55 protein-coding genes and 1 pseudogene (2 of these 56 running past the window's edge) are annotated in these 55,153 nt (G+C 68.5%); 34 read left to right on the plus strand and 22 right to left on the minus strand.

The window, feature by feature from the left end; translation table 11 throughout:
• On the plus strand, positions 1 to 704 hold the 3' portion of the coding sequence (locus tag EV655_RS02520) for a ribose-phosphate pyrophosphokinase (protein ID WP_132541352.1). It extends 322 nt beyond the left edge of the window; 704 of the gene's 1,026 nt are visible here — the last part of the coding sequence; the start codon falls outside the window, past its left edge; the stop codon is at positions 702 to 704.
• A 1-nt stretch (position 705) separates the two neighbouring features.
• Here the strand turns inward: EV655_RS02520 and EV655_RS02525 are convergent, their stop codons facing one another.
• Entirely contained in the window at positions 706 to 1,392 is a 687-nt protein-coding gene (locus EV655_RS02525) for a hypothetical protein (protein WP_132541355.1), read from the minus strand.
• Between the two features lie 247 nt (positions 1,393 to 1,639).
• Between EV655_RS02525 and pncA the strand changes: the two genes are divergently transcribed.
• Together pncA and pncB are read left to right on the plus strand one after the other, a co-directional pair.
• Positions 1,640 to 2,248, plus strand: coding sequence for a bifunctional nicotinamidase/pyrazinamidase (gene pncA, locus EV655_RS02530; RefSeq protein ID WP_132541357.1), 609 nt, complete (start codon positions 1,640 to 1,642; stop codon positions 2,246 to 2,248).
• Positions 2,249 to 2,250: 2 nt separating this feature from the next.
• Entirely contained in the window at positions 2,251 to 3,543 is a 1,293-nt protein-coding gene (gene pncB / locus EV655_RS02535; RefSeq protein WP_132541360.1) for a nicotinate phosphoribosyltransferase, read from the plus strand.
• Between the two features lie 49 nt (positions 3,544 to 3,592).
• Here the strand turns inward: pncB and EV655_RS02540 are convergent, their stop codons facing one another.
• The 3 genes from EV655_RS02540 to EV655_RS02550 form a co-directional block, all read right to left on the minus strand.
• On the minus strand, positions 3,593 to 4,579 hold the full coding sequence (locus tag EV655_RS02540) for a phosphotransferase enzyme family protein (RefSeq protein WP_132541363.1): 987 nt from the start codon (positions 4,577 to 4,579) through the stop codon (positions 3,593 to 3,595).
• Positions 4,576 to 5,850, minus strand: coding sequence for an aspartate aminotransferase family protein (locus EV655_RS02545; RefSeq protein ID WP_132541366.1), 1,275 nt, complete (start codon positions 5,848 to 5,850; stop codon positions 4,576 to 4,578). Before EV655_RS02545 ends, EV655_RS02540 begins: the two co-directional genes overlap by 4 nt.
• 63 nt (positions 5,851 to 5,913) lie before the next feature.
• Positions 5,914 to 6,912, minus strand: coding sequence for an asparaginase (locus EV655_RS02550; protein ID WP_243644966.1), 999 nt, complete (start codon positions 6,910 to 6,912; stop codon positions 5,914 to 5,916).
• A 188-nt stretch (positions 6,913 to 7,100) separates the two neighbouring features.
• Between EV655_RS02550 and EV655_RS02555 the strand changes: the two genes are divergently transcribed.
• Together EV655_RS02555 and rlmN are read left to right on the plus strand one after the other, a co-directional pair.
• On the plus strand, positions 7,101 to 7,619 hold the full coding sequence (locus EV655_RS02555; RefSeq protein ID WP_132541369.1) for an invasion associated locus B family protein: 519 nt from the start codon (positions 7,101 to 7,103) through the stop codon (positions 7,617 to 7,619).
• A gap of 107 nt (positions 7,620 to 7,726) precedes the next feature.
• The gene (gene rlmN / locus EV655_RS02560; RefSeq protein ID WP_132541372.1) at positions 7,727 to 8,956 is read left to right on the plus strand and encodes a dual-specificity RNA methyltransferase RlmN; all 1,230 of its coding nucleotides are present in this window, start codon (positions 7,727 to 7,729) and stop codon (positions 8,954 to 8,956) included.
• A 22-nt stretch (positions 8,957 to 8,978) separates the two neighbouring features.
• Here the strand turns inward: rlmN and EV655_RS02565 are convergent, their stop codons facing one another.
• Positions 8,979 to 9,554 (minus strand): transglycosylase SLT domain-containing protein, encoded by a 576-nt coding sequence (locus EV655_RS02565; protein ID WP_132541375.1) that lies wholly within the window; start codon positions 9,552 to 9,554, stop codon positions 8,979 to 8,981.
• 252 nt (positions 9,555 to 9,806) lie between these two features.
• Here EV655_RS02565 and hspQ point away from each other — a divergent pair, with 252 nt between their 5' ends.
• On the plus strand, positions 9,807 to 10,133 hold the full coding sequence (gene hspQ, locus EV655_RS02570) for a heat shock protein HspQ (RefSeq protein WP_424511295.1): 327 nt from the start codon (positions 9,807 to 9,809) through the stop codon (positions 10,131 to 10,133).
• Between the two features lie 14 nt (positions 10,134 to 10,147).
• On the opposite strand, the gene EV655_RS02575 is transcribed toward hspQ, so the two are convergent.
• From EV655_RS02575 to EV655_RS02585, 3 genes are all read right to left on the minus strand, one after another.
• Complete coding sequence (locus EV655_RS02575; RefSeq protein WP_132541381.1) at positions 10,148 to 11,728, minus strand: gamma-glutamyltransferase family protein; 1,581 nt, start codon at positions 11,726 to 11,728, stop codon at positions 10,148 to 10,150.
• Between the two features lie 254 nt (positions 11,729 to 11,982).
• Positions 11,983 to 12,426: an ATP-binding protein gene (locus EV655_RS02580; protein ID WP_165905245.1), complete on the minus strand. Its 444-nt coding sequence runs from the start codon at positions 12,424 to 12,426 to the stop codon at positions 11,983 to 11,985.
• Between the two features lie 59 nt (positions 12,427 to 12,485).
• The gene (locus EV655_RS02585; RefSeq protein WP_132541387.1) at positions 12,486 to 12,830 is read right to left on the minus strand and encodes an STAS domain-containing protein; all 345 of its coding nucleotides are present in this window, start codon (positions 12,828 to 12,830) and stop codon (positions 12,486 to 12,488) included.
• 88 nt (positions 12,831 to 12,918) lie between these two features.
• Here EV655_RS02585 and EV655_RS02590 point away from each other — a divergent pair, with 88 nt between their 5' ends.
• From EV655_RS02590 to EV655_RS02600, 3 genes are all read left to right on the plus strand, one after another.
• On the plus strand, positions 12,919 to 14,091 hold the full coding sequence (locus EV655_RS02590) for an acetyl-CoA C-acyltransferase (RefSeq protein ID WP_132541390.1): 1,173 nt from the start codon (positions 12,919 to 12,921) through the stop codon (positions 14,089 to 14,091).
• Positions 14,092 to 14,181: 90 nt separating this feature from the next.
• Positions 14,182 to 14,634 (plus strand): GAF domain-containing protein, encoded by a 453-nt coding sequence (locus EV655_RS02595; protein ID WP_132541393.1) that lies wholly within the window; start codon positions 14,182 to 14,184, stop codon positions 14,632 to 14,634.
• Positions 14,635 to 14,684: 50 nt separating this feature from the next.
• Complete coding sequence (locus EV655_RS02600) at positions 14,685 to 15,332, plus strand: RluA family pseudouridine synthase (protein ID WP_132541396.1); 648 nt, start codon at positions 14,685 to 14,687, stop codon at positions 15,330 to 15,332.
• A 129-nt stretch (positions 15,333 to 15,461) separates the two neighbouring features.
• Here EV655_RS02600 and EV655_RS02605 read toward each other — a convergent pair whose 3' ends face one another.
• The gene (locus EV655_RS02605; RefSeq protein WP_132541399.1) at positions 15,462 to 16,943 is read right to left on the minus strand and encodes an aldehyde dehydrogenase family protein; all 1,482 of its coding nucleotides are present in this window, start codon (positions 16,941 to 16,943) and stop codon (positions 15,462 to 15,464) included.
• A 146-nt stretch (positions 16,944 to 17,089) separates the two neighbouring features.
• Positions 17,090 to 19,228, minus strand: coding sequence for a polyribonucleotide nucleotidyltransferase (gene pnp / locus EV655_RS02610; RefSeq protein WP_132541402.1), 2,139 nt, complete (start codon positions 19,226 to 19,228; stop codon positions 17,090 to 17,092).
• Between the two features lie 331 nt (positions 19,229 to 19,559).
• Between pnp and EV655_RS02615 the strand changes: the two genes are divergently transcribed.
• Entirely contained in the window at positions 19,560 to 19,985 is a 426-nt protein-coding gene (locus EV655_RS02615; protein WP_132541405.1) for a hypothetical protein, read from the plus strand.
• A gap of 66 nt (positions 19,986 to 20,051) precedes the next feature.
• Here EV655_RS02615 and rpsO read toward each other — a convergent pair whose 3' ends face one another.
• The 4 genes from rpsO to EV655_RS02635 form a co-directional block, all read right to left on the minus strand.
• Positions 20,052 to 20,321, minus strand: coding sequence for a 30S ribosomal protein S15 (rpsO, locus tag EV655_RS02620; RefSeq protein WP_132541408.1), 270 nt, complete (start codon positions 20,319 to 20,321; stop codon positions 20,052 to 20,054).
• Between the two features lie 136 nt (positions 20,322 to 20,457).
• Positions 20,458 to 20,784: a DUF5665 domain-containing protein gene (locus EV655_RS02625; protein ID WP_165905246.1), complete on the minus strand. Its 327-nt coding sequence runs from the start codon at positions 20,782 to 20,784 to the stop codon at positions 20,458 to 20,460.
• A gap of 46 nt (positions 20,785 to 20,830) precedes the next feature.
• Positions 20,831 to 21,403 carry a hypothetical protein gene (locus tag EV655_RS02630; RefSeq protein WP_132541411.1) on the minus strand — a complete coding sequence of 191 codons (573 nt, stop codon included), beginning with the start codon at positions 21,401 to 21,403 and terminating at the stop codon, positions 20,831 to 20,833.
• 253 nt (positions 21,404 to 21,656) lie between these two features.
• Positions 21,657 to 22,556: an alpha/beta fold hydrolase gene (locus tag EV655_RS02635; RefSeq protein ID WP_132541414.1), complete on the minus strand. Its 900-nt coding sequence runs from the start codon at positions 22,554 to 22,556 to the stop codon at positions 21,657 to 21,659.
• Between the two features lie 209 nt (positions 22,557 to 22,765).
• Between EV655_RS02635 and EV655_RS02640 the strand changes: the two genes are divergently transcribed.
• On the plus strand, positions 22,766 to 24,844 hold the full coding sequence (locus EV655_RS02640; protein ID WP_165905247.1) for a methyl-accepting chemotaxis protein: 2,079 nt from the start codon (positions 22,766 to 22,768) through the stop codon (positions 24,842 to 24,844).
• A gap of 70 nt (positions 24,845 to 24,914) precedes the next feature.
• Here the strand turns inward: EV655_RS02640 and EV655_RS02645 are convergent, their stop codons facing one another.
• Positions 24,915 to 25,676, minus strand: a complete 762-nt coding sequence (locus tag EV655_RS02645) for a hypothetical protein (RefSeq protein WP_132541420.1) — start codon at positions 25,674 to 25,676, stop codon at positions 24,915 to 24,917.
• 44 nt (positions 25,677 to 25,720) lie between these two features.
• The gene (locus tag EV655_RS02650; RefSeq protein ID WP_132541422.1) at positions 25,721 to 26,212 is read right to left on the minus strand and encodes an RNA polymerase sigma factor; all 492 of its coding nucleotides are present in this window, start codon (positions 26,210 to 26,212) and stop codon (positions 25,721 to 25,723) included.
• A gap of 95 nt (positions 26,213 to 26,307) precedes the next feature.
• On the opposite strand from EV655_RS02650, the gene EV655_RS02655 reads away from it, so the two are divergent.
• Positions 26,308 to 27,687: a S8 family serine peptidase gene (locus EV655_RS02655; RefSeq protein WP_132541425.1), complete on the plus strand. Its 1,380-nt coding sequence runs from the start codon at positions 26,308 to 26,310 to the stop codon at positions 27,685 to 27,687.
• A 17-nt stretch (positions 27,688 to 27,704) separates the two neighbouring features.
• On the plus strand, positions 27,705 to 28,415 hold the full coding sequence (locus EV655_RS02660) for a DUF6065 family protein (protein WP_132541427.1): 711 nt from the start codon (positions 27,705 to 27,707) through the stop codon (positions 28,413 to 28,415).
• Between the two features lie 96 nt (positions 28,416 to 28,511).
• Here EV655_RS02660 and EV655_RS18790 read toward each other — a convergent pair whose 3' ends face one another.
• Positions 28,512 to 28,874 (minus strand): hypothetical protein, encoded by a 363-nt coding sequence (locus EV655_RS18790; protein WP_207901927.1) that lies wholly within the window; start codon positions 28,872 to 28,874, stop codon positions 28,512 to 28,514.
• 268 nt (positions 28,875 to 29,142) lie between these two features.
• On the opposite strand from EV655_RS18790, the gene EV655_RS02670 reads away from it, so the two are divergent.
• From EV655_RS02670 to EV655_RS02750, 17 genes are all read left to right on the plus strand, one after another.
• Positions 29,143 to 30,396: an ABC transporter substrate-binding protein gene (locus EV655_RS02670; protein ID WP_243644967.1), complete on the plus strand. Its 1,254-nt coding sequence runs from the start codon at positions 29,143 to 29,145 to the stop codon at positions 30,394 to 30,396.
• 44 nt (positions 30,397 to 30,440) lie between these two features.
• On the plus strand, positions 30,441 to 31,340 hold the full coding sequence (locus EV655_RS02675; RefSeq protein ID WP_132541430.1) for a carbohydrate ABC transporter permease: 900 nt from the start codon (positions 30,441 to 30,443) through the stop codon (positions 31,338 to 31,340).
• Complete coding sequence (locus EV655_RS02680; protein ID WP_132541433.1) at positions 31,337 to 32,230, plus strand: carbohydrate ABC transporter permease; 894 nt, start codon at positions 31,337 to 31,339, stop codon at positions 32,228 to 32,230. The genes EV655_RS02675 and EV655_RS02680 overlap by 4 nt, the downstream gene beginning before the upstream one ends.
• Positions 32,231 to 32,233: 3 nt before the next feature.
• Positions 32,234 to 33,343 (plus strand): ABC transporter ATP-binding protein, encoded by a 1,110-nt coding sequence (locus tag EV655_RS02685; protein ID WP_132541436.1) that lies wholly within the window; start codon positions 32,234 to 32,236, stop codon positions 33,341 to 33,343.
• 194 nt (positions 33,344 to 33,537) lie between these two features.
• Positions 33,538 to 34,821, plus strand: coding sequence for an imelysin family protein (locus EV655_RS02690; protein WP_132541439.1), 1,284 nt, complete (start codon positions 33,538 to 33,540; stop codon positions 34,819 to 34,821).
• 64 nt (positions 34,822 to 34,885) lie between these two features.
• Complete coding sequence (locus EV655_RS02695; RefSeq protein WP_132541442.1) at positions 34,886 to 35,134, plus strand: (2Fe-2S)-binding protein; 249 nt, start codon at positions 34,886 to 34,888, stop codon at positions 35,132 to 35,134.
• A complete protein-coding gene (gene bfr / locus EV655_RS02700) occupies positions 35,131 to 35,616 on the plus strand; it encodes a bacterioferritin (protein WP_132541445.1) in 486 nt (161 codons plus the stop codon). The genes EV655_RS02695 and bfr overlap by 4 nt, the downstream gene beginning before the upstream one ends.
• Positions 35,588 to 37,117, plus strand: coding sequence for a di-heme oxidoreductase family protein (locus EV655_RS02705; RefSeq protein WP_243644968.1), 1,530 nt, complete (start codon positions 35,588 to 35,590; stop codon positions 37,115 to 37,117). The genes bfr and EV655_RS02705 overlap by 29 nt, the downstream gene beginning before the upstream one ends.
• Positions 37,117 to 38,121, plus strand: coding sequence for an imelysin family protein (locus EV655_RS02710; protein ID WP_132541448.1), 1,005 nt, complete (start codon positions 37,117 to 37,119; stop codon positions 38,119 to 38,121). Before EV655_RS02705 ends, EV655_RS02710 begins: the two co-directional genes overlap by 1 nt.
• Before the next feature lie 3 nt (positions 38,122 to 38,124).
• A complete protein-coding gene (locus EV655_RS02715; protein ID WP_132541451.1) occupies positions 38,125 to 39,210 on the plus strand; it encodes a DUF1513 domain-containing protein in 1,086 nt (361 codons plus the stop codon).
• A 150-nt stretch (positions 39,211 to 39,360) separates the two neighbouring features.
• Positions 39,361 to 40,326, plus strand: coding sequence for a UDP-glucuronic acid decarboxylase family protein (locus EV655_RS02720; protein ID WP_132541454.1), 966 nt, complete (start codon positions 39,361 to 39,363; stop codon positions 40,324 to 40,326).
• Positions 40,327 to 40,334: 8 nt separating this feature from the next.
• The gene (gene galE / locus EV655_RS02725) at positions 40,335 to 41,336 is read left to right on the plus strand and encodes a UDP-glucose 4-epimerase GalE (protein ID WP_132541457.1); all 1,002 of its coding nucleotides are present in this window, start codon (positions 40,335 to 40,337) and stop codon (positions 41,334 to 41,336) included.
• Complete coding sequence (locus EV655_RS02730; RefSeq protein ID WP_132541460.1) at positions 41,320 to 43,149, plus strand: glycosyltransferase family 2 protein; 1,830 nt, start codon at positions 41,320 to 41,322, stop codon at positions 43,147 to 43,149. The genes galE and EV655_RS02730 overlap by 17 nt, the downstream gene beginning before the upstream one ends.
• 25 nt (positions 43,150 to 43,174) lie before the next feature.
• Positions 43,175 to 44,068 (plus strand): glycoside hydrolase family 26 protein, encoded by an 894-nt coding sequence (locus EV655_RS02735; RefSeq protein ID WP_132541463.1) that lies wholly within the window; start codon positions 43,175 to 43,177, stop codon positions 44,066 to 44,068.
• 332 nt (positions 44,069 to 44,400) lie between these two features.
• The gene (locus EV655_RS02740; RefSeq protein WP_165905250.1) at positions 44,401 to 44,628 is read left to right on the plus strand and encodes a hypothetical protein; all 228 of its coding nucleotides are present in this window, start codon (positions 44,401 to 44,403) and stop codon (positions 44,626 to 44,628) included.
• A gap of 108 nt (positions 44,629 to 44,736) precedes the next feature.
• Positions 44,737 to 45,759: an aspartate-semialdehyde dehydrogenase gene (locus EV655_RS02745; RefSeq protein WP_132541469.1), complete on the plus strand. Its 1,023-nt coding sequence runs from the start codon at positions 44,737 to 44,739 to the stop codon at positions 45,757 to 45,759.
• Positions 45,760 to 45,933: 174 nt separating this feature from the next.
• Complete coding sequence (locus tag EV655_RS02750) at positions 45,934 to 47,559, plus strand: DUF4139 domain-containing protein (protein ID WP_132541472.1); 1,626 nt, start codon at positions 45,934 to 45,936, stop codon at positions 47,557 to 47,559.
• Positions 47,560 to 47,623: 64 nt separating this feature from the next.
• Here EV655_RS02750 and EV655_RS02755 read toward each other — a convergent pair whose 3' ends face one another.
• The 3 genes from EV655_RS02755 to EV655_RS02765 are packed head-to-tail and all read right to left on the minus strand — an operon-like array spanning position 47,624 to position 49,625.
• Complete coding sequence (locus tag EV655_RS02755) at positions 47,624 to 47,935, minus strand: P-II family nitrogen regulator (RefSeq protein ID WP_132541475.1); 312 nt, start codon at positions 47,933 to 47,935, stop codon at positions 47,624 to 47,626.
• Between the two features lie 4 nt (positions 47,936 to 47,939).
• On the minus strand, positions 47,940 to 48,917 hold the full coding sequence (locus EV655_RS02760) for a sodium-dependent bicarbonate transport family permease (RefSeq protein ID WP_132541478.1): 978 nt from the start codon (positions 48,915 to 48,917) through the stop codon (positions 47,940 to 47,942).
• A gap of 57 nt (positions 48,918 to 48,974) precedes the next feature.
• Positions 48,975 to 49,625, minus strand: a complete 651-nt coding sequence (locus EV655_RS02765; RefSeq protein ID WP_132541481.1) for a carbonic anhydrase — start codon at positions 49,623 to 49,625, stop codon at positions 48,975 to 48,977.
• A 162-nt stretch (positions 49,626 to 49,787) separates the two neighbouring features.
• Here EV655_RS02765 and EV655_RS02770 point away from each other — a divergent pair, with 162 nt between their 5' ends.
• From EV655_RS02770 to EV655_RS19105, 4 genes and pseudogenes are all read left to right on the plus strand, one after another.
• A complete protein-coding gene (locus EV655_RS02770) occupies positions 49,788 to 50,150 on the plus strand; it encodes a hypothetical protein (protein ID WP_132541484.1) in 363 nt (120 codons plus the stop codon).
• Positions 50,151 to 50,224: 74 nt separating this feature from the next.
• Positions 50,225 to 51,607 carry a leucyl aminopeptidase family protein gene (locus EV655_RS02775; RefSeq protein ID WP_132541487.1) on the plus strand — a complete coding sequence of 461 codons (1,383 nt, stop codon included), beginning with the start codon at positions 50,225 to 50,227 and terminating at the stop codon, positions 51,605 to 51,607.
• Positions 51,604 to 52,458 carry a C40 family peptidase gene (locus EV655_RS02780; RefSeq protein ID WP_132541490.1) on the plus strand — a complete coding sequence of 285 codons (855 nt, stop codon included), beginning with the start codon at positions 51,604 to 51,606 and terminating at the stop codon, positions 52,456 to 52,458. Before EV655_RS02775 ends, EV655_RS02780 begins: the two co-directional genes overlap by 4 nt.
• 36 nt (positions 52,459 to 52,494) lie before the next feature.
• A pseudogene (locus EV655_RS19105) lies at positions 52,495 to 52,703 on the plus strand (IS481 family transposase); the annotation flags it as partial.
• A gap of 85 nt (positions 52,704 to 52,788) precedes the next feature.
• On the opposite strand, the gene EV655_RS02790 reads toward EV655_RS19105, so the two are convergent.
• A complete protein-coding gene (locus EV655_RS02790) occupies positions 52,789 to 53,457 on the minus strand; it encodes a flagellar hook capping FlgD N-terminal domain-containing protein (protein WP_132541493.1) in 669 nt (222 codons plus the stop codon).
• Positions 53,458 to 53,470: 13 nt separating this feature from the next.
• Positions 53,471 to 55,153 carry the 3' portion of a flagellar hook-length control protein FliK gene (fliK, locus tag EV655_RS02795; RefSeq protein ID WP_165905251.1) on the minus strand. Its footprint extends 231 nt past the window's final position, so 1,683 of the gene's 1,914 nt are visible here — the last part of the coding sequence; its start codon lies beyond the right edge, outside the window — the gene reads right to left on this strand; its stop codon occupies positions 53,471 to 53,473.

Here is a 55,153-nt window from a genome sequence, read left to right on the forward strand (position 1 = left end):
GCCGCACCAAGGCGCGCACGCCGATCAGCGCCAAGCTGGTGGCGAACCTGCTGACCGAGGCCGGGATCGAGCGGATCCTGACGATGGACCTGCATGCGGCGCAGATCCAGGGCTTCTTCGACATCCCCGTCGACAACCTGTACGCCTCGCCGATCTTTGCGCTGGACATCGCGCACCAGTTCAACGGGCTTTGCGACCGGATCACCGTGGTCTCGCCCGACGTCGGCGGGGTGACGCGGGCGCGGGAACTGGCCCAGCGGATCGGCGCCGGGCTTGCCATCGTCGACAAGCGCCGCTCGCGACCCGGCGAGGTGGCCGAGATGACCGTGATCGGCGAGGTCGAAGGCCAGATCTGCTTTATCGTCGACGACCTGTGCGACACGGCGGGGACGCTTTGCAAGGCGGCCGACAAGCTGATCGAGGGCGGCGCCGAGGAGGTCCACGCCTATATCAGCCACGGTGTCTTCTCGGGCCCGGCGGTGGAACGCATCACCGGTTCACGCCTGAAATCGGTGGTGGTGACGGATTCGATCCAGCCGACCAAGGCGGTAGAGGACTGCCCGAACATCCGCATCGTGCCGACGGCCCCGCTGTTCGCGCAGGCGATCATGAACATCTGGCAGGGCACCTCTGTCTCGTCGCTGTTCGAGCACGAGACCCTGGCCCCGATCTACGAGGGGCTCTACGGGTCGAACGGCCGCTAGGTCACGCCGTTGCCAGCGCCTCGAGACGGGCATGGGCCGAAACGCCCCTGGTTTCCAGCGTTACGTCATGCAGGAACCGGCCCAGCGCGAGGCTGCTGATATGCATGCGCTGTTCGGTGAAACTGGCGTCGAACAGCATGTCGCGGATCAACTGCCGCTCGTCCTCGTCAAGGTCGAGCACCTGGGGTTCGGGCATGTCGGTCTGCACCGAGACGATGGTCAGGGGCGCGATCCGCGCCAGCGCCGACTGTTCGATCACCAGGTGCAGCGCACCCGCCTTCAGCCCGCGCTTGGCCGCGATCCGCGTCAGGATCTCGCGGCCGCGCGCCTTGGCGATATCGGCGCCCCGCTCGGCCTCTTCCTCGGGCATCAGGCGCTGGCGCCGCTCCTTGTTGTCGACGGACAGCAGCCGCGTCTCGACCAGATAGACCATCAGGAACATCAGCGCCGGTGCCTGGCCGATCGGCAGGGCAAGGTCGGGAAACAGCAGGATCAGGATCGGGAACGGGCTGAGCGCGGCGAGGTAGCGCAGAAAAGACACCTCCATGAACATCCGCCAGTAGATCGAACTGCCCATCGACCCCGGTGCGAGGATCGAGAAGCCATGCCCGATCAGCGCCCGCGGCACCTTGCGGATCTTGGTGGTCGCGCGGCTGGACACGGTCGAGGGCGTGACGACGTGGAGCATGGACGGGGCCTCTGCGCTCTTCAACTGGAACAACTCTAGCCCTGCCGCCCGCGCCGTCCAGTCCGGCACCGATCGGCCCGGGAATCGACGCCGGAGCCCCGGGCTGTTAAGCTCTTGGCGCAGCGGCCCGGCCGGATGCAGCGGGGCCCGGCCGGACGCGCGCGCCGGGGTGCGGCAAGAGCGGGGCATTGACCTGAGGGGGGCAGCCCCTTAACCCCAAGGACCGACAGCGACCGGAGGACGGCCCATGCGACCCGCCAACGAAGCCCTGATCGTGATCGACGTGCAGAACGATTTCTGCACCGGGGGCGCGCTTGCCGTGCCCGGTGGCGAACAGATCGTGCCCCAGATCAACGCCCTGCTGGACGAGTTCCAGACCCGCGTCCTGACCCAGGACTGGCACCCGGCCGACCACGCGTCCTTTGCCGTCAACCATCCGGGCAAGCAGCCCCACGAGGTGATCGAGATGCCCTACGGGCCGCAGATCCTGTGGCCGGCCCATTGCGTGCAGGGCACCAGGGGCGCCGAATTCCACCCCGATCTCGACATCGCGAAGGCCGACCACATCGTGCAGAAGGGCTTTCGCCCCGAGATCGACAGCTATTCCGCCTTTTTCGAGAACGACCACGAAACGCCCACCGGGCTTGACGACTATCTTTCGGCCAGGGGGATCGACCACCTGACGATGGTCGGCCTCGCCACCGATTTCTGCGTGCTCTACTCGGCACTCGACGCGGCGCGGCTGGGCTATGCGGTCACGGTGATCGAGGGCGCCTGCCGCGGGATCGACCTGCACGGCTCGCTGGAAGATGCGCGCCAGGCGATGCTGGATGCGAATATCGTGCTGGAGCCCTGACCATGGCGGACATCGCCACGCGGGTCTACAACCACAAATGGAAGATCGACCCGATCGTCCGGTCGCTGCTGGATACCGATTTCTACAAGCTTCTGATGTGCCAGTCGGTGTTCCGCAACCGGCCCGATACCCATGTCAGTTTCTCGCTGATCAACCGGACCACCGGGATCCGGCTTGCGGACCTGATCGACGAGGGCGAGCTGCGCGAACAGCTGGACCATATCCGCACGCTGCGCCTGACCCGCGGCGAAAGCACCTGGCTGCGCGGCAACACCTTCTACGGCAAGCGCCAGATGTTTCGCCCCGATTTCATGGAGTGGTACGAGAACCTGCAATTGCCGCCCTACCACCTGGAAAAGCGCGACGGGCAGTATGAACTGACCTTCGAGGGGCGCTGGCCCGAGGTGATGATGTGGGAGATCCCCGCACTCGCCGTGCTGATGGAACTGCGCGGCCGCGCGGTGCTGGAACGGATGGGCAAGTTCGAGCTGCAGGTCCTGTACGCCCGGGCGATGACCAAGCTCTGGGAAAAGATCGAACGCCTGCGGCCCGTCGAGGGGCTGAAACTCGCCGATTTCGGCACGCGGCGGCGCCATTCCTTCCTGTGGCAGGACTGGTGCGTGCAGGCGATGATCGAGGGGCTGGGGCCGAAATTCGTCGGCACCTCGAATTGCCTGATCGCGATGCGCCGCGACATCGAGGCGATCGGCACCAATGCCCACGAGTTGCCCATGGTCTATGCCGCGCTGGCCGAAACCGACGCGGAACTGCGCCAGGCCCCCTACCGGGTGCTTGCCGACTGGCACGAGGAACACGAGGGCAACCTGCGGATCATCCTGCCCGACACCTTCGGCACAACGGGATTCCTGAAGAACGCGCCCGACTGGCTGGCGGGCTGGACCGGCATCCGCATCGATTCCGGCGATCCGGCCGAAGGCGCCGAGACCGCCATCGCCTGGTGGAAGGAGCGTGGCGAGGATCCGCGGCAGAAGCTGATCATCTTCTCCGACGGGCTGGACGTCGACGTGATCCTGGACTTGCACAAGCGGTTCGCGGGCCGGGCCAAGATCAGCTTTGGCTGGGGCACGCTGCTGACCAACGATTTCCGCGGGCTTGTGCCGGGGGACGCGCTGGCGCCCTTCAGCCTGGTCTGCAAGGCGGTCAGCGCGAACGGACGGCCCACCGTCAAGCTGTCGGACAACCCCAACAAGGCGATGGGCCCCGAGGACGAGATCGAACGCTACAAGCGCGTGTTCGGCGTGGGGGTCCAGCAGCGGCGGGCGGTGGTGGTCTGAACGCGCTTGCCGGGGCGCGGCAGCCTCGGGATCGCCCGGCCGCCGGCAATCAGCCGATGCGGAACAGCACCAACCCCTCCAGCACCGCGTGCGACGTGCGCACCGCGCGGTTGAGATAGGCGCGGATGCGCGGATCGCCGGGGGCCAGCCGCGGCATGGTCCAGCCCACCGAGGCCAGCGTGCGCAGCATCACGAAGACCGGCAGCATCGCGAGGTCGTCATCGGTCAGCGGGCGTAGCGTGGCATAGCCCTCGACCAGCCCCGTGGCGATCGCGTCCAGCGCAGGCTCCTCGAGGTTCTGCGCCAGCGCCGTGCCGAGGTCGTACAGCCGAAAGCCGAAGCCGCAATCGTCGAAGTCGATCAGATGCGCGTGGGGGCCGTCGAACAGGATGTTCTCGCGCATCAGGTCGGCGTGGATCAGCCCCTGGTCGGCGCCGGCGGCGGCATAGTCGGACAGCCGCTCGCGCGCGAAGCGGCGCGCCTCCTGCAACAGGATCGCCTCGGCCTCGCTGGCGGCCGGGTGATCCCAGAACCGGCCCCAGAAGGGAGCGGCACCCAGCAGGCCGTCGATGTCCCAATGCGGCCGGGAAAACCACGCCGGCAGGCTCAGCCGGTCGGCCGCCACATGGACCTGCGCGACGGTCCGCCCGATGCTGGCAAAGTGGCGCATCTGGTCGTCGGGCGCACCCTCCAGCGGTTCACCGCCCGCGCCGAGCGGCCGGCCCTCGACCCAGCCCAGCACCGAGGCGATGCGCCCGTCCGCAAGCTGCGCCAGAAGCGCGCCGTCGGCGGTCCGCTGCGGGCGGGGAACGCAAAGCCCGGCCTCGGCCAGCCCGTCCATCCACCACAGTTCCGACCGGATCGCCTCTTCGCTCTGATAGCCGCGGCGGTGAAGCCGCAGCACGCCGCGGCCGGCATCGGGCAGGGTCACGGCGAACACCGCATTCTCGCGGTGCGAGATCGGGCAAGGGCTCGCGCATCCGGCCCAGTGCCGGATGGCTTCCTCGGCCAGTATCAGGGCCTCGGCCTCGGTCATGCGGTTTCCTCCGTGGTGGCCAGCACCTCGTCGAGCGTATCGACAAGGAGATCGGCATTGTCGCGCGAAAACGGCATCGGCGGGCGGATCTTCAGCGTGTTCATCTGACGCCCGATGCGGCCCGCCAGGATCCCGCGCTGGCGCAGCCCCTCGACCAGCCGTTCGGCGAAACCGGTGGCGGGGGTGTGGTCCGGATGGGCGAATTCAGCCCCCAGGAACAGGCCCGCGCCCCGCGCCTCGGCCAGCAGCGGGTGTCGCAGTGCGCGCAGCCGGGCCAGCAGGTGGGCGCCGACATCGCGGGCATTCGCGACCAGCCCCTCCTCCTCCAGCACATCCAGCGTGGCCAGCGCGGCGGCGGCCGAGACGGGGTTGCCGCCGAAGGTGTTGAAATAGCCGAAGGCGGTGCGGAAATCGGCCATGATGTCGGGCCGCGTCACCACCGCGCCGACCGGGTGGCCGTTCGCCATCGGCTTGCCCAGCGTCACCACATCGGGCGCAAATCCCAGCCGCTCGTGCCCCCAGAACGCATCGCCCAGACGGCCGAACCCCGGCTGCACCTCGTCGGCCAGGATCAGACCGCCCGCGCGCCGGATCACCGCGACCGCGGGATCGAGAAACCCCCTGGGCAGCGTTGGAAAGCCCTCGTTCGCAAAGAAGGGACACAGCATGAAGCCCGCAAAGCCGTGGCCCGAGTCTTCCAGTTCGGCGATGGCATGCGCGATGCTGGCGGTGAAGGCGGCGGCCTGCGCCTCGGCGCTGCCGCCCAGCGGCTTCAGGCTTTCGGGGGCGGGGACAAGGCGGACATGGGCCGGATAGCCGCCGATTGGCGGGCGCCGTGTGGACAGCTGGCTGACCGCCGCGGTGTTGCCATGATAGGTGTTGTCGGTCGCGATCAGCCCGCGCGCACCGGTGGCCGCCTGCGCCATGCGCAGCGCCACGTCGTTCGCCTCGGACCCGGTGCAGACCATGATCGCCTGGGACAGCCCGTGGCCCAGCGTCGCGGTCAGCCGCTCGATATAGTCCAGGATGGCGGTGTGCAGATAGCGCGTATGGGTGTTCAGCGTCGCCGCCTGCCGGGCGATCGCCTCGACCACGCGGGGGTGGCAATGGCCGACATGGGGCACGTTGTTGTAGCAGTCGAGATAGCGCCGCCCATCCGCGTCCCAGAGCCATACGCCCTCGCCGCGCACGATGTGGACCGGCTGGGCATGGAAGGTGGGCACGTTCGGCCCCATCAGCCGGGCGCGGCGGTCGAGAAGGGTTTCGCTCATGGGATCCTCACCCGGGTTGCGTGCCAGTCTGAGACTGACGCCCGCCCGATGGCAAGAGCGACTTCAGGCGAAACCGGGCGCCAGCCGGATTTCCCCTGTCTCGATGCCGCGCCAGTTGCGGATCGGATCGCCCAGGCGCCGCCGCGCGGCCGGGTGCGCGGGGTCAAGCACGCCCAGGCGGACCAGCAGACCGGTGATCGCGGCCTCGGAGGCGCGGGTCGCGCCGTCCTCGATCTTGACCGCGACGCCAAGGCCCCGGTCGGGCAGGATCGCGACGAAGACGCCCTCGGCACCGGTCTTGACCGCGACGCTGCCGCCCATGGCGCGCATCAGTTCGGTGCAGGCCCGCCCCTCGCCCGCGACAAGCTCGGGAAAGGTCCTCATCGCCTCGACCAGGCGCGCGGCGGCCCGGCTGCGCGCATCCCCCGCATCGGCGCGGGCACCGGCGAAGAACGCCATGGCGCGGGCGAGGCCGTGCATCGTGGTGGCAAAGTTCGGGGCCGAACAGCCGTCGATGCCGAAGCGGGGGCTTGCCTGCCCCGTGACATCCTCGAAGGCCGCGCGCACCGCGCGCTGCACCGGGTGGCCGGGGTCGACATAGTCCGGCCCCGCACCAAGGTGGCGCGCCAGCGTCAGGAACCCCGCATGCTTGCCCGAGCAGTTGTTGTGCAACTGGCAGGGGGCCTCGCCGGCGATCAGCATCCGCTTGCGTTCGGCCGGGTCACGCGTGGGCTGGGCGCCGCAGCGCAGATCGGCCTCGGACAGGCCCAGCCCTTGTAGCCAGGCGGCCACCCGGGTCACGTGCACCGGCGCGCCCTCGTGCGAGGCGCAGGCCAGCGCCAGGTCCTCGGGGCCCAGCCCCGCCGCGTCGGCCGCACCGCTTTCAACCAGCGGCAGCGCCTGGATCATCTTGACCGAGGATCGCGGCAGGATCACCGCACCGGGATCGCCCCAGGACTCGACCACGGCGCCGGCCGCGTCGCAGATCACCGCATGCCCGCGATGGCGCGACTCGGCCATGCCGCCGCGCCAGACCTCGACCATCGCGACCGTCCCGGCCATGATCCGCCTCCCCTTCAAGCCCACGCGATTTTGTGCCATGAGGGATTTCACTTCCCTGCGCGGTCAGGCTAGGCTGCGCGTATCGAGTTGCATAGGGCCAGCCATCGGAAAAGCGGTCGGACGAACGGCCGGACGGGCGGGCAGAGAGGCAATCACGGCTGGAGGCTGTATCGACGATGAATTCCCTGATGCGAACGGCCCTTGCGGGCGGGATGATGGCACTGTGGGCCGTGGCGGCCCAGGCGCAGTCGGAATCGACCAACAACGTCGCGGTCAAGACCGACTGGAACGTCTTTGTCGAGACCGACCCGACCGAGTGCTGGGGCGTCTCGCCGCCGAAGGAAACGGTGAACACCCGCGACGGGCGCGTGGTCTCGGTGCGGCGGGGCGAGATCCTGCTGTTCGTGACCTTCCGGCCCGGCGCGGGCGCGGCGGGCGAGGTGTCGTTTACCGGCGGCTATCCCTTCGCGGACGGCTCGACCGTGACGGTCCAGATCGGAGACGCAAGCTTCGATCTGTTCGCAGACGGCGAATGGGCCTGGCCCGCGTCCAAGGACGACGACGCCAAGCTGCTGGCCGCGATGAAGGGTGGTGCCGAGGCGGTGGTCACCGCGCGCTCGTCGCGCGGGACACAGACCAAGGACACCTTCTCGCTGATGGGCTTTACCGCCGCGATGGAAGAAGCGGAACGCCGCTGCGCCAAGTAAGCCCGCCGCAGGACTGACATCCCGCAGGCGCCCCCGCGCCTGCGGGATGTTTATTTCGGGCGGCGAATCCCATATACGGGGCGCCTTACCCGATGGAGACGCGCAAGATGACCGCGAGCCCGCCGATCACGCCCGAGGTGATGCCGATCCCGCGCAAGCTCACAGAGCCCGCGCGCCGGAACCTCGTGGGTCTGACCCGGCCCCAGTTGCGCGCAGCGCTGGTCGATGCAGGCACGCCCGAGCATCAGGCCCGGATGCGCGAGGTGCAGGTCTGGCAGTGGATCTACCAGAAGGGCGTGCGCGATTTCGACGAGATGTCGAACCTTGCCAAGGACTACCGCGCGCGGCTCAAGGACCATTTCACGATCGAGGTGCCCGAGGTCGTCACCCGCACCGTCTCGGCCGACGGCACGCGCAAGTACCTGGTGCGCATCGCCGGCGGCCACGAGGTCGAGGTGGTGTACATCCCCGAGGAGGGGCGCGGCACGCTCTGCATTTCCAGCCAGGTGGGCTGCACGCTGACATGCACCTTCTGCCACACCGGCACCCAGCGGCTGGTCCGGAACCTGACTGCGGCGGAAATCGTCGGCCAGATCATGCTGGCCCGCGACGATCTGGGCGAATGGCCCGAACCCGGCCGCGCGCCGAAGGACGAGACGCGGCTGATCTCGAACATCGTGCTGATGGGCATGGGCGAGCCGCTTTACAATTTCGATTCCGTCCGCGACGCGATGAAGATCACGATGGATGGCGAGGGGATCTCGCTCTCGCGCCGCCGGATCACGCTGTCGACCTCGGGCGTGGTGCCGGAAATCGGGCGCACCGCCACGGAGATCGGCTGCCTGCTGGCGGTGTCCCTGCACGCCACCACCGACGAGTTGCGCAACGAACTGGTGCCGATCAACAGGAAATACCCGCTGGCCCAACTGTTCGAGGCGCTGAGAGCCTATCCCAAACTGTCGAATTCCGAGCGGATCACCTTTGAATACGTGATGCTGAAAGGGGTGAACGACAGCGACGCGGATGCCCGCCGGCTGGTCAAGCTGATCGCCGGCATCCCGGCCAAGATCAACCTGATCCCGTTCAACGAATGGCCCGGCGCACCCTATCAGCGGTCCGACTGGGACCGGATCGAGGCCTTTGCCGACATCCTGTACAAGGCAGGCTATGCCAGCCCGATCCGCACCCCCCGCGGCGAGGACATCATGGCCGCCTGTGGCCAGTTGAAATCGGCCACCGAACGGGCCCGCAAGTCCCGGTTCGAGATCGCCGCCGAAGCCGGGCTTCCCCAGCCCGAGCGCATTGTCCGCCGCCCGAACGCGCCGGACGTGCACTAGGCATCCGGCGCGTCCTGCCGCCCTACAGACCGCAGGTCGACATCTGGCTGCGATAGACCCCGGCCCTCGCCTCGACCCGGCCCGCGACGGCCAGCAGCCACGGCTTGCCGGCATGGCTGCCGCGCGCATAGCCCGTCTGGCCCTCGTGATAGGCCAGGTACTGGTGGCGCGCATCCGAAAGCGGGATGCCCAGCCGGTCGCGCGTGCGCGTCATGTACCAGCCCATGAAATCGGTCGCATCGAAGATGTCGTCGCGCCGGGCGCCGCGGTTGCCCGTGTCGCGGCGGTAATCGTCCCAGGTGCCGTCGATCGCCTGCGCATAGCCATAGGCCGAGCTTTGCCGCCCCATCGGGATGATCCCCAGCACATACTGGTGCGGCGTGCGGGCATTGCCCACGAACTTGCTCTCCTGATGGATCATCGCCATCTGCACGTGGACGGGAACGCCCCAGCGCCGTTCGGCCCGCTCCATGGCGCGCACATATTTCGGACGCTCGCGCGCGATGCCGCATGCGTTGTCAAGGTCGCGCGGTGGCGAATAGCCACCTCCGCAGCCCGCAAGCGCCAGAACCACCGCCACGAGAAGGACCCTGCTCATCTGCCCCAGCCTCGTTTTCTTTTTTTGTTGGGTCGACTATAGGCGAAATCCGCGCAGGGGAAAACGCCTTGGCGCACCGTCCAGATCAGAAATCCGAGAGCTGCGGCCCGCCTTGCACCTGCCGATCTCTGGCGCACCGCCCTGCGCCACTGTGGGGGACAGGTTCACAATCTGTTTCCCGCGCTAGCGCCCTGCCGCATGGACATCGCCGCACTTGCGGCATTAATGTGGCGGTGTGAGGGTTTAGGCATGATGCGGACGGCGCGCGCGAAATACGGACTCGGACAGGTTGTCCGCCATCGGAAGCATCCCTTCCGGGGGGTTGTGTTCGACGTGGATGCGATGTTCTCGAACACCGACGAATGGTACGAAGCAATCCCCGAGGAAAGCCGCCCCGCCAAGGATCAGCCATTCTACCACCTGCTGGCTGAGAACGACCACAGCTATTACGTGGCCTACGTGTCCGAGCAGAACCTCGTGCCCGACGACACCGGCGAGCCGGTGGACCACCCCGACCTCGCCGATCTGTTCGGCGAGTTCGAGGATGGGCATTACCCCCTGCAATTCCAGTTGAACTGAGGCGGGCGCCGGGCCTAGTAGCCCAGCGCGCAGCCATCCTTGCGCGGGTCGGACGCGCCCTGCAGGACGCCCGTTTTCTCGTCGATCAGGATCGCCTGGGCACCGCCGATCGGCACGTCGGGGATCACGACCTGATGGCCCATCGCGGCCAGTTCGGCGCGCGCCGCGTCGGTATAGCCGCGTTCGACCTGCATCTGGCCGGCATCGGTGAAACTGCGGGGCGCGTCGATCGCCTGCTGCGGGTGCATGCCGTAATCGACGACGTTGGTCAGGAACCGGGCATGCCCGTTCGCCTGGTAGGCCCCGCCCATCACGCCGAAGGGCATCATCACCTTGCCGTCCTTGCGAAGCATCGCGGGGATGATCGTGTGCATCGGCCGCTTGCCGCCCGCCGCCTCGTTCGGATGACCCTCGGCGAGGGTAAAGCCCGCGCCGCGGTTCTGGAAGTTGATGCCGAACTTTGCCGAGGCCAGGCCCGAGCCGAAGGCGTGGAACACAGAATAGATCAGCGAGACCGCCATCCGGTCCTTGTCGACCACCGTCAGGTAGATCGTGTCCTTGTGGACCGATTCCGACAGCGCCGCGGGGCTGTCCATTGCCCGGCCGGGGTCGATCAGCGCGGCCAGCCGCACGGCGGTCTCGGGTGACAGCATGTGGTCCAGCCGGGTCATGTGCGCGGGATCGGCGATGAAGCGGTTGCGCGCATCATAGGCAAGCTTCGCCGCCTCGGCCTCGACATGGGCGCGCTGGGCGCCCAGCGGGTCCATGTTCGGAAGGTCGAAATGCGACAGGATGTTCGCCATCAGGATCGCGGTCGCACCCTGGCCGTTCGGCGGATGCTCGACCAGTTCGATGCCCTTGTAGGTGCCGCAGACCGGCTCGGTCCAGTCGCAGGCGGTGGCGGCGAAATCGTCCAGCGTGTGCGTGCCGCCCAGCGCGCGCAGCGAGGCCACCATATCCTCGGCAACCTCGCCCTCGTAATAGCCCGCGCGCCCGTCCATCGCGATCCGGCGTAGTACCTCGGCCTGCATCGGCGCGCGGAACACCTGGCCCGGGCGCGGCGCGGCGCCGTCCAGCAGGTAGAACCGGCGGGCATCGCCCTGCAGGTTCCCTTCGGTGCAGCCCCAGTCCCAGGCGGTGCGCGGCGCCACGGGAACGCCCGCCTCGGCATAGTGGATCGCGGGCGCAAGGCTGGCCTTCAGACCGGCGCGGCCCCAGTCCTTCGACAGGCGGCAAAAGGCGTCGATCGCACCCGGCACGGTAACGGCGTCGGCGGTATTGATGGGCATCGCGGTCAGCCCGCGGTCGCGCAGCGCCGCCGCGTCCAGCCCCGCGGGCGCCCGGCCCGACCCGTTCAGCGCCAGGATGCGGTCCTCGCCGGCCGGTTTCAGCAGGACGAAACAGTCGCCGCCGATCCCGGTCATGTGGGGTTCGCAGATGCCCAGCAGGACAGCCCCGGCAATCGCGGCGTCAACCGCGTTGCCGCCCGCCTCCAGCATCTGGATCGCGACCTTGGCCGCCAGCGGGTGCGACGTGGCGCAGATTCCGTTCGTGGCGAAGACGGCCGAGCGGCCCGGAAGCTGGAAATCGCGCATGCTTTCCTCCCTTGATTCGGGCCGGAAGGTAGGCCGGACGGAGGGCGAAGCCAACGCGCTTTTCGGGGGAGATTACGACCTCGGCGCCGCGCACTGGGTGGGGGCTGTAGTCGCGGCGCCGAGGGAAGCCATTTGCAGCTACAGAACCGGCATACCCGGGCATTGCGGCCCGATCTGGGACGGATCGGGGCGATTTCGCGGCGCCAAGGCGCGTCCCGCACAGCCAGGCCCGCGCCGGGGCGCCGGCCCGAGGTTCAGGCCTCGGCCAGCGGCACGAAGAAGCAAAGCCGGTTCTGCCCGTTCTCGCGGACATAGGACAGGTCACGGGCCAGCGCACGGATCAGGAACCAGCCGAAGCCGCCCTCGGGCGGGCCCTCGTCCGGATCGTCGCTCTCGGGCAAGACGCCGCCCGGCAGCACGCCACCCGGCATCGGTTCGCCATAGTCGCGCACATCGGCCTTGAGACGGGTGCCCGCGCGCTCCAGCCGCAACTCGATCGGACCCTCGCCACCGCGTTTGTAGGCATGCTCGACGATGTTGTTCAGCACTTCGGCCAGGACGGTCTCGGCCATGCCCAGCGCATCGGGGCCAAGTGAGGATGGCGCAAAGCGGGCCCGCATCTCGGCCAGGGCGTTGCGCACGCCGAGGGGCGTAGCCTCCACCACCAGCGGCGTGGCCTCGCCCGGATCGACGGCCATGTCTCCGCATGGCGCATCTGCGGGCCGGCCCATCCCGCCCGGGAAGGGTTTCGAAAGTGTCATGCGATCGACCGTTTGTCCGCAAAGGCGGCCTCTGCGTCAGGATGGATGGTGAAAACCCGGTCCATCCGGGTCAGGCGGAACACCTTCTCGACCGTGGGTGTCAGGTTGCAAAGTTCCAGCGTCCGGCCCGGCCCCAGCAACTTCATCACGGCGACAACAGCGCCAAGCCCGCTGCTGTCCAGGAAATCCACGGCGCCGAGGTCCAGGACGACACGCGGCGGGCCATCGGCGGTCACCTCGCGCATTCGGTCCTTGAACCGGATTGCCACGGCAGAGTCGATTCGCGGTTCCGCGACGACCACGTGGATTGCGTCGTCGCGCTCTTCGGTGTGGAGTTCCATGCGGCCTCTCTCCTGTGATCCGGGCTTGAGGCTAGACGCCAATCCTTACCATTCGGTAAGTGTTGGCCGACAAATGCGGGAGGTTGACATGGAAGAGGTTGTGATCTGCGGCGCCGCGCGCACGCCCATGGGCGGGTTCCAGGGCGTCTTCGCGGATGTCGACGCCCCCACTCTGGGCGGCGCGGCGATCCGCGCCGCGATGGCGGGGGCCGGTGTCCAAACGGTGGACGAGCTCTTGATGGGCTGTGTCCTGCCCGCGGGCCAGGGCCAGGCGCCCGCCCGCCAGGCGGGGTTCAAGGCGGGTCTGGGCGAGGATGTGCCCGCCACCACGCTGAACAAGATGTGCGGCTCGGGGATGAAAACGGTGATGCTGGCGCATGACCAGCTTGCGCTCGGCGCCGCGTCCGTGATCTGCGCGGGCGGCATGGAAAGCATGACCAACGCCCCCTACCTGCTGCCCGCGATGCGGGGCGGGGCGCGGATCGGGCATGGCCAGGTCATCGACCACATGTTCCTCGACGGGCTAGAGGACGCCTATGACAAGGGCCGCCTGATGGGCACCTTTGCCGAGGACTGTGCCGAGACGTTCCAGTTCACCCGCGAGGCGCAGGACGACTATGCGCTGGGCTCGCTCTCGAACGCGCTGGCCGCACAGAAATCGGGCGCCTTCGAGGGCGAGATCGTTCCCGTGGCGGTCCCCTCGCGCCAGGGCGAGACGCTGGTGACCGAGGATGAACAGCCCGCCAAGGCGCGGCCCGAGAAGATCCCGCAACTGAAGCCCGCCTTCCGCAAGGACGGCACCGTGACCCCGGCCAATTCCTCGTCGATCTCGGACGGGGCGGCGGCGCTGATCCTCGCCACCCGCGCCGAGGCCGAGGCGCGCGGCCTGCCCGTTCGCGCCCGCATCCTGGGCCATGCCAGCCACGCACAGGCGCCCGGCTGGTTCACCACCGCCCCCGTTCCCGCTGCGCAAAAGCTGCTGTCGCGGATCGGCTGGGCAAAGGACGACGTGGACCTCTGGGAGGTGAACGAGGCCTTCGCCGTCGTCCCCATGGCCTTCATGCACGAGATGGGCCTGCCCCGCGACAAGGTGAACGTAAACGGCGGCGCCTGCGCGCTGGGCCACCCGATCGGCGCGTCGGGCGCGCGGATCATCGTGACGCTCCTGAATGCGCTGGAAAAGCGAGGGCTCAGGCGCGGCGTGGCCGCGATCTGCATCGGCGGCGGCGAAGGCACGGCCATCGCCATCGAACGGCCCTGACTTCTTCTTGGCCAGAATACTCCGGGGGAGTCGCCCGACAGGGCGACGGGGGCAGCGCCCCCACCCCCACCCCCGGGGCCGGAGACACGCATGCGCATCGACTATGACGAGATGGAAAAAACCCTTGCCGCACTGACCGAGGGCGAAACCGACATGATCGCCCTGATGGCCACCATGGCCTGCGAGTTGCACCATGCCGACGATCGCTTCGACTGGACGGGGTTCTACCGCAATGTCGGCAACGAGACGTTGAAGATCGGCCCCTACCAGGGCGGCCATGGCTGCCTGACCATCCCGTTCTCGCGCGGCGTCTGCGGGGCTGCGGCGCGCACCGGCGCGGTGCAGATCGTCCCCGATGTCGAGGCCTTCCCGGGGCATATCGCCTGTTCGTCCTCGACGCGGTCGGAAATCGTCCTGCCTGTCCGCGACGCAGATGGCGTGCTGATCGGCGTGCTCGACATCGACAGCGACCGGCCCGGCGCCTTCGACGACACCGATGCCCGGGGACTTGCGCGGCTGCTTGCGCAGACCTTTGCCCGCTGACCCGAGGCGGGCGCTTGCGCCCCCCGGCCGAACCCGCTACCGCGCAGGCGATGACCGAGACCTACGCGCCCCCCGACACGCCGCTCGAGGTGATCCACCAGGATCACGCCCTGCTGGCCGTGAACAAGCCCCAGGGGCTTCTTTCGGTGCCCGGCAAGGGCGCGCATCTGGCCGACTGCCTGCTGGCGCGGGTGCAGGCCGCCTTTCCCGAGGCGCTGCTGGTCCACCGGCTCGACCGCGACACCTCGGGCGTGATGATCTTTGCCCTGACGCCACAGGCCCAGCGCCACCTTGGACTGCAATTCGAGAAGCGCCAGACGAAGAAGACCTATGTCGCCAGGCTCTGGGGGCGGCTCGACCCCAGGACCGGCACTGTCGACCTGCCGCTGATCGTCGACTGGCCGAACCGCCCGCTGCAGATGGTCGATCATCAAAACGGCAAACCCGCCGTCACCGACTGGCGCGTGCTGCGCCACGAGGGCGACACGACGCGCGTGCGCCTCACGCCCCACACCGGCCGCAGCCACCAGTTGCGCGTCCACATGCGGGAACTGGGCCACCCGATCCTCGGCGATCCGTTCTATGCCGAGGGTCCGGCACGGGACGCGCCGCGGATGATGCTGCATGCCGAGGAACTGCGCCTGCGCCACCCCGATGGCGGCCGGGGCATGGCCTTCCGCGTGCCCTGCCCGTTCTGACAGGCCCATCCGCGGCGGGTCTGTCTGCGCGCTGAAGGACAGCGATCCGCCTGAGCTTCTTCTTGGTCCAAATACTCGACCTCGCCCGGAACGGGCGCCACCAAAAGGCAGACGCCGCAGGCGCGCGATTCAGCAGCAGTCGCAGCCGCCGGAACCATGATGGTGATGGGGCACCTCGTCATGCCAGCCGCTGACCGCCTTGACCTCGCAGAACTCTTCCAGCCCCCAGACCCCGCCTTCACGGCCGTTGCCCGACCGTTTCACGCCGCCGAACGGGCTGCCCGCCCCGCGCGAGGCACCGTTCATCTCGACCATGCCGGACCGCAGCCGCCGCGCCAGCCGGTTGCACCGCGCGCCATCGGCGGACTGCACATAGTTGGTCAGCCCGTATTCCGTATCGTTGGCGATCGCCACCGCCTCGTCCTCGGTCTCGAAGGGGATGATCGACAGCACCGGGCCAAAGACTTCCTCGCGCGCGATGGTCATCTGGTTGGTCACGTCGGCAAAGACCGTGGGCCGCACGAAGTACCCGCGGTTGAACCCCTCGGGCCGCCCGGGGCCGCCCGCGACCAGCCGCGCGCCCTCGTCGATGCCTTTCTGGATCAACGTCTGGATCCGGTCGAACTGCGCGGCGCTGACCACCGGGCCGATATGACGCCCCTCCCTGTCGGCGGGCCCGACCTCCATCGCCTGGGCCACCGCGCGCGCGGTGTCCACCGCCGCATCGTAGACCGAACGTTCGACCAGCATCCGGGTCGGCGCGTTGCAGGATTGCCCGGTGTTCTGGAAGCAGTGCAGGACGCCGCGCTTCACCGCCTTGTCGTCGGCATCGGCAAAGATCAGATTGGCGCCCTTGCCGCCCAGTTCCAGGTGCACCCGCTTCAGCGTGTCGGCGGCATTCTTCGAGATCGCGATCCCGGCCCGGGTGGACCCGGTGAACGAGATCATGTCGATATCCGGGTGGCCCGAAAGCTGCGTGCCCACGCCCGCGCCATCGCCGTTCACCAGGTTGAAGACGCCCGGCGGCACGCCGGCCTCGTGCAGGATCTCGGCGAAAATCAGCGCGGACAGCGGCGCGATCTCGGACGGTTTCAGCACCATCGTGCAGCCCGTGGCCAGCGCCGGGATCACCTTCAGCGTGACCTGGTTCATCGGCCAGTTCCACGGCGTGATCATGCCGATGACACCCGCCGGGTCCATCAGGATGCGGTCGCCCGGGGCGTGCGATCCCAGCGGCCGGTCGAACTCGAACATGTCCAGCGCGTGGAGAAAGCCCTTGATGTGCCACGCACCCGCGCCAACCTGCGAGGTCCGGGCAAAGTCGATGGGCGCGCCCATCTCGCGGCTCATCGCCTGCGCCAGATCCTCGGCGCGCGCCTTGTAGGCTTGCAGGATGCGGGTCAGAAGCTCGGCCCGTTCCGCCCTGGACGTGGCGGCCCAGCCGGGCTGGGCGGCCCGGGCGGCGGCGACCGCGGCATCGGTATCGGCCGGCCCACCCAGCGCGATCACCGCGAACGGCTCCTCGGTCGAGGGGTCGATCACCTCGCAGTCGCGGCCCGCGCGCGGCGCGACCCAGGCGCCGTCGATGTAGAAGTCCCGCCGGTCGATCATGGCTCTCCCCCATTGCATGTCCGATCCCCCGAACCATCCCCGCGCACCGGGGCGAAGGCAAGGGCGTTTCCCCGCAGCCCGGGCAAGGCCAACGAAAAAAGGCCCCGGTTTCCCGGGGCCTTTGCATGCCTTGGAAGGGGCCGGACCTACTCGTCGGCTTCTTCCTTTTCGAGGGCGACCTCCTGGCCGGTCGCCTGGTCGATCATCTTCATCGACAGGCGCACCTTGCCGCGGTCGTCAAAGCCCAGCAGCTTGACCCAGACCTCCTGCCCCTCCTTCAGCACGTCCGAGGGGTGGTTCAGGCGGCGGTTCTCGATCTGGCTGACATGCACCAGGCCGTCGCGCTTGCCGAAGAAGTTCACGAAGGCGCCGAAATCGACGATCTTGACCACGGTGCCCTTGTAGACCTTGCCCTCTTCCGGCTCTGCCACGATCGAATAGATCATGTCATAGGCCTTCTGGATGGCGTCGCCATTGGCCGACGCGATCTTGATGGTGCCATCGTCGCTGATGTCGACCTTGGCGCCCGAAACCTCGACGATCTCGCGGATCACCTTGCCGCCCGACCCGATCACTTCGCGGATCTTGTCGGTGGGGATCGTCATGGTCTCGATCCGCGGCGCGTGAACGCTGAACTCACCCACCGAGGACAGCGCCTTGGACATCTCGCCCAGGATGTGCAACCGGCCCTCTTTCGCCTGCGCCAGCGCCTTTTCCATGATCGCGGGCGTGATGCCCGCCACCTTGATGTCCATCTGCAGGGATGTGATGCCCTTCTCGGTACCGGCCACCTTGAAGTCCATGTCGCCGAGGTGATCCTCGTCGCCCAGGATGTCGGTCAGGATCGCGAACGATCCGTCGTCCTCCAGCACCAGACCCATCGCGACGCCCGCGACCGGTGCCTTCAGCGGCACGCCCGCATCCATCATCGACAGCGAGCCGCCGCAGACCGAGGCCATCGAGGACGAGCCGTTCGATTCCGTGATCTCGGACACCACGCGGATCGTGTAGGGGAAGTCGGTCGGCGCCGGCAGCACCGCCTGCAGCGCGCGCCACGCCAGTTTCCCGTGGCCGATCTCGCGCCGGCCGGGGCTGCCCACGCGACCAACCTCGCCGACCGAGTAGGGCGGGAAGTTGTAGTGCAGCAGGAAGTTCGACCGGAAATTGCCGTGCAGCGCGTCGATGATCTGTTCGTCATCGCCGGTGCCCAGCGTGGTGACGACCAGGCCCTGCGTCTCGCCGCGGGTGAACAGCGCCGAACCGTGGGTCCGGGGCAGAAGGCCCACCTCGCAGACGATCGGGCGCACCTTGTCCAGCGCGCGGCCGTCGATGCGGTGGCCGTGTTTCACCACGTCGCTGCGCAGCACCATCGATTCCAGCTTCTTGATCGCGGAATCGAGGTTGGGGTCGGCCAGTTGCTCTTCGCTCAGGGTCGCCTTGATCGCGGCCTTGGCGGCGGCGACCGCGGCCACGCGTTCCTGCTTGTCGAGGATGCCGTAGGCGGCGCGCATCTGCGCCTCGCCCGCGGCCTTCACCACCTCGTAGAGCGCGGAATAATCGGGCGGGGTGAAGTCGAACGGCTCTTTCGCCGCATCTTCGGCCAGCGCTACGATGAGGTCGATCACCGGCTTGATCTGCTCGTGCGCGAAAGTGACCGCGCCCAGCATCTCGGCCTCGGTCAGCTCGTAGGCCTCGGACTCGACCATCATCACCGCGTCGCGGGTGCCGGCCACCACGAGATCCAGCCGCTGGTCGGGATTGTTGCGCAGGTTCTGCATGTCCTCGACATCGGGGTTGAGGACGTAGTCGCCATTCACAAACCCAACCCGGCAGCCCGCGATCGGCCCCATGAAGGGCACGCCGGAAATCGTCAGCGCGGCCGAGGCGGCGATCATCGCCACGATGTCGGGATCGTTGACCAGATCGTGGCTCAGCACGGTGCACATCACCAGCACTTCGTTCTTGAAGCCCGGCGCGAACAACGGCCGGATCGGCCGGTCGATGAGGCGGGCGGTCAGCGTTTCCTTCTCGGTCGGACGCGCCTCGCGCTTGAAGAAGCCGCCGGGCACCTTGCCCGCGGCATAGTATTTTTCCTGGTAGTGGACCGTCAGCGGAAAGAAGTCCTGGCCCGGCTTCGCCTCCTTGGCGAAGGTCACGTTGGCCATGACCGAGGTCTCGCCCAGCGTGGCGATCACCGATCCGTCGGCCTGACGGGCAACCTTGCCCGTTTCGAGAGTGAGGGTCTCTTGCCCCCACTGCATGCTTTTCGTCGTTACGTTGAACATACGTCCATCCTGTAAGGGAGCACTCCCGCCCCTGCGGGTCTCCCGTTGAAATGGCGGCCGCATTGCCGCCGACCCCTTCCATCCATTTTTCCGAGCGCCGGGGTCCTGGCGCCGCGTCTCAGATGCACGCCACATAGGGAAAACTTGGCCGTTTGGAAAGGACGAAGTCGTTAATGGCAGGGTTTGGCCGGGACAGGGCGGTTGCCCCGCACATTCTGCAACGCGGGTATGCGGACAGGACTCTTGGTGTCCGGCGCGTCATTTCGCTACCTGTTCGCCATAGCTGCAGTGCAGCATTGGGTGTTTCCCACGAACCCGAGGAGAGATCTCGATGGAAACGACAGCGTTTGGAACGATCCGGCTCGAGGATGGGCAGGCAATGCTTCCGGTGGGGCCGGGTCTGTTGCGGCCGGCGGGCCTCGACCTGCTTGCGACGGTCGGGGACCGGGCGGCGATGACGGCGGCGGCGGCCTTTCTCGACGCGCTGCCCCGGCATCTCGAAACCGTGCGCGGGCACCTGCTGGACGGGCTCGATACCGAACCGGCACGCTATGCCGGCCTGTTCCCCGAGCTTGCCTGCAAATCCGCGGTCTCGGCGGACGCGCTCTGGAACTCCTTGGCGCTGCAGTCGGTCTGGACCGACGACACGGGCACGGTGACGCTGGATTTCGCCGTCGACGGGGCCGAGCAAGGCCCCACCCTCTCGGCCGCCTTCGCGCTGGACGGGACGCTGAAGGGGCTTGCCGTCAGGCCGTAAGGGCCCGCAAAAGCGAAACCGCGCCCCAAGGGGCGCGGTTTGCAATCCATCTGCGGTCGGGCGCGTTCAGCGGCGGATGCCGAGACGCTTGATGAGGTCCTGATAACGGGCCTCTTCCTTGCCCTTGAGATAGTCCAGCAGCTTGCGGCGCTGGGCGACCATCATCAAAAGGCCACGACGCGAGTGGTTGTCCTTCTTGTGGGTCTTGAAATGCTCGGTCAGCGTCGAGATGCGGCTGGTCAGGATGGCGACCTGGACCTCGGGCGAACCGGTGTCGCCGTCCTTGGTGCCGTATTCCTTGATGAGCCGGGTCTTTTCTTCGGCCGTGATCGACATCGGGATCTCCTTTCGAAGGGTTGATGGCACAAGCCGGGATGTCGTCCAGCAGGGCCCGTGGAGCATGCCCCGTCCCGGGTCCGGAACGGATGGGCGCGTATAGGGGATTCGCCGCCGCGTTGTAAAGGGCGGGGCGTCAGGGGGTCGCGTTTTCCTTGATCTCCCGGGCGATCTCGGCCGCCCAGTCGCCGATCACCGGGATGAAGTCGATCTGGCTCAGGGAAAAGGCGATCACCGAGACCAGCGCCGTCGCGCCCACGACCGTGCCGAAGCCCATCGCGACCCCGCGCAGGAACTGCACCGCCACCAGCCGCCGGACCGAACCGTTGATCACGAAGAAGCGTTGGCCGTTCAGCGCCTCGACCTCGCGCCTGAGCGCCGCGATCTCGGCGGCAAGGTCACTGTCGGGGCGGTCGGCCCGGGCCTGGTCGGGCGTCGCGGAGGGCGGCTGGTGCTGGGACATGGCGCCAGCCTAGCCAAGACCGCGGCGCGGGCCAAGCCCGGGCGGCTCAGGCCCCGGCGGCGAGCGCGGCGGGGAACTGCGCTTCGGGCACCAGTTCGACCATCGAGGGATCGAGCCCCGCGCCGCCGCTGACGATGGCGAGCGGCATCCCGTCGAGCAGCAGCATCGCGTCGTCCTCGCCGGTCTCGGACGGGCCGACTGAAAGAACCGGGGCGGGATGGGCCGCGGCATCATAGACCACGAACAGCGCATCCTCGGCCTCGTCGTATTCGTCGATCAGCGTCGGCGCGCCATCGGTCAGCGCAAGCCAGTCGTCCAGGCTCGACCAGGCCGGCGCGGCGGGCTCGTCCAGCGCGCCCTCGGCCATCGCGTCGAAGTCGGCCTCGTCCTCGAGGTAGCGGGCAAGCGCGGCATCGGGGTCGGCGGCGTCATCCGCGGGAACGGCATCAAGCAGGAGATCGGCATAGGCGAACCCGAAGACCGGGGTTCTTTCCTGGGGCGCGTCGGAATCGTCGTCTGCCTGATCGTCGTCGTCGCCCTTGGTGAGATCCAGCGCCTCGCTGAAATCCATGGTCGAACCGACCATCATCAGGCCCAGAAGACTTGCCAAAGTAATCATCACGCGATCCTTCGCAATTTCTCACTCGCCGCCCGACGGACAGTGTCACCCGCGTTCCAGAATACTCCCGGCATAGTGGCGGGAATATGGCGGCTCGGTTAACCGGTTAACGGATATCGGTCTTTTTCCGGCCATCCGCCCCTGCGAAGGCGGGTTCCGGCACCATGCAAGCGGCAAACGTCTGGCGCGACGGGATTTTCTCCGCGCAACTTTCGCGTGTCATGGTTAATGCGCCGGCGGGTGCGATCCGGCCTCAGCGATCCCCTGCAAAGAACGGCAGAAAGATATCGAGGACCGCGCGCGGGTTCTCTTCCATCGCGAAATGCCCCGATCGGCAGGACGCGTCCCGCACATCCGCCGCCCAGCCGCGCCAAAGCGCGCCGGGCCGTCCGGTCTGGGCCGGAAACCCGGTTTCCGCCCAAAGGAACATCAAGGGCGCCGCGATCCTCGCCCCGGCGGCGCGGTCTTCCTCGTCGATCCGGCGGTCGGTGGTGGCGCCCGCGCGGTAATCGGCACACATCGCCGCGATCCGCGCCGGATCGGCGGCCTGCCGTCGGTAGGCGTCGAGCGCCGCGGGCGGGAACACGTCCAGCGTTTTCCCCAGCGTCCAGCTTGCCAGCGTGTGGTCCACATAGCCCACCGGATCGGCACCGATCAGCCGCTCGGGCCAAGGCGCGGGCTGGGCGAGGAAGGTCCAGTGGTAGGCCCGCAGCGCAAGCTCCGCCGTCCAGGCGGCCCAGAAATCGGCGGTCGGAACGATCTCGACGATCCCCAGCCGGTCGATCCGGCCCGGATGGTCCAGCGCCAGCCGATAGGCCACCCGCGCCCCTCGGTCATGGCCCAGCACATGCGCGCGCCCCAGCCCCAGCGCGTCCATCAGCCCGGTGATGTCGCGCGCCATCTCGCGCTTGGAATAGACGGTGTGGGCCGCGTCGTCGGGCGGCGCATCGCTGTCGCCATAACCGCGCAGGTCGGGAATTATGACGTGGAACCGCTCGGCCAGCGCCGGGGCCACGTTCAGCCAGCACATATGGTTCTGCGGATACCCGTGCAGCAGGATCAGCGGCGCGCCCCGGCCCGCCCGGTGCACCGACAGCGCGATGCCGTTGGTGGCGATCCTGTCGCGGGCAAAGCCCGGCAGATCTGACGTCATGGCGGCCCCTCCCGGCGCAAGCCTAGGGCGGCGCCCGGGTCACGTCCAGAGCCCAGTCCCGGCGGCCGCGCATGGCCGAAAGGCAGGGGCCTTTCGGCTGGCACGCGCCGCAACCGGGCGATCTCGGCGGCACGTTGCCCGACGGAAACGCAAACTTAACGCGTTGCGCCGAAGCTCTGCCGGAAAATCCGTTGCTTGCGAGTGATCAAATGAAGCTTCGCACGAAGATCGTTCTGGCGATCACGTTATCCGTGGTCATGTCGGCCTTGCTGGTTCTCGTCCCCATGCTGATCGGCATGCAGGGGCTGATCGAAAAGGGCACCGAGCGGGAACTTGAACATCTCGACAAGCGATTCCACGCGGCACTGGAATCCAGGCTGCAGGGGGCGTTGACGACGGCTTCGCTGATCGCCGAGATGCCCGCCGTCCAGCAGGCGATGGCCAGCGGAGACCGCGCGACACTGCACGAGTTGTTCGTGCCCGGCTTTGCCCGGATGCGCAGCGAGTACGGCATCCGGCAGTTCCAGTTCCACGAACCGCCCGCGACCTCGTTCTTCCGGGTGCACAAGCCCGACCAGTTCGGCGATGATCTGTCGGGGTTCCGCCAGACGGTGATCGAGGCCAACGCGCGCAAGGCGCCGATTGCCGGGCTTGAACGCGGGCGGGGCGGGCTGGGGATCCGCGGGATCAGCCCGGTGGCCCATCAGGGGCGTCATCTGGGAACGGTCGAGATCGGGCTCGACCTCGACGCGGCCTTCATTCGGGATCTGGTCGCCGAGTCCGACGCGCTGATCGAGTTCTACGTGCTGCCCGACAAGAGCATAGACAACTTCTCGTCAGAGGATTCCGCGGTCACACGCAGCGCCGCAAGCTTCGAGGGCGACCCCGCGCTCGAGTCGCAAGCGATCCTCGCGGCTGGCGATACCGGGATCGGCATGGTCTCGCGCGAGGTCGGGGGAACCAGTTACGCGAGCGCGGCGTTCCCGGTGACGGATTTCGCGGGGACAACCGTGGCCCTGCTGCATGTTATGGTGCCGCGTTCGGCCTACCTTGCGATCGCGGGGCAGATGCGGCTGATCGCGTTCGGCGCCGCGGCGGCCGCCCTGATCGCTGGCCTCACCGCCGCGGTCATCTTCGGCACGCGCCTTGCCGGAACGCTGACCGATCTGGTCGAAAAGATGGGACGTCTGGCCGATGGCGAACTCGACGTGCGGTTTTCGCGCAGAACGCGGCAGGGCGGCGAGGTCGGCAAGCTGCAGGACGGGCTCGTCACCTTCCGCGACAAGGTCATTGCCGAATTCAAACGGCGCGAAGAGGATGCAAACCAGAATGCGGCGCATCAGAAGGCGGTGGTCGAGGTTCTGGGTGACGGCCTTCGACAGATGGCCCAAGGCGACCTGACCGGCAGGATCGACCAGAACCTCGGCGCGCACTACAACGGACTGCGCGACGACTACAACGAAACGGTCCGCAGTCTTGGCGAGGTGCTGTGCGCCATTTCCGACGCCGCCACCAGGATCGACGAACGGGCCCGGTCCATCAACGTCGCCGCCCATGACCTGTCACAGCGCACCGAGAATTCGGCCGCCACGCTGGAGGAAACCGCGGCCGCGCTGCACGACCTGACATCATCGGTTCACGCCACCGCCACCGGCGCGCGCGACGCCGACGAAATCGGCAGCGAGACCATCGGCAAGGCGCGGACTGGCGCCCACATCGTCGCCGACACCGTCGTCGCGATGACCGAGATCAACAGCTCGGCCGACGAGATCTCGCGGATCATCCATGTCATCGACGACATCTCGTTCCAGACCAACCTGCTTGCCCTGAATGCGGGCGTCGAGGCCGCGCGCGCGGGCGAGGCCGGCCGCGGCTTCGCGGTCGTCGCGTCGGAAGTGCGGGCCCTGGCGCAGCGCACCACCGACGCCGCGCAAGAGATCGGGCTGCTGATCGCGTCATCGGGCGACAAGGTCAAACAGGGCGTGGGGCTGGTCGACCAGACCGGGCAGGCCCTGAACGAGATCGTGCGCGCGGTCGAAGCGGTGACCGCCAAGGTCAGCCAGATCGCCACGCTGGCCGGCGAGCAGGCGGTGGGCGTGGGCGAGATCAATATCGCCGTCGGCCAGCTTGACCAGGTGACCCAGCAGAACGCCGCGATGTTCGAGGAAACGACCGCGGCCAGCGACACGCTGCAACTCGAGGGCCAAACGCTGCGCGAACTGGTGTCCCGCTTCCGCTACCGGTCCGACACCGCCGGTGACTTCGCCGTGCGGCCCATGGTGGCCTGACACTAGACCCGCCACGGCGCCCGGATCGCGACAGCACACCCCCGCGCCGCGGCAAGGGGCGCCGCCGCCTCTACTCGCCGGCGGCGGAAAGCGCCGCGGCCTCGTCCAATGGGGCCAGCGGTGCACCGGCGCCGATCGCCGCGAGATAGGAATCGAGCGTCTCAAGGGATGAGGCCGGCGCATAGCCCGTGTCGACCGCGCCCGCCACCACGGCAAAGCGGGTCTGCCAGCCCGCAGCCTCGCGGCAGGCGACCGAGACCACCGTGGCGCGTTCGGCGGCATCCAGCTCGAACTCGCGGCAAAGTTCGCCATCGGCGTTGCGGAAGGACGCGATGATCGCGACCTCGCCATCCGCGACCGCCGCCCGCGCGCCCGAGGGCAAGCCCGACAGCGCCTCGGCCAGTCCCCTTGTCCCGAGCGTGGCGATCCGCAGCCCCCCCGGCACCCCATCCCCCAGCGACAGCCCGACCAGCACACCGCCCGCAAGCCCGAGAGCCAGCGCAAGGCCTGCCGCGATCGCCATTGGCCGAAACGGTCGGGGCGGGACGGACGGGCGGCGCAACGGCACGACAGTCGCATCGGTCTCTGCCCCTGCCCGCCCGGCCTCGATCGTCGCGCGCACCCGCGCCATCAGCGCGTCGGGCACCGGCGCCTCGGGCCGCGCCGCCGCGGCGCGTGCCAAGACGTCGCGCGTGCCGGAAAACAGCGCAAGCCGCCGGGCCAGGGCCGGATCGGCCGCCACCGCCGCGCCGACCCGCGCCGCCTCGGCCGGGTCAAGCGCGCCGTCGGCATAGGCCATCAGGGTCTCGTCGCTGAAATCGTTCGTTGTCATCCGTGCCACTCCTGCCCCCGTCGACAGGGACTACGTGCGATCCGTCATTCTATTCCCATCTTCTCGGCCAGCGCGACCCGGCCGCGGGCAAGGCGGCTCATCACCGTGCCCCTGGGGATCTCCAGCACCTCGGCCGCCTCGGCATAGCTCAACCCCTCGATACAGACGAGCACGATCACCTCGCGCTGCTCGGCCGGAAGCATGGCCAGCGCGGCCTGCGTCTGGCGCAGCATCAGCGCCGCCTCGGTGGCCCGGGCCCCGTCATGGACGGCGGCCTCGGGGGCATCGGTGATGTCGATCTCGACCCCGCGCGTGCCCGACCGCCGCGCGCTGTCGATCCAGGCATTGCGCAGGATGCGGAACAGCCAGGGTTCCAGCCGCATCGACGGATCGAACCGGGTCCGCGCGGCGATGGCGCGCTCGACCGTGGTCTGCACCAAGTCGTCGGCGATATCCGGCTTGCGGCACATCGACAGCGCGTAGCGGCGCAGCACCGGAAGCGCCTCGATCAGGCCCGTCTCGAACGCATCCGCCATGCCCCTGCCTGCATTGTTCATCCGCTTCCGCGGAATAATATCCATCCCGGAACGTAGTCCCATCGAAACCGGACGACCACGAGGGATTCCCGCCGATGCGCTTGCGCCCCTTCGCATTGCTTCTTCTCGTCGCGACCCTGTCGGCCGCGCTGATCCTGCCCGCGGCGCTGCACCCGCTGGCGCCCTGGGGCGTGGCTTGGGCGGACGACGACGATGACGATGATGATGATGATAACGATGCGCCGTCGGGCGCGCGCGGCCGGGACGATGACTCGGGGGGCGGGCCGGGGCCGCGGGCGGGATCCGGGGGCAACTTCCTGCGCAACCTCTTCGGACAGCCCCGGCAGGTGCGCCGCTCCACACCAGCCCCCCCGCCGCCGGCCTTCGTCGCGGACGAGATCGTGGCGCTCTCGCTCACGGTCGAGGATCTGGCGGCGCTGACCGCGCAGGGCTTTTCGGTGATCGAGGAACTGGCGGTGCCCGGGCTCTCGGCCACGCCGCGCCGCCTGCGCGTGCCGCCGGGCATCGCGCTGGCCGATGCCCGGGCGGCGGTGCGGGCGCTGACGTCGGGCCAGGATGCCGACTTGAACCACTATTACCGCGCCGAGGCGGGCTTTGCCACGGATTGCCGCGGCGCCGACTGCCCCGCGCGCCAGACCATCGGCTGGCCGCGCCTGCCGGTCCGCGAGGGCACCTGCGGGGCCAGCGTGCCGATCGGCATGATCGATACCGGGATCAACGAGGCGCACGAAACCTTCGACGGCGCCCGGATCGAGCTGCACCGCCTCTCGCCCGAAGGCTTCGATCCGTCCCGCGCGGTCCACGGCACCGCGGTTGCGGCGCTGCTGGTCGGCGATCCGGCGACGCGCGCGCCCGGGCTGGTGCCGGGGGCGCGTCTGGTCGCGGTCGACGCGTTCCACCGGGCGGGCGCAGACGAGCGGGCCGACGTGTTCACCCTGGTCGAGGCGCTGGGCTTTCTCGCCGGGCAGGGCGTGCGGGTGATCAACCTCAGCCTCGCGGGCCCCGACAACGGCGTGCTGTCCGAGGCGATCGGCCAGCTGGTCGGGACACACGACATCGTCGTGGTCTCGGCCGCGGGCAATGGCGGGCCGAACGCCCAGCCCGCCTATCCCGCCGCCTACGAGCCGGTGATCGCCGTGACCGCCGTCGACCGCGCGGGTCGGGTCTACCGCCGGGCAGTGCAGGGCGCGCATATCGACCTGGCCGCCCCGGGCGTCGATGTCTGGACCGCCGCCTCGGTCAGGGGCGCGCGGTGGAAAACCGGCACCTCCTTTGCCGTGCCCTTCGTCTCGGCCGCCGCGGCCATCCTGCGCGAGGCACGGCCCGACCTGACCGCCGCCGAGGTCGGCGACGAGTTGCGCCGTCGCGCGCGCGACCTGGGCCCGCTCGGCCATGACGCGGTGTTCGGGGCGGGCCTGCTGAACCTTGGCACGCTGTGTGGCGACAAGACCTGAAGGGAAGGGACAGGAACATGAGCCTCTTGCGCAAGATCACCCCGACGATCCGCTTTCTCTGCGATCCGGCCGACGAGGGGGTGATCGCGCCCCCGGTCCCGGCCAAGGCCTACACGCCCGACTGGTTCCGCCGCCTGCCCGCGGTCGACGAGGCGCAGGTGTCACCCACCGATACCGGGCTGACGGTCAAGCGTTGCCTGCCGTTTCTCGACGCGATGACCGCGGGCTGGATCATCCCGCTGGCGGCGACCGTCCGGCTGGATGTCCGGAATGGCGGGCGGGATGTCGAGGCGGGCTGGGATTTCGACCGCACCATGGTCAGCTTTCACGGCGCCCACCAGGTGCGCGGCAATCCCTGGGGCGATCGCGCGGCCTGCAAGTTCCACAATTTCTGGACCATCGTGACGCCCCCTGGCTGGAGTTGCCTGTTCCTCGATCCGCTGAACCGGCCGAACGGCCTGTTCGAGGTGCTGGCGGGCGTGGTCGACACCGACACCTACCAGGCGCCGGTGCATTTTCCCTTCGTCCCCACCGGCCCCGACGGGCTGCACGTGATCGAAAAGGGCTCGCCGCTGATCCAGGTGATCCCGTTCCGCCGCGACACGGCCGCCCTCGGCGCCGAGATCCGTGCCGAAACCCGGGCCGAGGCCGCCCAACGCGACAAGGTCACGCGCAGCACCCGTGCCGCGCCCGGCTGGTACCGCACCGAGGCGCGCGCGAAACGCTGACGCGCGCCTTCGGGCTTTCCAAGGGTCTCCGGCCCCCATGCGAAAACGCCGGCCCCAAAGGGCCGGCGTTCCTGATTTCCGCCGGGCGGGCCGGTCTCAATCGTCGTCGTCACTCGAGTTCGAGCTGCTGTTCGAACTGGAGTTGGAGCTCGAATTCGAACTGGAGTTGCTGTTCGAGTTGGAGTTGCTGTTCGAACTCGAATTGCTGTTGGAGTTGCTGTTCGAATTGGAGTTCGAATTCGAAGAGCCCCGCCGGCGGTCGTCGTCGTCGCGATCGTTGCGGTGACTCCGCCGCTCGAAGCGCACCTCGGTCTGGCGCTCGCGCCAGTCGCGGTCCCCCGCGCGGAATTCCCTGGCGAGGTTCTCGAGATAGCCGCGGATACCATCGGCCTCGACCGGCCCCGACAACGTTGTGGTGGCGGCCAGAGCCATGACCAGCGTGGATACGATTCGTTTCATGGTCGTCTCCCTTGGGTTGGCTGCCATCAGCGGCAGCACAGGGACTACGGCGGACCCGCTCGTCTATTCCCGGCCAATCGAAACGCTCGGCGGACCCCCGCCCCATGCCCGGCGGCGCGGGCCCGTTGACCGCGGTCAAGACCGGCCGGTGCCCTGCATGCTAGCTTGACCGGGCGACGGAACGCCCTGAAACTCCCGCCGGAGGGGGACGATGGGCGATGCATCGCATGCGGCCCGGGAAGCCGCGCCCAACAGAGGAGGAGTTCCAATGTTCCGTTACATGACATTCGCCCCGCTCGTCGCGGCGGCCGGTCTGGCCCTTGGTGCGCCAGCCCGGGCCGAGGGCACGGTCGAGGTGCTGCACTGGTGGACCTCGGGTGGCGAGGCCAAGGCGGTCGGCGAGTTGAAGCAAAGCTTCGAGGCCGCGGGCGGCACCTGGATCGATTCGCCCATCGCGGGCGGCGGCGGCGACGCGGCGATGACGGCGCTGCGCGCGCGTGTCGTGGCGGGCAACCCGCCGACCGCGGTGCAACTGAAAGGCCCCGGCATCCAGGAATGGGCCGAGCTGGGCGCGCTGGCCGATGTCGAAGGCGTCGCCGCGGCCGAAGGCTGGGACGGCGTGCTGCCGCCGGTGCTGGCCGCGATCATGAAATCCGATGGCCGCTACGTCGCCGCGCCGGTGAACATCCACCGCGTCGACTGGATCTGGGCCAACCCCGAGGTTCTGGCGCGGGCCGGCATCGACACCATGCCCACCACCTGGGACGAGTTCAACGCCGCCGCCGACAAGCTTATCGCGGCGGGCATCACGCCCTTGGCCCATGGCGGCCAGCCCTGGCAGGACGCCACCATCTTCGAGAACGTGGTCCTTGGCGTCGGCGGGGCCGAATTCTATCGCGCCGCGCTGGTGAACCTCGACCCCGAGGCGCTGACCTCGCCCACGATGGTCGCGGCCTTCGACCAGTTGCGCAAGATGCGCGGCTATGTCGACGCCAACTTCTCGGGCCGCGACTGGAACCTCGCCACGGCGATGGTGATGAACGGCGAGGCCGCGTTCCAGATCATGGGCGACTGGGCCAAGGGCGAATTCCTGGCCGCGGGCAAGGTGCCGGGCAAGGATTTCGTCTGTGCGCCGACGCCCGGGGGCGGCTTCGTGCTGAACGCCGACAGCTTCACCTTCTTCAAGGTCTCGGGCGAGGACAACATCGCAGGCCAGCAAAAGCTGGCCAGCCTGATCATGTCGCCCGAGTTCCAGAAGACCTTCAACCTCGCCAAGGGCTCGATCCCCGCGCGCACCGACGTGCCGCTGGACGAGTTCGACGACTGCGCCAAGCTGTCCCATGCCGACCTGCTCAAGGCGACCGAGGCGGACACGCTGGTGCCCTCGATGGCGCACGAGATGGCGATCTCGCGGTCGGTGCGCGGCGAATTCCTCGACCTCGTGACCGAGTTCTTCAACTCGGACATGAGCTCCGAGGACGCCGCCCAGCGGCTTGCCGACGCCGTGAAACGCGCGATGTGACAGGGACGCGCCGGGGGCCACCCGCCCCCGGCCACCCCGCAAGAATGGCCGGCACCGGATTCCTCACCACTCTCTCGCGCGGCTTCGAACGCCGCCTGCCGCTGATCGTGGTCTCGCCGCTCTTTGCGCTGAGCCTCTTCTTCGTCTACGGTTTCATCGCCTGGACCGTCTGGATTTCCTTCACGAAATCCGGCGTCATGCCGGTCTACGACCTGTCGGGGCTTGCCCAATACGAACGGCTCTGGACGACGCCCCGCTGGTATGTGGCGCTGAAGAACCTGTTCATCTTCTCGTCGCTCTTCATCGGTATCTCGATGGCGCTGGGCATCGTCCTCGCCATTCTGCTCGACCAGCGGATCCGGGTCGAGGGCGTGATCCGCACCATCTACCTTTATCCGATGGCGCTGTCCTTCATCGTTACCGGCACCGCGTGGAAATGGATCCTCAACCCCGGCCTCGGCATCGAAAAGCTGGTGCGTGACTGGGGATTCCCCGACTTCACCTTCGACTGGCTGGTGAACCCCGATTACGCGATCTACACCATCGTCATCGCCGGGGTCTGGCAAAGCTCGGGCTATGCGATGGCGCTGTTCCTGGCGGGCCTCAGGTCCGTCGACGACGAGGTGCTCAAGGCCGCCGCCATCGACGGCGCGGGCGCCTGGCGCACCTATACCCGGATCGTGCTGCCCTCGATGCGGCCGGTGTTCCTGTCGGTCGTAATCATCCTGGCGCATCTGGCGATCAAGAGCTTCGATCTGGTCGTGGCCCTGACCGGGGGCGGCCCCGGCTATGCCACCGACATGCCCGCCACCTTCATGTATGCCTTCGCCTTCCAGCGGTCGGAGCTGGGCATGGCCGCGGCCAGCGCGGTGATGATGCTGGCCACGATCTGCGCGATCATCGTGCCCTATCTCTATTCCGAGCTTCGGGGGGCACGGCGATGAGGGCGCGCCGCACCTCGGGTATCGTCCACCGGTCCGGTCCCGGCGCGTGGCTGCTGCGCGGGTTGCTGTTCACGATCCTCGGGCTCTTCTGCCTCTACTACCTGTTCCCGCTCTTCGTGATGCTCGCCACCTCGGTGAAATCGCTGGCGGAAATTCGCGAAGGCAGCTTTCTCGCCTTCCCTCGCGACATTAGCTTCGAGGCCTGGGCCAAGGCCTGGGGCGCGGCCTGCGTGGGCGTGCGCTGCGACGGGTTGCAGCCCTATTTCATGAACTCGGTGATGATGGCGGTTCCCGCCGTTCTGCTCTCCACCACGCTGGGGGCGCTGAACGGCTATGCCCTGACCAAATGGCGCTTCCCCGGCGCCGACATCATCTTCGCGCTGATGCTGTTCGGCGCGTTCATCCCTTTCCAGGTGGTGCTGCTGCCGATGGCGCGCACGCTGGGCGAACTGGGGCTGGCGGGCACCGTGCCGGGGCTGATCCTGGTCCACACCGTCTATGGCCTGGCCTTCACCACGCTTTTCTTCCGCAACTTCTTCATCGGGGTGCCCGACGGCATCGTGCAGGCGGCCAAGGTCGACGGCGCGGGCTTCTTCGGCATCTTCTTCCGCATCGTGCTGCCGATGTCGCTGCCCGCCATCGTGGTCACCGTGATCTGGCAGTTCACCCAGATCTGGAACGACTTCCTCTTCGGCGTGGCCTTCACCGTGGGCGATTCCAACCCGGTGACGGTGGCGCTCAACAACGTGGTGAACACCTCGACGGGGGTGAAGGAATACAACGTCGACATGGCCGCGGCGATCATCGCGGGCCTGCCGACGCTGTTGGTCTATGTCGTGGCCGGGGCGTATTTCGTGCGCGGCCTCTCGGCCGGGGCGGTAAAGGGGTAGGGCATGGCATCGGGCATCCGGCTGGACAAGGTCCGCAAGAGCTTCGGCGCGACCGATGTCATCAAGGGCATCGACCTGACCATCGAGCCCGGCGAATTCGTGGTCCTCGTCGGCCCCTCGGGCTGCGGGAAATCCACACTGCTGAACCTGATCGCGGGCCTCGAAACCGTCAGTTCGGGCGACATCCTGATCGGCGGGCAGAACGTCAACCGCGTGCCGCCGCGCGACCGCGACATCGCCATGGTGTTCCAGTCCTACGCGCTCTACCCGACCAAGACGGTGCGCGCGAACATCACCTTCGGGATGGAAACCCGCCGCGTGCCCCGCGATGCGCAAGAGGCGGCTGTCGAGGAATTCTCGCGCCTTCTCCAGATCGACCACCTGCTCGACCGCAAGCCCGGCCAGCTCTCGGGCGGCCAGCGGCAGCGGGTGGCGATGGGCCGCGCATTGGTCCGGCAACCGGCGGTGTTCCTGTTCGACGAGCCGCTCTCGAACCTCGACGCCAAGCTACGGATCGAGATGCGGACCGAGATCAAGAAGCTGCACCAGCGGCTGGGCAAGACCGTGGTCTACGTCACCCACGACCAGATCGAGGCGATGACGCTCGCCACCCGCATCGCGGTGATGGACAACGGCCACATCCGCCAGTTCGCCGACCCCGCGACGATCTACGAATATCCCGTCGATCTGTTCGTGGCGGGCTTCATGGGCTCGCCGCCGATGAACATGATCCGGGGGCGGCTGTTCCACGAAAACGGCCGGGTGTTCGTGCTGCCCCTCGGCGCGCGCGAAAGCGTCCGGTTCCCGCTGGTGGGCGCGGCGGGCACTGCCGCGCTGGCGGACAGCCGCGAGGTGGTGCTGGGCCTGCGCCCCGAGACGATCTTTGCCGCCGGGTCCGAACTGCCCGGCCCGAACCGCCACGTGTTCGAGGCCCCCGTCGAGGTGGTCGAGCCCACCGGCCCCGACACCATGCTGGTGTTCCAGATCGGCGGGCAGGATCTCATCGCCCGCGTCCGCCCCGAGGACGTGGCCACCCCCGGCAAAACCTTCCGGTTCGAGGTGGACATGGGCAAGGCCAAGCTGTTCGACGCCGAAACCGGCCTCGCGCTCTGACCCCGGCGCCCGGCGGGTCCGGCATTTTGTCCGATGAAAGTCCGATGGAATTCCGACAGCGGCATGCCGGGCGCCCGGAGTTATTCTGAGTAAAAAAGTCGGATTGACATGGCCGACTGAATCACTCAGGTTTGATCCGGGCGTCAGGACCCCGGCGCCCTTGGGAAACGCGAACGACGGGGGCAAGGGAGCAGATGACAGTGAAATTCGCAGCGGCGAGCGCGCTCGCCCTGATCGTGGGGCTGGGTGGTGCCGCGAAGGCCGAGAACGCACCGGAAAATACAGCCATTCTTGATACTTACGCGGACATTGCCGAGGCAGGCTATGGCGACAGCCTGGCGCTGGCACGGCAGGTGCAAGCCGCCGTCGAGGCCCTGATCGCCACGCCGTCGGCCGAGGCGCTGACGGCAGCGCGCTCTGCCTGGCTCGCCGCCCGCGTGCCCTATCAGCAGACCGAGGTCTACCGCTTTGGCAACCCCGTCGTGGACGACTGGGAAGGCAAGGTGAACGCCTGGCCGCTGGACGAGGGCCTGATCGACTATGTCGATTCCAGCTATGGCGGCCCTTCGGACGAGAACGGGTTCGCCACCCTCAACGTCATCGCCACGCCGGAATTTTCCCTTTCTGGGCAAGCGGTCGATGCGACCGAGATCACGCCCGCCCTGCTGTCGGACACCCTGCACGAGGCCGACGGGATCGAGGCCAACGTCGCCACCGGCTATCACGCCATCGAGTTCCTGCTCTGGGGACAGGACCTGAACGGCCACGGCCACGGCCACGGCGCCGGCGCCCGCCCCTGGACCGACTATGCCCAGGACGAAGCCTGCACCAATGGCAATTGCGACCGCCGCGCCGCCTATCTGAAAGCCGCGACCGATCTGCTGGTCAGCGACCTCGACTGGATGGCCGCCCAATGGGCCGAAGGCGGCGCCGCCCGCACCGCGTTGATGGACAACCCCGATGCCGGGCTGTCCGCGATCCTGACCGGGATGGGCAGCCTGTCCTACGGCGAGCAGGCGGGCGAGCGGATGCGGCTGGGCCTGATGCTGAACGACCCCGAAGAGGAACACGACTGCTTCTCGGACAACACCCACAACAGCCACTACTACGACGGGCTGGGCATCCGGAACGTCTATGTCGGGCAATACGTTCGCGCCGATGGCAGCATCGTCGCCGGGCCGTCGCTGTCCGACCTGGTGGCCGCCACCGATCCCGCGCTTGACGCCGAGATGAAGGGTAAGCTGGCCGACACTCTGATCGCGCTGGGCCGGATCAAGACCGCCGCCGAGGCGGGCTTTGCCTACGACCGGATGCTGGAACGCGGCAACGCGGGCGGCGAGGCGCTGATCATGGGGGGTGTGGACGCGCTGATCGACCAGACCCGCACGATCGAGCGGGTGGTTGCCACGCTCGGCCTTGATCAGATCGAGTTCGAGGGATCCGACAGCCTCGACAACCCCGGGGCCGTGTTCCAGTGACCGCCTAAGCCAACCGCCGGGGCCCCGGTCGGGCCCCGGCCCGAACGACCGGAGAGCCTGAACCATGATCGTCTGCCACTGCCGCGCCATCACCGACCGGGACATCCACGCCGCGATCGACTGGATGCGCGCATCCGACCCGCACACGATCATCACCCCCGGCAAGGTCTTTCGCGCGCTGGGAACGACCTCCGACTGCGGCGGGTGCCTGTCGCTGTTTCTCGATACGATGCGCGGGAACCCTAACCTTGAGGTTCCGTTGGAACTATGCTCGCTTAAGGTTACCGCCCGCAAAAAGGAGACAGAGACATGAAAGGCGACCCCCAGGTCATCGACTACCTCAACCGCGCCCTCCGCAGCGAACTGACCGCGATCAACCAGTACTGGCTGCACTACCGTCTGCAGGACGACTGGGGCCTTGGCGCCATGGCCAGGAAAAGCCGCGAGGAAAGCATCGAGGAGATGGGCCATGCAGACAAGCTGATCGCCCGCATCCTTTTTTTGGAAGGCCACCCGAACCTGCAAAAGCTGGATTCGCTGAGGATCGGCCAGACGCCCAAGGAAACGCTGGAATGCGACCTCGCCGCCGAGCAGGAGGCGCGCGCGATGTACAAGGAGGCGCGGGAATACTGCGACAAGGCCGGCGACTACGTGACCCGCGCGCTGTTCGACGAGCTTCTGGCCGACGAAGAGCACCACATCGACTTCCTCGAGACCCAGCTCGGGCTGCTCGAACGGATCGGACCGGAGAATTATGCACAGCTCAATGCCACGAAGATGGACGAAGCGGACTAGCACGATCGCGCTGGCCGTCCTCGCGGCCTCGCCCCTTGTGGCGGGGCCGCTCGACGAACCCCACCTGACAATCATCCCCCGCACCCCCGACGAAGCCGTGCGCATCGCGGCGGCCACGGCCCTGCCCAAATCCTTCGACGCGCCCGCACCGTTCGAGGAGCTGCCCGGCGGCGCGGCCACGGTGCGGGTGCGGGCGAATGCCGACGCGTTTTCCCAGCCTTCGGCCAATATCGGCTTCGAGGGCGAACTGACCTTCAAGGTCGGCAATGGCCTCTTCCGCAAGGTCTGGGTCTCGTCGCCGGCCTCGACCCAGGCCTCGGACGGGCTGGGGCCGCTGTACAATGCGCGGTCCTGCCAGCGCTGCCACCTCAAGGACGGCCGCGGCCACCCGCCCGAGGGGCCCGAGGACAGCGCCGTGTCGATGTTCCTGCGGGTGTCGATCCCCGGCGGGCCCGAGGACGCAATTGAGGACATCGAGGACTACATCGCCACGCGCCCCGAGCCGACCTACGGCGAACAGATCCAGGATTTCGCGCTGGCGGGCTTGCCCGCCGAGGCGCAGATGCGGATAGCCTACGAGGAAATCGAGGTGCCCCTGTCGGGCGGCGAGGTGGCGCATCTGCGGCGACCCACCTACAGCCTTGCCGACCTCGGCTATGGCCCGCTGCACCCCGACGCCATGTTCAGCCCGCGGGTCGCGCCGCAGATGATCGGGCTTGGGCTGCTGGAGGCCGTGCCCGCCGCCGACATCCTGGCGCTCGCCGACCCCGACGACGCGGACGGCGACGGCATTTCCGGGCGTCCGAACATCGTCTGGTCGGTGGAATACGGCCAGCCGATGCTGGGCCGGTTCGGCCTGAAGGCGGGCGCACCGACGGTGAAACACCAGTCGGCGGGCGCCTTTGCGGGCGACATCGGCATTTCCAACCCGCTGTTCTCGGCGGGACACGGCGAATGTACCGAGGCGCAGGCCGACTGCCGCGCCGCGCCGCATGGCGACGGGGACGAGCGCGTCACCGAGATCGACGCCGAGGGGCTGGACCTGGTGGCGTTCTACAGCCAGAACCTGGCCGTTCCAGCGCGGCGCGACGTGGACGACCCGCAGGTGCTGCACGGCAAGCAGGTGTTCCACGACATCGGCTGCGTGTCGTGCCATCGCCCCGCCTTCGTCACGCACCGGCTCAAGGACCGGCCGGCGCAAAGCTTTCAGCTGATCTGGCCCCATACCGACATGCTGCTGCACGACATGGGCGAGGGGCTGGCCGACAACCGGCCCGAGGCGCGGGCGACGGGGCGGGAATGGCGCACCGCGCCGCTGTGGGGTCTGGGGCTGACGGAACGGGTCAGCGGCCACACCCATTTCCTGCACGACGGGCGGGCACGGTCGATCCTCGAGGCGATCCTGTGGCACGGCGGCGAGGCCGAGCCCCACCGCGACGCGGTGGCCAACATGCCGCCCGAGGACCGCGCGGCGCTGATCCGTTTCATCGAGAGCCTGTGATGCGGCGCGCCCTTGTCCTTGTCGCCGCGCTCTGGGCTGGCACAGCCGCCGCCGAGGCGCCGGTCGCCGCCATCGTCGAGGGCCACGTGCTGCCGGGGTTCACCCGGCTGGCCGAGGCATCGGCCACGCTGGACGCTACGGCAGACGACCATTGCGCCCCCGAAGACCCCGCGCTGCGCGCCGCCTGGGGCGCGGCCTTCGATGCCTGGATCGCCGTCTCGCACCTGCGCTTCGGCCCGACCGAGACGGGCGATCGGGCCTTCGCGCTGGCCTTCTGGCCCGACAGCCGCGGCGCGACGCCCAAGGCGCTGGCGGGCCTGATCGCGGCGCGCGATCCGGTCGTCGAAACCGCAGAGGGGTTCGCCACCGTATCGATCGCCGCACGGGGGTTCCACGCGCTTGAGTTCCTGATCTACGACCCCGCCTTCACCGGGGACGACGCGGCGGCCTATCGCTGCGCGCTGGTGCAGGCGATGGCGGGTGACATTGCCCGGATCGCCGCCGACATTCTGACGGACTGGCGGGCCGATTACGCCGAAAGGATGCGCGACGCGGGCGGGAACGATACCTACCGAACCCCCGACGAGGCCGCGCAGGAGTTGTTCAAGGCCGTGTCCACCGGGTTGCAGTTCACCTCGGACACGCGGCTGGGCCGCCCGCTGGGTACCTTCGACAAACCGCGCCCGACGCGGGCCGAGGCCTGGCGGTCGGGCCGGTCGCTGCGTCACGTGGTGATGTCGCTGGACGGCACGCGGGACCTGGCGCTGATGCTGGCCGAAGGCCACCCCGAGGCTGCCGCGGCGCTGGACGCCGCCTATGGCCGGGCCTTCGCCATCGCCCGCGATCTGGACGATCCGGTCTTCGCAGGCGTCGAAACGCCCGAAGGCCGGTTCCAGGTCGAGATCCTGCAACAGGCCGTCGACGCGATCCGCCGGGTGGTGGCGCAGGACCTTGGCCCCACCCTTGGCGTTGCCGCGGGGTTCAACGCGCTGGACGGAGACTGACCAATGACCTCTCGCCGCGGATTCCTGGCGGGGCTTCTGGCCGCCGGGGTGGTTCCGAAACCCGGCTGGGCCGATGCGGGCGACCCGGCCTATCTGACGGCGGCCCGCCTGCCCGACCGGTCCTACTGGCTGTTCGGCCTGACCGAGACCGGGGACGAGCTGTTCCGCCTGCCCCTGCCCGACCGCGGCCACGCGGCCGCCGCCCATCCGGCCCGCCCCGAGGCGGTGGCCTTCGCCCGGCGCCCCGGCACCTTTGCGGTGGTGATCGACTGCGTGACCGGCGCAAGCAAGGCTGTTCTGGAAAGCCCCCCGGGGCGGCATTTCTACGGCCACGGCGCGTTCTCGGCCGATGGCGGGCTGCTGTTCGCGCCCGAGAACGACTACAAGGCGGCCCGCGGCGTGATCGGCATCTGGGACGCCGCCCGCGGCTATGCCCGGCTGGGCGAGTTTTCCTCGGGCGGGGTCGGACCGCATGACGCCCGCCTGCTGCCCGATGGCGAGACGATTGTGGTGGCCAATGGCGGGATCGAGACCCATCCCGAGGCGGGCCGGACCAAGCTGAACCTCTCCACGATGCGCCCGAACCTGACCTATCTGCGGCTAGACGGCACGGCGGTCGACCAGACGGAACTGGACCCCGCGCTGCATCGCAACTCGATCCGGCACCTCGCGGTTGGTCCCGACGGGCTGGTGGCCTTTGCGATGCAGTGGGAGGGCGATCTGGCCGCGCATCCCCCGCTGCTGGGGCTGCACCGGATGGGCGGCACCCCCCGCCTGCTGGCCGCCGGGGACGAGGATCACCGGCGGATGCAGGGCTATGCGGGCAGCATCGCGCTGGCGCCCGCCAGTGGACAGGTCGCCATCACCTCGCCGCGCGGCGGGCTGGTGCAGATGTTCGACACCGTGACCGGGACCTGCCTTGCCAGCCATGCGGGGCCGGATGTCTGCGGCGTCAGCGATGCGGGCCGGGGGTTCCTGATCACCGCGGGCACCGGCATCGTGTCGCTGGCGGGCGCGCAGGGCGAGATCTGGCGGCGGCGGCATGCCTGTCAATGGGACAATCACCTGGTCCGCGTCGCCCGGGGCTGATCATCAAAAGGATACAATTTCAAGGCTTTCCGGTCATTGGTGCGCAAATGCAAGACCCGGCAAGCAAAAGACTGCGCGGCGAAGCGTCTCGCTGGGCTTTGCCGACTCGCGATGCCATAGTCCGCTCCGATTGCCCGAGGAGCTTATTTGATGATTGGACGATCTGTTCTGGTAACCGGGGGGGCGGGCTTTCTCGGCTCTCATCTTTGCGACAGGCTGCTTGGCGACGGCGCGCGGGTAATCTGTGCCGACAGCCTGCTGACCGGGACGATCGGCAACATCGCCCACCTGATCGGCCGCGACGGGTTCCGCTTTGTCCAGCACGACGTGGCGATGCCCTTCGATCCGGGCGAGCCGGTGACCGAGATCTTCAACCTCGCCTGTCCGGCCTCGCCGGCGAAATACGCCATCGACCCGTTGCACACGTTCCGGACCAGTGTCCTTGGCGCGATGAACCTGCTGGACCTCGCACGCGCCCATGGGGCGCGGATCGTCCAGTCCTCGACCTCCGAGGTGTATGGCGATCCTTCGCTCAGTCCACAGCCCGAGGCGTATTGGGGCAACGTCAACCCGGTGGGCCCGCGCGCATGCTATGACGAGGGCAAGCGCGGGGCCGAAACGCTGTTCTTCCACTACCGCCAGCAACACGGCGTGGACGCCCGGATCGCCCGCATCTTCAACACCTACGGCCCGCGGATGAGCCCCGATGACGGCCGGGTGGTGTCGAACTTCATCGTGCAGGCGCTGACCGGCACCCCGCTCACCGTCTACGGTACCGGCGCACAGACCCGGTCTTTCTGCTATGTCGACGACATGGTGGAGGGGCTGGTCCGACTGATGGCCGCGCCGGCGCCCGCGCATGGCCCCGTCAATCTTGGCAATCCGGGCGAGTTCACCATGCTGGAACTGGCCGAGCTTGTTCTTGCCAAGACGGGGTCGCCCTCGCGCATCGGCTTCAGGCCGCTGCCCGAGGACGACCCCCGCCAGCGCCGGCCCGATATTTCGCTGGCGGGACGGATGCTGGGATGGGCGCCGAAGGTTCCGTTGAGCGAGGGGCTTGACCGGACCATCGCCTATTTCGCCGAGCGCATCCACCAGGGACAGACCGGGGAATAGGTGCAGGCGTGACTCAGTCGAAAGCGGTTCTGGTAACCGGGGGTGCCGGCTATATCGGCAGCCACACATGCAAGCGGCTGGCCGAGGCAGGCTATGTGCCGGTCGCCTACGACAATCTGAGCACCGGCCATGCCGACGCCGTGCGCTGGGGCCCGCTTATCGAGGGGGACACCCGCGACCGGGAGGCCGTGGCCCACGCGATCCGTACGCACGCCCCCGTCGCCGTGATCCACTTCGCCGCGGCGGCCTATGTGGGCGACTCGGTCCGCGATCCGGAATTCTACTACTCGAACAATGTCGGCGGGATGCTGGGGCTGCTGACCGCCTGCCGCGAGACGGGGCTGGCGCGCGTGATCTTCAGCTCGTCCTGCGCCACCTACGGCGTGCCCGACCGGCTGCCGATCACCGAGGATACGCCGCAGAACCCCATCAACCCCTATGGCCGGACCAAGCTGATCGGCGAATGGATGCTGGCCGATTTCGCCCGCGCGCACGGGCTGCGCTATGTGGCGCTGCGCTATTTCAACGCCTGCGGCGCGGATCCCGATGGCACGCTGTGCGAACGCCACGACCCCGAGACGCATCTCGTTCCGCTGGCGCTTTTCGCTGCGGACGGACGGCGGCCCGCGCTCGACCTGTTCGGCACCGACTATCCCACGCCCGACGGCACCTGCATCCGCGACTACATCCATGTCTGCGATCTGGCCGAGGGCCACCTGGCCGCGCTGCGCCATCTCGAGGCGGGGGGCAGCAGCCTTTCGGTCAATCTCGGGACCGGCACGGGTCATTCGAACCGCGAGGTTCTGGATGCGGTAGGGCGCGTTCTGGGCCGACCGGTGCCGGTGAACGCGGTGGACCGGCGCGAAGGCGATCCGCCCGCGCTGGTCGCGGACCCCGCCTTCGCCCGAGAAGCCCTTGGATTCGCGGCCGGCTTCCGCGACCTCGACGCCATCGTCGCCCATGCCGCGCGGGCCTTCGGGATGAAGCTCGGCGATGACGCGACTCCCTGACGGATATCGCGCGCGCGGCCGCCCGCGCCACCTGGTTTCAGTCTACTCGCCGGGCATGAAGATGCGGTACCGGTTGTCGGTGCTGCTGTGGGTGGCGACCGTGGTCTGGTTCTGGGCCTGGTGGTTCCAGCCGCACCACAATATCGGCACACTGCGTTATCTGGTCGTCACCCTGGCGGTGGCCTGGATCATGTTCCTTCAGGCCTATTTCCTGACCGTGATGTTGCGGGCCTGCCGCCCCTCCGGCGACCTGTCCCGGATGCAGGGCGCGCGGGTCGCGATGGTCGTCACGAAAAGCCCGTCGGAGCCGTTCGAGGTGGTGCGCCGCACGCTCGAGGGGATGCTGGCGCAGGACTGGCCGCACGACACCTGGCTTGCCGACGAGAATCCCGCCCCCGAAACGCTTGCCTGGTGCGCCGCCCACGGCGTCAAGGTCTCGACCCGCAAGGACCGGCCCGACTACCACCGGGCCGAATGGCCCCGCCGGACCCGGTGCAAGGAAGGCAACCTGGCCTTCTTCTACGATCATTTCGGCTATGACGGTTACGACTTCGTCTCGCAGCTTGATGCCGATCACGTGCCGCAACCGGGCTATCTGCGCGAGGTGCTGCGCGGCTTCGTCGATCCGGAGGTCGGCTATGTCAGCGCGCCGTCGATCTGTGCCAGCAACGCCCGGGACAGTTGGGCCGCGCGGATGCGGCTTGACCACGAGGGAATGTTCCACGGCATCCTGCAGGCGGGCTATTCCAATGGCTGGGCGCCGATGTGCATCGGCTCGCATTACGCGGTGCGCACGACGGCGCTGCGCGAGATCGGCGGGCTCGGGCCGGAGCTTGCCGAGGATCATTCCACCTCGATGATGATGAACGCCCATGGCTGGCGGGGGGTGCACGCCTTCGACGCGATCGCGATCGGCGACGGGCCGGTAACCTTTGCCGACATGCTGACCCAGGAATTCCAGTGGTCGCGCAGCCTTGTGACCCTGTTCCTGCGCTATACGCCGCGCTACTTCGCGGGGCTCCGGCCGATCCTCAAGTTCCAGTTCCTTTTCTCGCAGCTCTGGTATCCGACGTTCGCCCTGTTCATGGCGGCGACGATGCTGGTGCCGGTGACCGCAGTCCTATTCGACATACGCTATGCCGATGTCACATATCCGGCCTTTGTCGGGCACAGCCTGCCGGTGATGCTGGCCTTCATCCTGATCGCCTACCAGCTGAGGGCCGACGGGTTGTTCAGGCCCATCGACGCCAGGGTGATAAGCTGGGAAAAGGGTCTGTTCCAATGCGCGCAATGGCCCTGGGTGCTTTGGGGCTGCGTGATGGCGGTGCGCGACAGCCTGACTGGCCGTTTCGTCGATTTCCGGATCACGCCCAAGGGCGCCTCGGCAGAGGCAAGGCTGCCTTTCCGCGTGCTTGTTCCCTATGTCGTTCTGGCGCTGATGGCGATACTGCCGGTTATCCTGGTCGAGGATGCCGGGAACGCGGCGGGGTTCTACCTTCTGTGTCTTTTCAACGCATTTCTCTACCTGATCGTTCTCGCCGTGGCGATTGTCCACCATATGCGGCAGAATATGCCAGACTGGCCGGGACTTCTGTTCCGCTATGGCCCGCAGGTCGCGGTTGTGGTGTCGCTGTTGGGACTGATGGCATTTTCGGGGTGGCTCAGGGGCATGCAAAGCCTGCACTATCTGTCAACGGGACTGGGTCCCTACCAGTTCACCAAGTTGGAATTCCTGGTTTCCGGCGCCGGGCAGGGAGGGCGGAAGAGCATGCACTACTCGTTCGACCTTCCGTTCGGCCGCCAGGAACGGTGACCGATCATCGAGTAAGGAACACATCATGGCCTACGCTCTGAAATCCACCGTCGCGGGGCTTGTCATGGCGCTTTGCCTGACGGCCACGGCACGTGCGGAATCCGCCCCGCCGGGCGACCTGCCCTTCGGCGTCTATGACCCCGACGGGGTCTTTGCGGACGATCCCGAGGTCACCATCGAGCATCTGTTCCTGCCCTGGGAGGACGTGTTCCTGCCCAGCCTGATCGAGGCCGACGCCTACGCGCTGGAACGCGGCCGGTCTATCCTGGCGACGATCGAGCCCTGGACCTGGAACCGCAGCGAGCGGAACACCCCCGAGATCCTGCAACAGGGCATCGCCTCGGGCGAATACGACCGCTACATGGCCTCGATCTGCGCCGTGCTGAACCTGTTCGAAAGCCCCGTCACCGTACGCTGGGCGCAGGAGATGGAGGACGAGAGCGGGCAGTTCATCTGGGCCAACTGGGAGCCCGAGACCTATATCGCCGCCTATCGCCGGCTGGTGGACGTCTGCCGTGCCCAGGCGCCCAGGGTGAACTACATGTGGTCGCCTCTCGGCTACGAGCAGCTGACCCCCTATTACCCCGGCGACGACTATGTCGACATCATCGGCCTGTCGGTCTTTGGCCTGCAGCCGTGGGAGCAGGAAATCCTTGGCGAAGAGCAGTCCTTCGAAAAGATCCTCGGGCCCCGCTATGCGCGTGTCGAACCCTTCGGCAAGCCGGTGGTGGTCGCGGAACTCGGCTATTCGGGCAGCCAGGCCTATGTCGACAAGTGGAATGGCGAGGTGCGGCAACTCTATCCGCAATTCCCGAACCTCGTGGCCGTCGTCTACTTCAACCAGAAAGAGGTCTATCCCTGGCCTGACGACTACGGCCTGCCCAACTGGAAATTCGAGGCCCGCGTGATCGACGAATAGACGCGCAGATCGCGACATCGGCGCACAAGTGGCAGCGGGCCGCCCATGATCTGGGGGGCCCTCGGCGAATACCCGCCCGTATCTGGCGCCGCGGCTGATACCGCCTCGCCTTTGCCCCGGCTTTGCCACAGAAAAGCTTAACATCCAGACGATACTCGTGCACTTGGGGGGCCTTTGGTCCGTCCTGACGACCCGACCGGATCGCGGACGCCATGCCCCCCGGGCGAAGCAACCGAGTACAGGCAAAGCAGGAACCAAACGCGATGCGTATCCTTCGACGACCAGCCCGCGCCGGAATTCCGGCGCTCGCCGCCGCCGCGGCCGCAGGCCTCATGCTCAGCGCCGCACCGGCCCTGGCCGACGGCAAGGTGGTCCAACGGCAGGCGATCGTCGGGGCTTCGGTCATGCGCTGGCTCTACCCCGAGCCCAAGGCCGACACGGTGCTGTCCGAGCGGGAGCGCAAGGTGCTGGCCCGCCGGCTTGACAGTCGCCACGGACAGGGATCGCACATCTGCACCGCCTCGGGCTTCGGCCAGCGGCCGAGCTGCTTCTCGCGCTGAACCGCGCCGCCGGCGCGTTGCGCGGCCCTGAACGGCCCTTTCGCCCGCGTGCCCTTTCCTGTAAGGCTCGCGCCCGGGAATCCACCCGAGAAGAACAGGAGCCACCCGATGGGCTACAAGGTCGCCGTCGTTGGCGCCACGGGCAACGTGGGCCGCGAAATGCTGAACATCCTGGCGGAACGCCAGTTCCCGGTCGACGAGATCGCCGCGCTTGCCTCGCGCCGCTCTCTGGGCACCGAGGTCAGCTTTGGCGACCGGACTCTCAAGACCCAGGATCTGGACACGTTCGATTTCACCGGCTGGGACATCGCGCTGTTCGCGATCGGCTCCGACGCAACCAAGGAATACGCGCCCAAGGCCGCCAAGGCCGGGTGCGTGGTGATCGACAACAGCTCGCTCTACCGCTACGATCCGGACGTGCCGCTTGTCGTTCCGGAAGTGAACGCCGACGCGGTGATGGGCTATTCCCGCAAGAACATCATCGCCAACCCCAACTGTTCCACCGCGCAGATGGTGGTGGCGCTGAAGCCCCTGCACGACCGCGCCCGGATCAAGCGCGTTGTGGTCTCTACCTATCAATCCGTGTCGGGTTCCGGGAAAGAGGCGATGGACGAGTTGTGGAACCAGACCAAGGGCATCTTCGTGCCCGGCCAGGAGGTCGCGCCCAGCGTCTATCCAAAGCAGATCGCCTTCAACGTGATCCCGCAGATCGACGTCTTTCTTGATTCCGGCGAGACCAAGGAAGAATGGAAGATGGTCGCCGAGACCAAGAAGATCATGGACCCCGCGATCAAGGTCACCGCGACCTGCGTGCGGGTGCCGGTCTTCGTCGGCCATTCCGAGGCGGTCAACATCGAGTTCGAGGACTTCCTGGACGAGGACGAGGCGCGCGACATCCTGCGCGAGGCGCCCGGCGTCATGGTGATCGACAAGCGCGAACCGGGCGGCTACGTGACCCCGATCGAATGTGTGGGCGACTACGCCACCTTCGTCAGCCGCATCCGTCAGGATTCGACGATCGAGAACGGGCTGAACCTGTGGGTGGTGTCCGACAACCTGCGCAAGGGTGCTGCGCTGAACGCGGTGCAGATCGCCGAGGTCCTTGGCCAGCGCGCCCTCAAGAAGGGGTGAGAGGCGGTCCGGGCCGCAAGGCCCGCCAACCGCAAGGCCCAAGCGTTTCGACCAGCGCGCGGGCCCGGCACAATCCGGGCCCCTTGCGCGGGGGTATGCGCAGCTTGCCCTTGCCAACCCGTGCCCCGCTGCCGCACCCTGCATCGCAAGACCCCCAAACGGAGCGATCCTGCGATGCGCGCCCTTGTCCTTTGCCTGGCCCTGACCCCCACCGCCCTGTGGGCCGATGACATCCCGCTTGCCAGTACCGTGACCGCGGTCACGCTGTATCCCTACGGCGCAAGCGTCACCCGCCGGGTCGCGTTCGAGATGCCGGCGGGCCGCCATCGGCTGATCCTGACCGACCTGCCGAAATCCACGCCGCTGGCCGGCGTGCGCGTGGCGGTCGAGGGTGCCACGCTGGGCAGCGTCAGCGCACGGTCGGATTTCGTACCGCCCCGCACGCCGCTCAAGACCGCGCTGCTCGAGTCGGCCGAGGCAACGGTCGAGGATCTGGAGAACCAGTTGCGCACCGCCGAGGCCGAGGTCGACGCGATCCGGCTGGAGGCCGATGCCGCGCGCGCGCGCATAGCCTTCCTGGGCCGCATCGGCTCGGGACAGGCCGGCGCGCCGCTCGATGTCGGCGCGTTGCGCGACATCGCGGCGATGATCGAGGACAAGACGCTTGAGGCCCTGCGCAAGGCGCTTGCCGCCGAAGAGCGCGCCGCCGCCGCCGACCGGGGCCTGAAGGATCTGCGCGAGGCGCTGGACGAGGCGCGCCAGACGCTCGCCGCGCTGGTCCCCGAGGACGAGGCGCGGGCGCTGGTCGCGGTCGAGGTGTCCGCGGAGGCGGCGGCGTCGGGCGAACTGAGCGTCAGCTATACCATCCCCGAGGCCGGCTGGATGCCGGTCTACGACCTGAGGCTTGACCGTGCCGAGGGGCTCCTCGCCATCGAGCGGGGCGCCTTCGTGTCGCAAGACACCGGCGAGAACTGGGCAGGCGTCGCGCTGACCCTGTCGACCGTGCGCCCCAGCGAGCAGGCCGCGCCAAGCCCCGTCTGGCCCGAGCTGCGGCGGATCGGCGACCCAGACGACATGTTCAAGCGCCCGCGGGCGGCAATGGAAAGCGCCACGGTGGGCGCCGCGATCGACGACGCGCCGATGCCCGCCCCGGCGGTCGAGATCGCCCAGGCCCTAAGCGATGGTCTGTCGGTCAGCTATGCCTATCCCCAGCCCGTCGACATCGCCGCCGGGGCCGACCGGGTGCGGCTGGCGCTGGGCACGCTGACATCCCCGGCCGAGATCGCCGCGCGCGCGGCCCCGCTGTGGGATGCGACCGCCTTTGTCGTGGCCGAGTTCACCAATGCCTCGGACGAGGTGATCCTGCCCACAGGCGAGGCGCTGTTTCATCTCGATGGCCGCTTCGTGGGCCAGCAGCCGATCGCGGCGATTCCCGCGGGCGGCGAGGCCGAACTGGCCTTCGGACCGATCGACGGGCTACGGCTGACCCGGCAGGTGCTGGACCGGACCGAAGGCGACCGGGGCGTGATCCGCAAGGCGAACGAATGGGTCGAGGAAGTGCGGATCGAGGCGAAGAACCTGACCGGCGAGGCCTGGCCGATCCGGCTGGTCGACCGCGTGCCCTATTCAGAACAGCAGGACCTGAAGATCACCTGGCAGGCCACGCCGGACCCCGCCGAGACCGATATCGACGGAAAGCGCGGGGTGCTGGAATGGCGCTTCGACCTGGGGGCGGGCGAGACGCGCGAGGTGTCGCTATCCACCCGGATGACCTGGCCCGAAGGCATGGTCCTGCAGTAGGATCCGCGTATCGGAATTTCATCGGACTTTTTTCGGTCCTATCCTTGCCCGGATGGGGCCGGGATCAGAACCGTTCCGCCCGCAGCACCTGGCAATCGGTGACCGAGACGACGCCGATATGGCGTTCGACCACGGCGAAGGCCGCATCCAGCAGGCCGTCCAGCCGGTCGGGCCGGATCAGGCAGATCACCGCCACCATGCCGCCCGCGCGGCCGACCTGGCCCTCGCGGCTCCACGTCCCCGACCGGCCGGTGCCGCCGAGGACCGGCAGAACGGTGTAGCCCGTGACCCCGGCCTTGTGCAGCGCCTCGGTCAGACGGCGTTCCATCGGCGCCTCGATGATGATCTCTACCCGTTTCGCGGCATGGGTCTGCATGCGGCTATCCTCCGGTGACGAGGCGGGCCGCCGCAAGGTAAAGCGGAATGCCCAGCGTCAGGTTGAACGGGAAGGTGATCCCCAGCGACAGCGTCAGGTAGATCGATGGGTTCGCTTGGGGAAGCGCCACCCGCATCGCCGCCGGCACCGCGATATACGAGGCCGAGGCCGCCAGAGTCATCATAAGCACGACACCGCCGAGGCTGAGGCCCAGCGCCAGCCCCGCGGCAAGGCCGAACAGCGCGCCGATGGGCGGCATCAGGACCCCGAAGGCCAGCAGGCCCGGCGTGATGACACCCCGGCTGTCGCGCAAGTTGCGGCCCGCGACCAGCCCCATGTCCAGCAGGAACAGGCAGAGCACGCCCTTGAAGGGCGCCACGATGAAGCTTTCGATCTCGGCCAGTCCCCCCGGGCCGGTGATCCAGCCGATGGCGAAGGCCCCCAGCAGCAGCACGATGGATCCGTTCAGCAGGATCTCGCGCCAGATCCCCGATTCCATCTCGGTTTGCCCGCCCCGGCGCATCACCAGCCAAAGGGCCGCCAGGATCGCGGGCGCCTCCATGATCGCGGCGACGGCGACCATGAAGCCCTCGGCCGGGATTCCCTGGCCCGCCAGCACCGAGGTCGCGGCGACGAAGGTGACGATCGAGATCGAGCCGTAATGACCCGCGACCGCGCCCGCATCGACCGGCCCCAGCCGGGTCATCGCGCGCAAGAGCGCATAGGCCACGAAGGGCAGGCCCGCCGACAGGACCAGCCCCGCCACCAGCGCCAGCAAAAGCGTTCCGTCCAGTCCGTGCGCCGCCACGCCTGCGCCGCCCTTGAAGCCGATCGCGAACAGCAGGTAGAGCGACAGCGCCTTGGCCGCGGCCTCGGGCACGGAAAGATCGGACCGCGCCAGCGCCGCGGCCAGGCCCAGCGCGAAGCTGAGGATGATCGGCGACAACAGGTTGCCCGCCGCAAGGTTCAGGATGTCACCCAAGACCGCCCTCTTTGGTTCCCACGCAAATTCTAGGCGGGCTGGCCGCCGGGAAAAGGGTCAGACCGCCAGGAACTGGCCCTTTTCCGGGTCGAAATACTCGACATTGCCTTCGCCGATGTCGTTCCAGAGCGCGTGCAGCGCCAAATCCTCGGCCTCGACCGCGGACCTCACGAAGGGGAAGGTCATCAGGTTCTCGATCGAGACCAGAACCGCGTCCTTCTCCATCGCTTCCAGCCGGACATCCTCGTCCCCGATGCCCTGCGTCCGCTCGTAGCTGGGGCGCAGGATGTCCATCCAGCGGCCGATGAAGCTGGTCTTCTCCTCCAGTTGCGGGGCAAGGCCCGCGCACATGTCGTGGCAGCCGCGCACACCGCCGCATTTGGAATGGCCCACCACCAGCAGGTTCGCGACCTTCAGAACGGTGACGGCGTATTCCACCGCGGCCGAGGTGCCGTGGTTGCCCCCGTCGGGCGCATAGGGCGGCACGAGGCCCGCAATATTGCGGTGGATGAAGAATTCGCCCTCGTCCGCGCCGAAGATCGAGGTGACATGGACCCGCGAGTCGCAGCACGAGATCACCATCGCGCGCGGCCGCTGGCCCTCTTCTGCGAGGCGGCGGTACCAGGCCTTGTTCTCGGCATGAATTGTCGCTTTCCAGCCATGGTAGCGCTGGACAAGATACTGCGGCAGCGGGCGGGCGTTGTGCATCACGTTCTCCGTTTTCTCTGCGGGTGCATAATGCGCATTTGCCCGAAATTCGAGAGATTTCGGCCGTGGGCCGCAACGCTTTCTTGACGCTGTGGGCCCAGTGTCCCCGCAGGTGTGGTGCAAACTTTTCCCGGAGGGGTGCGAGTGTCCCGAGTTGTTGTGATGCGTCAGGACGAACCGCTGAGTGTGGACTCGGATCGGCTGGCGGACCTTTTCGTCGAACTGGGCGAGACCCGGGCGGCGCATCTGATGTCGCTGTCGGTCGAGCGGCTGGAGGAATTGATGGTCTGCCTCGATCTGGCCTCGGAACAGGTGCGGCCGGGCGATTGCATCGACCTTTCCGGTCAGATCCGCGCGCTGGGCGACTCACTGGGGCTGCTCAGCCTGTCGGTAGCCGCCAGGGGCGTGTCACGGGCCGTGCAGTCGGGTGACCAGGTTGCGGTGGCCGCCACGATGGCACGGCTGCGGCGGATCGCCTTGCGGTCCTTCCGGATCGCCGCCGAGTTGCAGCACCGCTCTGGCTGAACCCGCTTGCGGGCGCGGCGGAACCGGGTAGGGTCGGGGTCCATCCCGCACCCTGACCGGAGGCCCGTCCGCCCATGCCGCCCCGTTTCGCCGCGCCCGACGCGCCGTCGCTGCCGCTTCACGTCGTCGAGGAGGAGGCGTTTGCCGATTGGCGCGCCACCCGTCCGGCGGCCGAGGCGGCCTGGCTGACGGCGACCGGATTCGCCGCGGGGCTGGGCGAGGTGGCGCTGTTGCCGGGCACCGATGGCGCCCTTGCCGGGGCCGCCGCGGGTCTTGGCAACGCCGCCCGGCGGGCGCGAGGGCGGTTTCACCTTGCAGGCGCGGCGGCCCGGCTGCCCGAGGGCGTCTTTCACATGGAAACCGACCTTGCGGGCGCCGCGCTGGAGGCCGAGGCGCTGGGCCTGCTGCTGGCGTCCTACCGGTTCGACCGCTACCGGGCGCAGACCCCGCCCAAGGCCGGTTTCAAGGCGCCCGCGGGTGTCGACGCGGCCCGGGTCGAGGCGCTGGCCGCGGCTGAATGGCTGACCCGCGACCTGATCAACACCCCCGCCTCGGACATGGGCCCCGAGGCGCTGGAGGACGCGCTGTTCGCACTGGCCGCGCGCCACGGGGCAACCGCCAGCGCGGTGCGCGGCGAGGACCTGATCGCGCGGAATTTCCCGCTGATCCATGCGGTCGGCCGGGCCGGGCCGCAGGCCCCCCGCCTGCTGGAGATGCGCTGGGGCGAGGCGGGCCCGCGGCTGACGCTGGTGGGCAAGGGGGTGTGCTTCGATACCGGCGGGCTGAACCTCAAGCCCGGCGAGTCCATGGGCCTGATGAAGAAGGACATGGGTGGCGCCGCGTCCGTGATGGGGCTGGCGCAGGCGATCATGGCGCTGGGGCTGCCGCTGCGGCTGCGCGTGCTGATCCCGGCGGTGGAAAACTCGGTGTCCTCCGCATCCTTCCGCCCGCAGGACATCCTGCGGGCGCGCAACGGGCTGAGTGTCGAGGTCAACAACACCGATGCCGAGGGGCGGCTGGTGCTGGCCGACGCGCTGGCGCTGGCCTGCGAAGAGGAGACCGACCTGCTGATCTCGATGGCGACGCTGACCGGGGCGGCGCGCGTCGCGGTCGGCCCCGACATCGCGCCGTTCTACACCGATGACGACGGGCTGGCCGCGGCGCTGACCAGCGCGGCCACGGACGCCGCCGACCCGGTCTGGCGGATGCCGTTCCACGCGCCCTACGAGACGATGATCGAGCCCGGCATCGCAGATCTCGACAACGCGCCCAGGGGCGGTTTCGCGGGGTCGATCACCGCGGCGCTGTTCCTGCGCCGTTTCGTCGCGCAAGCGCGTTATGCCCATTTCGACATCTACGGCTGGCAACCCGCCGACGCCCCCGCCCGGCCCAAGGGCGGTGTCGGGCAGGGCGCGCGGGCGATCCTGGGCGCCCTGCCCGGGGCGCTGGGCCTGTGACCGGCGACCGGCGCGAGACGCCCGCCAACGGCCGCGTCGCGGCGCTGCACCTCGTGGGCAAGGTCGAGGCTGCGCGGTTCGTCCGGCCTGTCCTGCACCGCGTCAAGCGGCCCCTTACAGATCTGTTCCGCGCCCCCGGCGGCGCGCGCGAACGCCAGCTTGTCCTCGGCGAGGGGGTCGAGGTGCTGGAGGTCCGGGACGGCTATGCCTTCGGCTGGGCCGCGCGCGACGGGTATGTCGGCTATGTGCCCGCCGAGGCGCTGTCGGACAGCGCGCCCGACCCCACCCATGTCGTCGCCGTCCCTGCCACCCACGCCTATACCGCGCCCGACCTCAAGCGCCCCGAGATCTGGAGCCTCGGCTTTGGCACGCGGCTGTGCGTGGTGGGCGAGCACGGCACCTTCTGCGAGACCGCCGAGGGCTGGTTCGTCCCGAAACCCCACCTGCGGCCTGCCGATGCGCACTTTGCCGACCCGGTGACGGTGGCGGAACTCTTCCTCGGCACGCCCTATCTCTGGGGCGGCAACTCGATCTGGGGGATCGACTGCTCGGGGCTGGTGCAGGCCGCCTGGCTGGCCTGCGGGCGGACCTGCCCGGGCGACAGCGACCAGCAGGAACGTGCCCTGGGCCGGGCCTTGCCCGGGGCCACGCCACCCGCACGCGGCGATCTCCTGTTCTGGAAGGGCCATGTCGCACTGGTGGCCGACCCAGGCACGCTGATCCACGCCAGCGCCCGCACGATGTCCGTGGCTCACGAACCGATCGACGCGGCCGTGGCCCGGATCAGGGCGGCGGGCGACGGCCCGGTAACCGCGCACCGGCGGACCGAGGTGTTTGATCCCACGGTTTGATGGTTCGATCCTTTCGAAGGGATGGAAGGAAGCACCATGGGACAGGGTCGTCACGGGAACGCCACGGCCACGCACGCTGTCAGAGCGGCAATAAAGCGATCGCAAGCGTCGCTCGCGCAGCTGAGCCGGACCTTGGCATCAACCCCAAGACCGTAGCGAAGTGACGGCAGCGGGCGACGGTCGAGGACATGAAGACCGGGATTTCGAAACCGTGGTCCACCGTCCTGATGGTGGCCGAAGAGGCGATATCGTCGCCGGCCGAGGCTACGACGCCCGCACCATCCTCGTCACATGCGCACGGCTTCGGCCAAGACAATATGCGTCCCTATCCTAGGGCTGGCGAAGCGCCGAGACATTGCCGGCCGGTGTCTCTCCGCCGCCCTCGAACACCAGCGTGACGCCGTCGGCATCATTGCGGACCTCGGTGATCCTGGCATAGACCTCGGCCTTGCTCTCGGCGATACGCGCGCCGTCCTGGAAGCTCTCGACCACGAAACCGTAGCTGCCAGCCGGAAGCGGCGTTCCATCCGCGGTTGTGCCGGCCCATTCCACCGGCGCACCGTCCATCGGGAGTTCGAAGCGCTGCACCTCTTTGCCATCCGCATCGCGCACAACCAGATGCGCCTTGTCGGCCTCGGCCGCGGGTGTCGGCACGATCGTCACCGGATCGCCGTCAAACAGCGCCGGGACCGCCGCACGCCCCTCCATTCCAACCCAGCCGCCATACTGCGCCAGCCCCGCGCCGCCCATGGTCTCGGTCAGGGTCTTCAGCAGGTCGTTGGTCTGCACCTGCTGTTCCACCCCCGAGAAGGTCGCGAGCTGCACCGCATAATCGGACGATTCGATCGGGTTCATCGGGTCCTGGTTCGTCATCTGGACCGTCAGCATCTTCAGGAAGGTTTCGAAATCGCTGCTGATCGCGGCGTTCTTGGCCTTGGTTGCCGCGGCCGAGGACGTGGTGGCGGCGGTGGTCGCGGTGGTGGATGTCGCACTGTCCATCTGGTCACTCCTTTCAAAGGCGCAGGTCAAGCCCGCTGCCGCCCGCAAGGCGGGTCGGATGCGGGGCGTCGATGCGGGTCTGGCCCGCGGTCTGATCGGCGGTACCGTCCGGGGCAGGGCCGGTCTGCGGCGCATGTCCCTGGCGCGCACCCTTGCCGCCGAAATCAAGCACCACCTCGCCATAGCCAAGCTCGCGCATGGCGTTGCCCAGAAGATCGGCATGGCGGCGCATCAGGTCGAGCGTGTCGCCGCGGTCGGCCTCGATCGTCACCGTGATTCCGTTCTCGCCCGGGTTCAGGGTCAGGCGCACCCGGCCCAGTTCTTCGGGGTTGAGGGTCAGTTCGACGGCCCCGTCCGCGGCCCGGTGCAGCGCTTCGGCCATGGCCCGCATCGCCGGACGCGGGGCATCCAGCGGCTGCGGGGCCGTGCGCCCCGTCTCGGAGGCGGACCGGTCGGCCACCGGCGCGTCGCCCAGCGGCGCGGTCTCGACCGCAGAGAGGTCCGCCGCCGCACCGGTCGTGCGGGCGCTGTCCAGGGCCGTGGGCTCGTCCGCCGGCCGGGCTGCAGGCGCGATGGTCGCAGGCGCGGTTGCCGCCGGCGCCCCGTTGCTGGATGACGGCGGCAGATCGGCGGGCACGGTCCGCTCGCGCGGTGGCGCGGACGCCTCCTTGCCAGCGGGGGCGGGCGCAGCGGGTTGCGATGGCGGCGCCTCGGCCGCCTGGCGAAGCTGGGCCTGCGCGGCGGTTCGCGTCTGCGTGTCAGACGCTGCGTCCTCGGGACCGGATGACGGCAGGTCCGCGGCGGCGGCGGCGGCTTGCCCCGGCGCCGATTGTGCTGCTGGCATCATGCCGCCCGCCAGCCCGGACGGCGCCGAGAGAGAGGCCTGAAGCAGGGCGGGTTTGCCATCGCTCCGGCCGGGGTCGCCGGGACCAGCCGCGGCAGGCACGGCACCTGCGGCGGGCAGACCGTCCCCGGACCGGCGCTCGCCCGTCCGGGTCTCTTGCGGCAAAGCGCCTTCCGCTGACAGGCCACCACCAGCGCGCGGCGTCACCGGGGCGGCTTGCGGTCTCTCGGCCTGTGTCCGGGCCTCGCCCTCGATCCGGGTGGTTGCGTCGGGCGGCGCAGGCGGAACGGTCGTCCCCTCCCCGATCGGGTCGCGCCGGGTGCCGCTGCCCGCCACGACGCCGTCAGCGGCGGTTGCCCCCACGAGGGCAGACCGCGGTTGTACCGCCTCCACCGCCGATCGGCGTTCGGCCGGGGAACCCGCCGGCAGTGCATCGGACGTCGCGCCGGACGCCGGTGCTGCGCCGGATCGCGGCGTTTGCGCGGCCCCAGCCACCTGCAGGCCGAGGGCGCGGCGATCGCCGGACAGAGGCCAGGCCGGCCCCACACCCGCCCCCTGCACGGCAATACCAGCGGCATCGGACGGGTGTGGGGCCGCAGGCACGGGGCCCTGTGCCGCGATGGCCATCGCAAGGACAGGCACGGCCCCGGGTGGCGGCACGGACGGAGTCTCGCCGGGTTCGCCATTGGACGCCGGGGGGGCCGTCCCCGGATCGCCTTCGCCGTCCGGCAGCGGCTCGGCGCCGGCGGGCCAGTCGACCGGCAGCACCGGGCCGCCCGTGGAGGGGATCGGTACCCCGTCGATGGCGGCCATGCCCGGCAGCGCCGGATCCGGCAAGACGCCAGCCGCATC

Origin of the sequence: Rhodovulum euryhalinum, assembly GCF_004342445.1 — a bacterium.
GTDB lineage: Bacteria > Pseudomonadota > Alphaproteobacteria > Rhodobacterales > Rhodobacteraceae > Rhodovulum > Rhodovulum euryhalinum.

What these genes read in the sequence shown, in the direction of transcription:
- EV655_RS02695 (WP_132541442.1), top strand. Translation starts at nt 34,886, where the DNA reads ATGATCGTCTGCCACTGCCGCGCCATCACCGACCGGGACATCCACGCC.
- EV655_RS02615 (WP_132541405.1), top strand. Translation starts at nt 19,560, where the DNA reads ATGGAAACGACAGCGTTTGGAACGATCCGGCTCGAGGATGGGCAGGCA.
- EV655_RS02750 (WP_132541472.1), top strand. Translation starts at nt 45,934, where the DNA reads ATGCGCGCCCTTGTCCTTTGCCTGGCCCTGACCCCCACCGCCCTGTGG.
- EV655_RS02600 (WP_132541396.1), top strand. Translation starts at nt 14,685, where the DNA reads ATGACCGAGACCTACGCGCCCCCCGACACGCCGCTCGAGGTGATCCAC.
- EV655_RS02590 (WP_132541390.1), top strand. Translation starts at nt 12,919, where the DNA reads ATGGAAGAGGTTGTGATCTGCGGCGCCGCGCGCACGCCCATGGGCGGG.
- EV655_RS02685 (WP_132541436.1), top strand. Translation starts at nt 32,234, where the DNA reads ATGGCATCGGGCATCCGGCTGGACAAGGTCCGCAAGAGCTTCGGCGCG.
- EV655_RS02635 (WP_132541414.1), bottom strand. Translation starts at nt 22,556, where the DNA reads ATGACGTCAGATCTGCCGGGCTTTGCCCGCGACAGGATCGCCACCAAC.
- EV655_RS02545 (WP_132541366.1), bottom strand. Translation starts at nt 5,850, where the DNA reads ATGAGCGAAACCCTTCTCGACCGCCGCGCCCGGCTGATGGGGCCGAAC.
- EV655_RS02715 (WP_132541451.1), top strand. Translation starts at nt 38,125, where the DNA reads ATGACCTCTCGCCGCGGATTCCTGGCGGGGCTTCTGGCCGCCGGGGTG.
- pnp (WP_132541402.1), bottom strand. Translation starts at nt 19,228, where the DNA reads ATGTTCAACGTAACGACGAAAAGCATGCAGTGGGGGCAAGAGACCCTC.
- EV655_RS02690 (WP_132541439.1), top strand. Translation starts at nt 33,538, where the DNA reads ATGACAGTGAAATTCGCAGCGGCGAGCGCGCTCGCCCTGATCGTGGGG.
- EV655_RS02675 (WP_132541430.1), top strand. Translation starts at nt 30,441, where the DNA reads ATGGCCGGCACCGGATTCCTCACCACTCTCTCGCGCGGCTTCGAACGC.
- EV655_RS02525 (WP_132541355.1), bottom strand. Translation starts at nt 1,392, where the DNA reads ATGCTCCACGTCGTCACGCCCTCGACCGTGTCCAGCCGCGCGACCACC.
- EV655_RS02585 (WP_132541387.1), bottom strand. Translation starts at nt 12,830, where the DNA reads ATGGAACTCCACACCGAAGAGCGCGACGACGCAATCCACGTGGTCGTC.
- EV655_RS02655 (WP_132541425.1), top strand. Translation starts at nt 26,308, where the DNA reads ATGCGCTTGCGCCCCTTCGCATTGCTTCTTCTCGTCGCGACCCTGTCG.
- EV655_RS02625 (WP_165905246.1), bottom strand. Translation starts at nt 20,784, where the DNA reads ATGTCCCAGCACCAGCCGCCCTCCGCGACGCCCGACCAGGCCCGGGCC.
- EV655_RS02735 (WP_132541463.1), top strand. Translation starts at nt 43,175, where the DNA reads ATGGCCTACGCTCTGAAATCCACCGTCGCGGGGCTTGTCATGGCGCTT.
- EV655_RS02595 (WP_132541393.1), top strand. Translation starts at nt 14,182, where the DNA reads ATGCGCATCGACTATGACGAGATGGAAAAAACCCTTGCCGCACTGACC.
- EV655_RS02710 (WP_132541448.1), top strand. Translation starts at nt 37,117, where the DNA reads ATGCGGCGCGCCCTTGTCCTTGTCGCCGCGCTCTGGGCTGGCACAGCC.
- EV655_RS02580 (WP_165905245.1), bottom strand. Translation starts at nt 12,426, where the DNA reads ATGGCCGTCGATCCGGGCGAGGCCACGCCGCTGGTGGTGGAGGCTACG.
- EV655_RS02550 (WP_243644966.1), bottom strand. Translation starts at nt 6,912, where the DNA reads ATGGCCGGGACGGTCGCGATGGTCGAGGTCTGGCGCGGCGGCATGGCC.
- EV655_RS02790 (WP_132541493.1), bottom strand. Translation starts at nt 53,457, where the DNA reads ATGGACAGTGCGACATCCACCACCGCGACCACCGCCGCCACCACGTCC.
- EV655_RS02605 (WP_132541399.1), bottom strand. Translation starts at nt 16,943, where the DNA reads ATGATCGACCGGCGGGACTTCTACATCGACGGCGCCTGGGTCGCGCCG.
- EV655_RS02770 (WP_132541484.1), top strand. Translation starts at nt 49,788, where the DNA reads ATGCGTCAGGACGAACCGCTGAGTGTGGACTCGGATCGGCTGGCGGAC.
- EV655_RS02705 (WP_243644968.1), top strand. Translation starts at nt 35,588, where the DNA reads ATGCCACGAAGATGGACGAAGCGGACTAGCACGATCGCGCTGGCCGTC.
- hspQ (WP_424511295.1), top strand. Translation starts at nt 9,807, where the DNA reads ATGCGGACGGCGCGCGCGAAATACGGACTCGGACAGGTTGTCCGCCAT.
- EV655_RS02650 (WP_132541422.1), bottom strand. Translation starts at nt 26,212, where the DNA reads ATGGCGGATGCGTTCGAGACGGGCCTGATCGAGGCGCTTCCGGTGCTG.
- EV655_RS02745 (WP_132541469.1), top strand. Translation starts at nt 44,737, where the DNA reads ATGGGCTACAAGGTCGCCGTCGTTGGCGCCACGGGCAACGTGGGCCGC.
- EV655_RS02765 (WP_132541481.1), bottom strand. Translation starts at nt 49,625, where the DNA reads ATGCACAACGCCCGCCCGCTGCCGCAGTATCTTGTCCAGCGCTACCAT.
- rpsO (WP_132541408.1), bottom strand. Translation starts at nt 20,321, where the DNA reads ATGTCGATCACGGCCGAAGAAAAGACCCGGCTCATCAAGGAATACGGC.
- EV655_RS02680 (WP_132541433.1), top strand. Translation starts at nt 31,337, where the DNA reads ATGAGGGCGCGCCGCACCTCGGGTATCGTCCACCGGTCCGGTCCCGGC.
- EV655_RS18790 (WP_207901927.1), bottom strand. Translation starts at nt 28,874, where the DNA reads ATGAAACGAATCGTATCCACGCTGGTCATGGCTCTGGCCGCCACCACA.
- rlmN (WP_132541372.1), top strand. Translation starts at nt 7,727, where the DNA reads ATGACCGCGAGCCCGCCGATCACGCCCGAGGTGATGCCGATCCCGCGC.
- EV655_RS02720 (WP_132541454.1), top strand. Translation starts at nt 39,361, where the DNA reads ATGATTGGACGATCTGTTCTGGTAACCGGGGGGGCGGGCTTTCTCGGC.
- EV655_RS02575 (WP_132541381.1), bottom strand. Translation starts at nt 11,728, where the DNA reads ATGCGCGATTTCCAGCTTCCGGGCCGCTCGGCCGTCTTCGCCACGAAC.
- EV655_RS02630 (WP_132541411.1), bottom strand. Translation starts at nt 21,403, where the DNA reads ATGATTACTTTGGCAAGTCTTCTGGGCCTGATGATGGTCGGTTCGACC.
- EV655_RS02740 (WP_165905250.1), top strand. Translation starts at nt 44,401, where the DNA reads ATGCTCAGCGCCGCACCGGCCCTGGCCGACGGCAAGGTGGTCCAACGG.
- pncA (WP_132541357.1), top strand. Translation starts at nt 1,640, where the DNA reads ATGCGACCCGCCAACGAAGCCCTGATCGTGATCGACGTGCAGAACGAT.
- EV655_RS02565 (WP_132541375.1), bottom strand. Translation starts at nt 9,554, where the DNA reads ATGAGCAGGGTCCTTCTCGTGGCGGTGGTTCTGGCGCTTGCGGGCTGC.
- EV655_RS02640 (WP_165905247.1), top strand. Translation starts at nt 22,766, where the DNA reads ATGAAGCTTCGCACGAAGATCGTTCTGGCGATCACGTTATCCGTGGTC.
- EV655_RS02755 (WP_132541475.1), bottom strand. Translation starts at nt 47,935, where the DNA reads ATGCAGACCCATGCCGCGAAACGGGTAGAGATCATCATCGAGGCGCCG.
- EV655_RS02670 (WP_243644967.1), top strand. Translation starts at nt 29,143, where the DNA reads ATGTTCCGTTACATGACATTCGCCCCGCTCGTCGCGGCGGCCGGTCTG.
- EV655_RS02730 (WP_132541460.1), top strand. Translation starts at nt 41,320, where the DNA reads ATGACGCGACTCCCTGACGGATATCGCGCGCGCGGCCGCCCGCGCCAC.
- bfr (WP_132541445.1), top strand. Translation starts at nt 35,131, where the DNA reads ATGAAAGGCGACCCCCAGGTCATCGACTACCTCAACCGCGCCCTCCGC.
- EV655_RS02555 (WP_132541369.1), top strand. Translation starts at nt 7,101, where the DNA reads ATGCGAACGGCCCTTGCGGGCGGGATGATGGCACTGTGGGCCGTGGCG.
- pncB (WP_132541360.1), top strand. Translation starts at nt 2,251, where the DNA reads ATGGCGGACATCGCCACGCGGGTCTACAACCACAAATGGAAGATCGAC.
- EV655_RS02775 (WP_132541487.1), top strand. Translation starts at nt 50,225, where the DNA reads ATGCCGCCCCGTTTCGCCGCGCCCGACGCGCCGTCGCTGCCGCTTCAC.
- EV655_RS02660 (WP_132541427.1), top strand. Translation starts at nt 27,705, where the DNA reads ATGAGCCTCTTGCGCAAGATCACCCCGACGATCCGCTTTCTCTGCGAT.
- EV655_RS02645 (WP_132541420.1), bottom strand. Translation starts at nt 25,676, where the DNA reads ATGACAACGAACGATTTCAGCGACGAGACCCTGATGGCCTATGCCGAC.
- EV655_RS02540 (WP_132541363.1), bottom strand. Translation starts at nt 4,579, where the DNA reads ATGACCGAGGCCGAGGCCCTGATACTGGCCGAGGAAGCCATCCGGCAC.